The following is a 55,479-nucleotide window of genomic DNA, read 5'->3' as shown; positions in this document are numbered from 1 at the left end:
TTGGCGAGTCGGGGAAGGCGCGTTGCCGTCCACCCGATCCCGAAAGAACGGCGTTTGGCGCACGCGTGCAACGGTGTCCCGCGCCGGCCCGGTTGTGCAGCAGCCTTCGCGTTTTGCCCGCGCGCAGTCGCGCAGCGGGCTCTACCCAGCTGCGCGGCAAGGCCGCAGTCGGAAAGTAGGCGTAAGATAGCCGGCCCGCGCGACCCGGTGCCAGCGCCTCCCGGCACGGCCGTAGTCCGCGCAGCGATCGGTTGTCATGTCTGTTTCTTCTGCACCCCCGTCCGCGACGCCAGGCTTCGCCTCGGAAGTGCGCACCACCGGCCTGCTTGCGTTGCCGCTGGTGCTCGGCCACGTTTCCACCGGCCTGATCGGTTTTGTCGACAACGTCATCGCCGGCCACCACGGCACCGCCACGCTGGCTGCGGTCACCATCGGCACCTCGCTGCTGTGGCTGCCGATGCTGGTGCCGATCGGCACCTTGATCTCGTTGACTGCCTCGGTCTCGCAATTGCTCGGCGCCGGCCGCGAGCGCGAGATCGGGCCGCTGTTCCGGCAGGCGCTGTGGCTGTCGCTGGGGTTGAGTGCGCTGATGTTCGTGTTCTTGAGCGTGGTGCCGCCGTTGCTGCCCACCTTCGGGATCGCAGCGGACATCGTGCCCGGCGCCACCGCGTTCCTGCATGCGGTGCGCTGGGGCGTGCCGGCGCTGACCTTCTACTTCTGCATGCGCTACCTCAGCGAGGGCATGCACTGGACGCTGCCCACCATGCTGCTGGGCTTTGGCGGTCTGCTGGTGCTGGCACCGGTGGGCTATGCGCTGACCTATGGCAAGTTCGGCTTCGCCGAGCACGGTGCCGAAGGGCTGGGCATGGCCTCGGCCATCACCATGTGGGTGCAGGCGAGCGTATTTGCGCTGTATCTGTGGCGCGCGCGGCGGTTTGCGCATCTGCAATTGTTCGCCCACCTGGAAGGACCGCGCTGGCGCGCCATCGGCGAGTTGCTACGCACCGGCTTGCCGATCGGCATCACCGTGCTGATGGAAGGCGGGTTGTTCATCGTCACGGCGTTGTTGATCGGCCGGCTGGGCTCCACCGAAGCGGCGGCGCACCAGATTGCGATCAACGTCGCGCAACTGTGTTTCATGATCCCGATGGGCGTGGCCGAGGCCACCACCGTGCGCGTGGGCCACGCAGTGGGCCGCGGCGACCCGCTGGCGATGCGGCGCGCGGCCTGGGCCGGCTATGCCATCGTGCTGGGCACGCAGGCGTTCTCGGCCAGCGCGCTGCTGCTGGGCCACGACGCCATCGTCGGCGTCTATACCGACGATGTGGCGGTGGCCGCGCTGGCGTCGGTGTTGCTGTTGTTTGCTGCCACGTTCCAGTTCCCCGACGGCATCCAGGTGCTCTCGGCCGGCGCGCTGCGCGGGCTCAAGGACACCCGCGTGCCGATGTTCTTGGCGATGTTTTCCTATTGGGGCGTGGGCATGCCGATCGGCGCCGGGCTCGGCCTGGGGCTGGGCTGGGGACCGAAGGGCATGTGGGTGGGCCTGATCCTGGGCCTGACGGTGGCGTCGATCCTGATGGGGCTGCGCTTCCGCCAGACTAGCCGGCGGCTGACCACTACCGTGACACCCTGACTTCCAGCGCATGCCGCGCGCGCTGCGCAGCCGGTATGCTGGGCACCATCGATCTGTATGCAGCGTCTTTCGACGGAGCTTTCCATGAATCACCCCGTGCGTCGCAATCCCATCGCCAGCTTCTTCGTCGGCCTGTGGGATGTGATGAATTTCACCCGGCGCCTGATTTTCAACCTGGTGTTCTTCGGTTTCCTGTTCTTGCTGCTGCTGGTGTTCGTGGTGGCGCTGGCGCGCGGCGATGGCACCAAGCCGCTGGCCGAGCGCACCACCCTGGTGATCAACCCGGAAGGCACGCTGGTCGAACAATTCAGCGCCGACCCGGTCAGCCGGTCGCTGGCCAAGGCGGTCGGCGACAAGAGCGCCGAAGAAGTGCAGCTGCGCGACCTGGTGCGCGTGATCGAGGCGGCCGGCAAGGACCGCAAGATCGAGCGCGTGCTGTTGAACCTGGACAAGCTGCAGCCGTCCGGCTTCGCGTCCCAGCGCGAAGTGGCCGCCGCCCTGCAGAAGTTGCGCGCCTCCGGCAAGCAGATCGTGGCCTTCAGCGAGAGCATGAGCCAGGGCCAGTACCTGCTCGCCGCACAGGCCAACGAGGTGTATCTGGACCCGATGGGCAGCGTGCTGCTGGAAGGCCTTGGCCGCTATCGCCAGTACTTCCGCGAAGGCCTGCAGGACAAGCTCGGCGTGGACGTGCATCTGTTCCGCGTCGGCGAGTACAAGTCTGCCGCCGAGCCGTACATCCTCGACGCGGCCTCGGCCGATGCCAAGGAAGCGGATCTGTTCTGGATGAACGACGTGTGGCGGCGCTATCTGTCCGACGTGGGCACTGCGCGCAAGCTGAGCCCGGCGCAGCTGGCTGCCGGTATCGATACGCTGCCCGAAGGCGTGGCCGCCGCCGGTGGCGACTTGGCCAAGTTCGCGCTGCAACAGAAGCTGGTGGACGGGCTCAAGACGCGCGAAGAAGTCGATGCACTGCTGGTCAAGCGCGGCGTCGCCGACAGCGATGCCGACAGCGGTTTCCGCAATATCGGCTTCAACGATTATCTGAGCCAGCTGCAGGCGCAGCGTTCGCCGATGGACAGCCGCCCGCAGGTGGCGGTGGTCGTGGCCGCGGGCGAGATCAGCGGTGGCGAACAGCCGGCCGGACGCATCGGTGGCGAGTCCACGGCGGCACTGCTGCGCCAGGCGCGCGACGACGATGAAGTGAAGGCGGTGGTGCTGCGCGTGGATTCGCCCGGTGGCGAAGTCTTCGCCTCCGAGCAGATCCGCCGCGAAGTGGTTGCGCTCAAGCAGGCCGGCAAGCCGGTGGTGGTGTCGATGGGCGACCTGGCCGCGTCCGGCGGTTACTGGATCAGCATGAACGCCGATCGCATCTACGCCGACCCGTCGACCATCAGCGGCTCCATCGGCATCTTCGGCATGGTGCCGAACCTGACCCGCGCGCTGGACAAGATCGGCGTGCACACCGACGGCGTGGCCACCACGCGGTTCGCCGGTGCGTTCGACATCACCCGTCCGCTGGATCCGGCCGCCGGCCAGGTCATCCAGGCAGTGATCAACAAGGGCTATGCCGATTTCACCGGCAAGGTGGCGCAGGCGCGTCACCAGTCGGTGGAGGCGATCGACAAGGTGGCGCGTGGCCGTGTGTGGAGTGGCGCGCAGGCCAAGGAGCGCGGGTTGGTGGATGCGTTCGGCGGCATGTCCGAAGCGGTGGCCGATGCGGCCGACCGCGCCAAGCTGAGCCGCGGCAAGTTCCGCGTGCGCTACGTGGAAAAGCCGGCCACGCCGTTCTCGCAGTTCATGAGCGGATTTGCCGGCAGCCGCATGGGTGCCTGGATGCTGGGCGACTCGGGCATGGCGCGCGCGCTGTTGGCCCGCTCCTTGCCGGAAGTGGATACGCAGCTGCGCTTCGTCGAAAGCGCCGTGCACGACAGCAAGGCAGGCGGCACGCCGGTCAAGTCGCTGGCCTACTGCTTCTGCGGGTTCTGAGACGTCGCGCTCAGTGCGCAATCGATGCATCGACAACGCCGGCCATGTGCCGGCGTTGTCGTATGTGCCGATGATGCGGTGGTTTGAGCGGCCGAACGAACGAGCGGACGGCAAGACTCATGGGGGGCGTCGAGCGCGCAACGATCAGTTGTTAAATGTTAGACGTTAGCCATTCGCCATCGCGCATGTGGTCGTGAACGCAGTGGCAGTCTTGGCAGACATTCACCGGTGGATGTTGGCGCACCCGTGTGCTGGTTGGCGACAAATGCACGCGCTCCAGGACGCCAGTTCACCCGGTTGCCGAGGTTTCGCTACTGCGTGGCTGCATCGATCGCCTTGCGCTGATCGTCGGCCGCCTGGTCGGTTGCGGCCTGCACCGCGTGCGCCTTGTCCAACGGTTGCTGGATGTGGTCGCGCAAAGCCGTGGCCTGCGGGTCGGGCTTCTGATCGGTGGGGGCGGGCTGCGGCCGCTGACAGGCGCCAAGCGACAACGCCAGACCAACTGCAAGCATGCAATGCATCTTCATCGTCGTGACCTCGCTTGGGGTGGCGTTATCCTAGAGCGTGTTATGTACGTTGAGGTGAGTGCGAAGCGTCCTGTGGCGCGTCGAGACAAGGCGTGCGCTGCAGCCCAGGCTGTCGCCTGGGCAAGGCGCGCAACGCGGTATCGGCGCGCCACAGGACGCTTCCCGGCGGGTTGGCCGCCAGCGGCACGGAGCGGGCGCCGCGCGGCTTGCCTTGGCGCCAGCCAAGCCGGCGCCACGCAACACCCGCTCCGCACCGCTGACGGCCAGCGCATCTCATCTCAACGTGCATAACACGCTCTAACGCCCGGGCCACGCATACGCGTCAACTGCGTTGCAGTGGCCGTTTCCTGTGCTTTGAAGAGGATCACCCACGTGACAACGCACCGTTGGCGGCTGGATGGACAGACTGCCCTCATCACTGGCGCCAGCGCCGGGATTGGTCTTGCCATCGCGCGCGAACTGCTTGGCTTCGGCGCCGACCTGCTGATGGTGGCGCGCGATGCCGATGCCCTGGCGCAGGCGCGCGATGAGCTTGCCGACGAGTTTCCCGAGCGCGAACTGCACGGGCTGGCCGCCGATGTGTCCGACGATGAAGAGCGCCGCGCCATTCTGGACTGGGTGGAAGACCATGCCGATGGCCTGCATCTGTTGATCAACAACGCCGGCGGCAACATCACCCGCGCCGCGATCGACTACACCGAGGACGAATGGCGCGGCATTTTCGAAACCAACGTGTTTTCTGCGTTCGAACTGTCGCGTTATGCGCATCCATTGCTGACGCAACATGCTGCTTCGGCAATCGTCAACGTCGGCAGCGTCTCGGGTATCACCCATTTGCGCAGCGGCGCGCCGTACGGCATGACCAAGGCGGCGCTGCATCAGATGACGCGTAATCTAGCCGCCGAATGGGCCGAGGATGGCATCCGCGTCAATGCGGTGGCGCCGTGGTACATCCGCACCCGCCGCACCTCCGGTCCGTTGTCCGATCCGGATTACTACGAGCAGGTCATCGAACGCACGCCGATGCGCCGCATTGGCGAACCGGAAGAAGTTGCCGCGGCGGTGGGTTTCTTGTGTCTGCCCGCTGCCAGTTACATCACCGGCGAATGCATCGCGGTAGACGGCGGCTTCTTGCGCTATGGGTTCTAGCGCAGGCAACCACTACCCGCCTGACTCCGATCGGATGCGCTTGGACGCAGAGCCGGCATGGTCATGCACCATGTTCATGCACCCGCCGGTGCTGCGGGTCTTCTTTCAGCTAAGTTGCGGTTGCCCGCCAACCGTACAGACCCATCGGCTCAATGACGCGACAGGCGTGCTCAGGGCGTGGCGGCCGGATTGCCGCAACGGCTCTCGTCCAGAACCCGGCGCATCTGTTCATAGCGTTGTTTGCGTTCGGCCGACTGCGCTTCATCGGAAAAGCGCCAGGTGGATTCGGCCTGCTCGGCGCGTTTGCGCCAGGCCTCGCACAGGCTCTGGTCCGGCACCGGCGCGCAGCGGTCGGTGACCACCTCGCAGGCGCTGCCGCCCCCGGTGGCCGGCCCGCCGGCCAGGTTGGTGGTCTGCATCGGCAGGCAGCGCGTGGCCGGTTCGCGGTCTTCGGTGAAGTAACGCCCGTTGTCGTGTGCGGTGCACTCGAACAGCGGTGGCGGTGGCAGGGTCGACGTCGAGGCGACCGTCGGTGCTGGCGGTGCGGCGGGCGTGGCTGGTGCAGCGGGCGCCGATGTGGCCGCCTGCGCAGCAGCCCGCGGTTGCGCCGCTGGCATCGCAGGTGCAGGCGACGGGTTGCTAGCGCCGCCTGGCGCGAATGGCACCGCCGCCGGTGCGGTCATCAGCTTCTTCTGTTGTTGCATGCCCTTCGGGCACGGCATGTTCTGCACCGTCAGTGCGCCGGCCGGATCGGTACAGCGGTAGATAGCCACTTCCTGCGCGCCGGCCAGCGAGCCGAGCGCCATCATGCTGAGCGCCATTGCGCCGGACAGCGTGCGGCGCCTCATGGGCCGCCGCAGTCGCGTTGCTGGCGCGCCTCGATGCCGCGCTGTTCGCGGCTAAGATCCTCGCGCTCGCTTTGCAGCGCGCTGTTGTAGCGGCGGATCAGCTCCCAACGGCGGTCGGCCAGCCGCGCGCAGACTTCCTGCGCGGGCAGGGCGTGGCATTCGTCGCGGATCTGCACGTTGCCGTACGGCACGATCACCGTGCCGCCATATCCGCCGCCGGTGTAACCGCCCTGATAACCGCCTTGGTAGGGATCTGCACCGAAGCTTGCGCTGCCGCGGATGCTGCCTCGTCCGGCGCCGCCCTGCACCGAGATCGCCGGACGCGGGCTTACCGAGATAGGGGGACGCTGGATGCCGCCACCGCCGCGAACCGGGGGAGCAACGGTGTTGCCCACATAGGCGGGCCCCCAGGTCGGCACCCAGCGCGGATTGCCTTCCGGGCTGTCGCTCGTGTAGCGGTTGCCGTCTTCGGTGGTGCACTCGTACATCGGCTGTGGCGGCTGCACGGTGACGATACGGACCTCATGCGTGGGCGCTGCGGCGACCGGTGCCGGCGGCTCCACGCGGGGCGGACGCGGCGGCGGGTCTTGCGGGCGTTGCAGATCCAGCACCTGCTGGCGACCGCTGCTGCAGGGGGCATCCTGCAGGGCGACGGTGCCGGTGCTGCTCACGCAGCGATAGACCCGTACATTCGGGTCGGGTTTGCTCGCGGGGGTGGCGGCCGACGCAGGCAGCGCCGCGGCCAGCAGCAGAAGAGTCAGGACGGTACGCATGGCCGCATTGTGCGCGTCTGCGCGGCCGCCGCAAAGGGGGCGGCTGAACGGTGTGCAGGCTCGAGACGACAACGCGCCGGATGGCTGCGGCCTGCTTCCGGAATGCCAGGTAGTGGCCAGGTATGCCGCCAAGGGCGACGGCCCGGAACATTCGGCGTTGGGATAGACGACCGATGGACCCGCCGCGCGCGCCTCATGGCTGCGCGGCCGTTTCTCGGCCTTACTCAGTCGCGCAGGATCTGCCCGCTGCGTGCGTCGCGGATCTGGGTCGGCTGCGCCAGGGCGCCAGTCTCGCCATCCACCACGCCATCGATCGTCGCCAGCAATGCCGGATCCAGGGCGGCGCGGCTGCGCGCTGGCGGCTCGCCGGCCAGGTTGGCGCTGGTCGACACCAGCGGCGCCGCCCAGGCCGCGCACAGCGCCGCCACCACGGGATGCGCGCTGATGCGTACCGCCAGCCCGTCATGCTCGCCGGTGACCCAGCGCGGCGCCCGATCGGTGATCGGCAGGATCCAGGTGTGCGGGCCGGGCCAGCTGGCCAGCACGTCCTGCCGGCGTGCCGGCTCCAATGCGTCGATGTCGACCCAGTCGCGCAGTAGGTCCACGCTCGAGGCCACCACGATCACGCCCTTCTCCACCGGGCGCCGCTTGATCTCCAGCAGCCGCAGTACGGCCGCTTCCTGGCGCGGGTCGCATCCCAGTCCCCACACCGCTTCGGTCGGGTAGGCGATCACGCCGCCCCGCGTCAGGGCGCTGACGGCGCGATCCAGGTCGAGTGTGTCGGTCATGCTGCGCCTCTCAGCCTGCGGCCTTGCTCACGGTTTTCTTGACCACGCGCTTGGCCGCCTTCTTGGCGGCGGTCTTGCTGGCTGCGGACGTGGTCGCGGTCTTCTTGACGGCAGGCTTCTTCGGCGCCGAATCCTTGACCGTCGTCTTCTTCAGGGTGGCCTTCTTGGCGCCGAAGCCCTTGCGCACCGGCTTGCCGGTGTCGGCCAGCAGCTGCTGCACTTCTTCGAACGTCAACGACGCCGGCTCACGATCCTTGGGGATCTTGCCATTGAGCTTGCCGTCGCTGATGTACGGGCCGAAGCGTCCGTTGAGCACCTGGATGTCGCTGCCGTCGAATTCCTTGATCACCCGGTTGCGTGCGATCTCTTCCTTCTCTTCGATCAGGAACACCGCGCGCGCCAGGTCGATGGTGTAGGGGTCGTCTTCCTTCTTCAGCGAGGCATAGGTGCTGCCACGGCGCGCGAACGGACCGAAACGGCCGATGCCCACGCTGACGTCCTGGTCCTTGTCCTGACCCAGCGCCCTCGGCATCTTGAACAGTTCCAGCGCATCTTCGATGGAGATCGAGTAGATGCTCTGGCCCGGACGCAGCGACGCGAAGGTGGGCTTGTCCTCGTCTTCGACCGTGCCGATCTGCACCATCGGGCCGAAGCGGCCGATGCGCGCGCTGACTTCCTTGCCGCTTTTCGGGTCGGTGCCGAGCACGCGCACGCTGCCGGCATCGGTCTTGTCCAGCGAGTCTTTCTTGTCTTCGACCAGTTCCTTGAACGGGCCCCAGAACTTCTCCATCAACGGGATCCACTCGGCTTCGCCGCGCGACACCGCATCCAGGTCGTCTTCCAGATTGGCGGTGAAGTCGTAATCGACATAGCGGGTGAAATGCCCGGACAGGAACTTGGACACCGCCCGGCCGACGTCGGTGGGGCGGAAGCTGCGGCCTTCCATCTCGACGTATTTGCGGAACTGCAGGGTCTGGATGATCGAGGCATAGGTGGAGGGACGGCCGATGCCGTATTCCTCCAGCGCCTTGACCAGCGCCGCTTCGGTGAAGCGCGGCGGCGGCTGGGTGAAGTGCTGGTCGGTGACGATGCGGTCCAGCGGGACGTTGTCGCCCGCCTTCATCAGCGGCAGCTTGCGGCCTTCGTCTTCGTCCTCGCTGCTCTTGGTGTCCTTGCCTTCCTCGTAGACGGCCAGGAAACCCGGGACCACCACGGTGGTGCCGCTGGCGCGGAACACGTGCTCGCTGCCGGCCGACAGATCCACGCTGACGGTATTGAGCGTGGCCGGAATCATCTGGCAGGCCACCGCGCGGCGCCAGATCAACTCGTACAGGCGACGCTCGTCCTCGGACAGGAAACGCGCCACCTGCGCCGGGGTACGCAGCGCGGAGGTCGGGCGTACCGCTTCGTGGGCTTCCTGCGCGTTCTTGGACTTGGTGGTGTAGGCGTTGGGCTGGTCGGGGAGTGAGGCGGTGCCGAAGTCGCGCGCGATCACGTCGCGGATTTCCGCCAGCGCGTCCTGCGACAGATTGACCGAGTCGGTACGCATGTAGCTGATCAGACCGACCGAGCCTTCATCGCCCAGTGCCACGCCTTCGTACAACTTCTGCGCCACCTGCATGGTCTTGCGGGTGGTGAAGCCGAGCTTGCGCGAAGCCTCCTGCTGCAGCGTGGAGGTGGTGAACGGCGGGGCGGGGCGGCGCTTGCGCTCCTTGCTGGCCACGTCGGTGACATGCAGCACGCCTTGCGCGGCCTGCTGGATGCGCAGGCGCGCCGCCTCGGCGGTGTCGCCGTCGGTCACGGTGAACTGCTCGAACTTCTGGCCGTCCAGCTTGATCAGCCGCGCATTGAACGCCTGCGAGGGATGCCGGCAGTGCGCATCGATGGACCAGTATTCGCGCGGGATGAAGGCTTCGATCTCTTCTTCGCGCTCGACGATCATGCGCAGCGCCGGCGATTGCACGCGGCCAGCGGACAGGCCGCGCTGCACCTTGCGCCACAGCACCGGCGAGAGGTTGAAGCCGACCAGGTAATCGAGCGCGCGGCGCGCCTGCTGCGCGTCCACCAGGTCGCCTGCGATCATGCGTGGCTTGGCCATCGCCTCCTTGATCGCGCGCGGGGTGATCTCGGTGAACACCACCCGCTGCATCGGCTTGTCCTTGAGCAGGCCGCGCTCTTTCAGGATCTCGGCGATGTGCCAGCTGATCGCCTCGCCCTCGCGGTCCGGGTCGGTCGCCAGAAAGATGTCGTCGGCACCCTTGGCGGCACGCGCAATGGCTTCGACGTGCTTCTCGTTCTTCTCGATCAGGTCGTAGCGCATCGCAAAGCCGTTGTCCGGATCGACCGCCCCCTCCTTGGGGACCAGGTCACGCACGTGCCCATACGAGGCCAGGACGGTGAAGTCCTTGCCGAGGTATTTATTGATCGTCTTGGCCTTGGCGGGCGATTCGACGATGAGCAGGTGCTTGGGCATGGTGGCAACTTCTTGGGGCGGAGCCCGGGGGGCGGGTAGCGTGGCCTAATTGGCCGGTCGAGGGAAGCAGATCGACCGTTTCCCACGCGTTAACGCCCGGGAAGGACTCCCGGGCGTTCAGTTCTCTTATTAGAAAGATCACGGCGGACGCCGCCGTGTCAAGCGGCCAGCGCCGCGAACTGCTAGCGCTGGCTCATTCCGATCGCCGCCAGCATGAAGGCGACGGCCACCACCGACAGCACCAGGATCACCGCGTAAATCGCCAGGACCACGATGGACACGGTATCCAGACCCCTGGACTGCCGCTCCGGATGCGCGGTAAACGCCCAACGGTCCACGACCAGGGTGTCGCAGACCTTGTCGTGCGGGGCCTGCTTGCGCTCGGTCATGCCGGCCATGAAGGCCGCCACGATCACGCCGATGCCCAGGGTCAGCACGCTGATCAGCATATAGGCCAGATAGCGCAGCACATTGCGCCAGAACCCGACCCGGCCGCCGTTGCTGTCGGCCCGCACCAGCTTGATGCCGCAGGCGAGCTTGCCCAGGCTGGCCTGATGCCGGCTGGACTGCATCCAGGCGAAATACAGCGTCGGGATGGCCAGGCCGATTCCGTAGGACATCACCACGATGGCGATGCCGAGCGCACTGCCATCGTCCAGCGCCGAACCCGAATCGCCGCGCGTGGTGACCAGCGCCACCACGAACACCAGCGGAATCACGATCAGGTACACCGCGAAGGTGGTGATCAGGCTATCGAGAATGCTGGCGGCCACGCGCCGCCACAGGCCGGCGTACACCACCGGCGCGTCGTGCAGCGCGACGCTTGCCGCAGGCGCGGCGAGGGCCGGAGCATCCCAGGCGCTTGCAGCTGGCGCAGTCGCCGCTGCCGGGGTGGAATGCGGCGGCGACGTCGTGGTCGTGGTCGTGGTCGGGCTTGGATCTGCCGCCAGCGGCGTGGTGGACCATGCCGACGTGTCTGAGGAAGGGGATGGATCCTGTGGCCGGTGTAGTGGGGCGGCGATTGCCGGGTGGTGATCGGCACCGTCGGCCGCGCCCGCATCGCGGGTGCTGGTGCTGGCGCTCGTACCGGCAATGCCGCCGTCGGCAGCTGACGGCTGCCAGCGCGATGTCGCAGCGGCGTGGTCGTCGGTCGGCAGGGGCGCGGTAGGCGACGCTGTAGCCGGCACGTTGGCGCCGGGAGACGCAGCCGACAATGGCGCATGGCTTGCCGCATCCGCCGACATCGGCCCGCTGGCTTCCGGGGCCGCGGAAGCCGTCGCGCTGTCGAAGCCCAGCTCGCCCTCGACCTCGTGCAGTGCCACCCACTGTGCCAGACCTTCGCGCCAGACCAGGCTGGAACGGTCGATGATGCCCTGCGACAGGCGCGCGCGAAGCGTGTCCGTGTCCACCGGCCCCTGGCGCTGCCGCTGTGCGTCGGCGTAGTACCACTGCGTCATGTTGTCCCCTTAACGTATAGCGATCGGCATGCAGCCGGCGGTCAGCCGCGGCAATCCGGTGGAAGTTGGGTGTCGTCGATTTCGGAACTGCAGTGCCAGCTGCCGGCATCCGCATCCAGCTCCAGCCACACGGCCTTGCCGTCGATTCTGGCCGACTTGGGCGCATGGAGCACGGCTTCGATGCCGCATTCGCTGCCTTCGAAACGTCCGATGCGCACGCTGCTCAGCCGCTCGCTTGCGTACTGCTCGGGTGGCTTGAAACCCGCGTCGTCATTGACCGGGCAGCGGCCCTCGCTGGCCAGGAATTCGGTGATCTGCGGCTTCAATGCTGCCAGCTCGCCGACCGCCTCGGCGACCTTGGCGCGGCCCAGGTAATCGTTGTAGGCCGGGAACGCGATCGCGGCGAGGATGCCGATGAGGCCCACCACCACGAAGAGCCCGGCCACCGCACCGAGCACTGCAACCAGCGGCCAGCCGGGGCCATTGCTGCGCGGTTGCGCTGGCGGCGCGACAGACGAATGGGCCGGCGGAACGTACGCCGCGGCAGGCGGCAACGGCGGCGGAACCGCGCCCGCCCGCACATCAGTGGAAACTGGCGGGCCCAGGGTGTCGGCGCAGGCGGACAACGACAGCCAGCTGTCCATGCCTTCGCACCAGACCAACGTATCCAGGGCGATCACGCGATCGCGATACAGGTCCAGCAAGGCATCGTCGGCCACCGGGCCATGCCGATGGCGGTGGCCATCGGCGTAATACCAACTGCGGCGCATCCCCGTTCCCCTGCACGCACATCCGTGGCGGCTTCAGCGCTCAGTGTACGGGTTCAGGCTCGTCCAGGAACATCTGGGTTTCCATCCAGGCATAGGCCGCTTCCGCCCCGGGCTGGTTGAACAACACCATCAGCACCACCCACTTGAGGTCGTCCAGATCCAGTTCGTCCTGATCCAGCGCCATGGCGCGGTCCAGTACCAACTCGCGCTGGTCGGCGTCGAGAATGCGGTGTTGCTCGAGGAACAGCAAAAACCCCCGGCAATCGACATCGAGCTTGTCCAGCTCCGGCCCGTGATAGATCCGCACCGGTCCATCGACATGCGGGCGCGCGACGCTGGGCCGCTGCTCGGAAAGCGCGTCCAGCCAATCGAAGGCCTTGCTGATTTCTGCGGGACTGAAACCGGCCTGGATCAGGCCATTTTGAAGCGAGTCACGGTCACGGACCAGGTCCGCATCTTCGCTGAAGTAATGTTCAAACAGGTACAGCAGTACATCGAGAATGCTCTCTTTCATTGCCCTCGGCCTGCGTCGCGCGACGCTGTGGAGGTGAAGAAACTAAGGATTGCGGGTATAGCGACCGTGCTCGGTGACCACGTCTCCCTCCAGTTCCATGATGAGCAGCATGGATGACAGCGCGGCGGCCGTCAATCCGGTGCGCTGCACCAATGAATCCATAGGGGTTGGGTCGTGGCCCAGTGCTTGCCACAAGCGCTGGTAGTCGGGATCGGAGCGGGCAGGACCGGTGCCAGCGCTGGTCGTTGCCTTGCTGGACAACTCAGTGGGGGCGGCCAGCCGCTCGCGCAAGGCGCTGGCCAATTCGCCAGACAGCTGGCCCAGTCCCTCGATGACCTGTGCGGGCTCCTGCACCAGCGTGGCACCCTGCCGGATCAGGTGATGGCAGCCGCGCGCGAGCGGATTGTGCAGCGAGCCGGGGAGGGCGAACACTTCGCGCCCTGCTTCGGCCGCCAGCCGGGCGGTAATCAACGCGCCCGAGCGCATCGCCGCTTCGACCACCAACGTCCCCAGGGCCAGCCCGGCAATGATCCGGTTGCGGGCCGGGAAGTGCGCCGCGACCGGCGCAGTGCCCGGCAGATATTCGCTGACCACTGCGCCGCGTTCGGTGATGCGATCGCGCAAGCCTAGGTGCCGCTCGGGATAGGCGACATCGACGCCAGTGCCGACGACGGCCACGGTGATGCCGTCGTGCTGGGCCAGTGCGGCCTCGTGTGCGATCGCATCCACGCCGGCGGCCATGCCGCTGACGATGCTCAACCCGGCGCAGGCCAGGCTGGAGGCGAATGCGCGGGTATGATCGCGGCCGCCGGCAGTGGCCGAGCGGCTGCCGACCACCGCCACGCCCGGGTGCCAGAGGATGTTGGGGTCGCCGTCCACGAACAAGGCCAGCGGCGGATTGGCGATATGCCGCAGCAGGGCCGGGTAATCCGGATCGCGCCAGCCGATCAGGTGGTGGCCGGGCTGTTCGCACCAGCGCAGCGCGGCCTCCAGCGCATGTAGATCGGGGTTCTGCAGCAGCGCAGCTTGCACCTCGTCGCACCCAGCTGCGCGCCACGCCCCCGGCCCGGCTGCCAGCATTTCGGACGCTGATCCGTACGAGGTCAGCAATTTTCGGCGCGGCGGGCTGCGGCCGCCTGCCAGCAGCAGGATCAGGAGTGCGCGCAGGTCGGGAGCGGTTTGGGCCATACATCCAGGCTAGGCCGCAAACGACGACGGCGCCCTCGGGCGCCGTCGCGTTGGTGCATCGGATCTTTCGCTTATTGCGCGTCAGGATGCTTGACGAAATAGCCCAGGCCGGTCGGCTTGACGCTTTCCATCACCAGCGCATAGCTGACCTTGTCGAAGGTGCGGAACACCATGGCATGCGAGGCGTACTCGTCGGGCAGGCCGACGGTGGAGCCGGACGGGCCGCTGAAATCGTCGTCGGTCCGCGAGAAGCGCGAGTGCTTGACGCGGTCGCTGACCGTGCGGCCCTTGCGCCAAATCGAGAACACCGTGCCGTTGTTGATGCCTTCGCGGGCGCCGCCGGAGATGGCGATCACATCGCGCGTGCCGCCAACGATGAAGGCGTCGGAGATGGCCAGCACGCGCAGTTCGGTTTGCAGCGCCTGTTCCGAGGGCGGATGCGGGATGAACTGCAGATCGTACGGCTGCGCTTCGACCGCCACGATGCGATCGCCGGCGCGCACTTCGCGGCCGCTGTCCTGCAGCAGCAGGGTCGCCGCCTTGGAGTTGCCGCCCGCCGCGCTGCGGGTGATGGTGCCGACGTTGACCTGCGCCATCTCGTAGCCGAGGAACTCGCGGCGCGTGCTCGGCGCGATGAAGTTCTTCCAGATGTTGCCCGAGCCGGCGGTGATGTTACCGGCCATGTCCAGGTCTTCGTTGTGCTTGGGCAGACTGAACTTCACGGTCGGGCGGACCACAGCAAAGCGCTGGCCCGGCTGGGCATTTTCCAGACCGACCACGTAGGCGACCTGGCCGGTGGTGGCACGCGTGCGACCGCCTTCCAGACCCACGACATACGGCAACTGGTCGAAGTCGTCGACCACGCGCAGGTTCTTCAGGAACGGCTCGACGTCGGCCAGCGGAATGGCGTTGATCGGCGCTTCCTGGCGCGGGCCGGGCTGGATCGTGCCTTTGCCGACCCGGTCCAGATAGGCCAGGCTGATCACGTCACCCGGATAGATCAGGTGCGGATTCTGAATCTGCGGATTGGCTTGCCAGATTTCCGGCCACAGCCACGGTTTTTGCAGGAAACGCCCAGCGATGTCCCACAAGGTATCGCCCTTGCGGACCACATAGGTGTCTGGATGCTCGCCCACCGCTTGCGCGGCAGCGTAGGTCGCGACGGTCAGCATCGCCGCAGCGACGACCGTACGAAGTCGGTTCAACATAGGTGCCTTCTTGCCTGATTCCCCAACAGGTCTGCGCACTATAGTCTAGAAACCGGGGCGCCACGCAAGCATTGCGCTAGAATGACAGCGTCTTGCCGGCGCCGCGCCGGTGTTTCCAGACGGGTAACCCCATGGCTTTGCTCCCAATTCTTGAGTTTCCGGACCCGCGGCTGCGCACCAAGGCCGTGCCGGTCGATGCTGCCGAGGTCACCAGCCAGGCGTTCCAGACGCTGCTGGACGACATGTTCCAGACCATGTACGAGGCGCCCGGCATTGGCCTGGCTGCCAGTCAGGTGGACGTGCACAAGCGATTCATGGTGATCGACATCAGCGAGGAGAAAAACCTGCCGCAGGTGTTCGTCAACCCCGAGATCGTGAGCAAGCAGGGCGAGCAGTTGTATCAGGAAGGCTGCCTGTCGGTGCCCGGCATCTATGCCGATGTCAGCCGCGCAGATGCGATCACCGTGCGCTATCTGGACCGTCAGGGCCAGGCGCAGGAACTGCAGGCCGACGGCCTGCTGGCCGTGTGCATCCAGCACGAGATGGACCATCTGGACGGCAAGCTGTTCGTGGATTATCTCTCGCCGCTCAAGCGCGAAATGGTGCGCAAGAAGCTGGCCAAACAGCGCAAGCATGTGGCTTGAGGGCTGGGATTTGGGATTGGGGATTCGGGATTGGCAAAAGCAGATTTTTGTTGCTCTTTGAGTCTGCTGGTTTCACATCGTTGAGCGCTCACTTCAGTGCGACCGCATGGCGATGCATTGCGATCGCGCCAAGTCTGCGGGCGAAAGGCCGTGAAACTTTGGATCCGCGAGTCGTGATCGATAAGCCGCTGCCTGTAGCTGGCATTCGATTCTCGGTTGCCACTCCTGCTTCTCGATGCGCTCGATTCGGGATGATCCACGCAGGCCCTGGCGCCGGTTAGCCGAATCTTCCATTGCAGGTCTCGCTTCCACCTCTTGGCTTCACGCTACTCCCGCCCCGGCCAGCACCTTCGCCGTTGCCCATCCCGAATCCCAAATCCCGAATCCCCGCCCTATGAGAATCATCTTCGCCGGTACGCCGGATTTTGCCGTTCCGTCGCTACGCGCCGCCGCGCAGCGCCATGAGGTGGTGGCGGTGTACACGCAGCCGGATCGCCCGGCCGGGCGTGGCCGCGGGTTGACGCCCTCGCCGGTCAAGATCGAGGCGATTGCGCGCGGCATTCCGGTGTTCCAGCCGCAGACGCTGCGTTCGCCCGAAGCATTGGCGACGTTGCGTGCGCTGGATGCGGACCTGATGGTGGTGGTGGCTTACGGGTTGATCCTGCCGAAGGCCGTGCTGGCCGCGCCGACGCACGGCTGCTGGAACGTGCATGCCTCGTTGCTGCCGCGCTGGCGTGGCGCCGCGCCGATCCAGCGTGCGATCGAGGCTGGCGACACCGAGACCGGGGTGTGCCTGATGCAGATGGAAGCCGGGTTGGACACCGGCCCGGTGCTGCTGTCGCAGCGCATCGAAATTGGCGAGCAGGACACCGGCGGGCAGCTGCACGACCGGCTGGCCGCGCTGGGCGCGCAGGTGCTGTCCGATGGCCTGGGTCTGTTGCGCGCCGGCATCCGTCCGGTGGCGCAACCGCAGCCGGCCGACGGGGTCACCTATGCGCACAAGCTGGACAAGGCGCAGGCGCGACTGGATTGGGCGCAGCCGGCGCAGGAACTGGCGCGGCGTGTGCGCGCGTTCAACCCGTGGCCGGTCGCCGAGGCGATCCTGGCTGGCGAGCGCGTGCGCCTGCATGGGGCGGTGGCGCTTGAACTGGCCCATCAACAGCCTCCGGGCACCCTGCTGGCGGCCAGCAAGCAGGGCATCGATATCGCCTGCGGCGAGGGTGCGCTGCGCGTGCGCGTGCTCCAGCGCGAGGGCGGCAAGGCGATTACCGCCGCCGATTACCTCAATGCGCGGCGCGACTTGCCGGCGCTGCGCTGATGTCGGCCGATACCGCAACCGCCGGCGTTGGCTCGCGCCTGGCCGCCGCACGTGTGCTGACGGCGGTGTTCGATCAGGGCCGGTCGTTGAAGGCCGAACTCGCCGCGACCTTGCCCGGCATCGGCGATCCGCGCGATCGCGCGCTGGTGGAGGCGATCTGCTTTGCGGTCATTCGCCGGCGCCCGGCCTATGACGTGGCGTTGCGGCAATGGCTGGAACGTGCATTGCCGCCCCGCGATGCCGAACTCAAGGCGCTGCTGATGGTCGGTTTCGCCCAACTGGACGTGCTGCAGCTGCCCGCGCACGCCGCCTTATCGGCCACCGTGGATGCGTGCCGCGCACTGGGCCGGCCCCGTCAGGCCGGCATGGTCAACGCGATCCTGCGGCGCGCCCAGCGCGAAGGATTTCCGGCGGTGGCCGACGATGCCGGTTGGCCGTCGTGGCTGCGCAAGCAGTTGCGCGCGGACTGGGGCGATCGTGCCGAAGCCATTTTTACCGCCAGCGCGCAGATGGCGCCGATGTGGCTGCGCGTGCGGCGTTCGCGCATCGACCCGGCGGGCTACGTCGCACGGCTGGCCGAACTGGGCATTGCCGCGCAGACCGATGCAGTGCTGCCGGATGCGGTGCGCCTGCACAATGCCGTGCCGGTGAGCCAGTTGCCGGGCTTCTCCGAAGGCGATGTTTCGGTGCAAGACGGCTCTGCCCAGCAGGTGGCCGATGCGTTGAGCCTGGCGCCGTCGGCACGCGTGCTCGATGCCTGCGCGGCGCCGGGGGGCAAGGCGGCGCATCTGCTGGAGCGCCATCCCGGCTTGCAGCTCACCGCGCTGGATGTGGATGCGCGCCGCCTGGAGCGCGTGCAGCAGACCTTGCAGCGCACGGTCCCCGATGCGCAGGTGGCAATGCAGGCGGCCGACGCCGCCGAGACGGACGCGTGGTGGGACGGCCAGCAGTTCGATGCAGTGCTGCTGGACGCGCCCTGTTCGGCCACCGGCGTGGTGCGTCGTCAACCGGATGTGCTGCTGCACCGCCGCGCCGACGATATCGATGCGCTATGTGCGCTGCAGGCGCGGCTACTGGATGCGACCTGGCGCACGCTGCGCCCGGGCGGACACTTGCTGTACACCACCTGCTCGCTGTTGGCGCGCGAGAACCAGGCCCAGGTCGAGGCATTCCTGCAGCGCACTCCCGACGCACAGGCGCAGCCGTTGGGTGCGCAGTTCGGGCATGCCGCCGGCGCCGGACGTCAGCGGTTTCCAGGCGAGCAGCACTGCGACGGATTTTTCTACGCGCTTTTGCTAAAAGCCTCCTGATCGCGCGCGAAGTCCAGCGCTCCACCTTTTGCGACCGACTGCCGCCCGACATGTTCAAGAATCGCGCTTCCACCGATGTCTGGTTGCTGGCCATGACCGCCGTGCTGGTGATTGGTGCCGGCCTGGGTTTGCGTGACCCGTGGCCGGCGGACGAGCCGCGCTTTGCGCTGGTGGCCAAGCAGATGGTGTTGAGCGGCGACTGGTTGTTCCCGCATCGCGGCAACGAGCTGTATTCGGACAAGCCACCGATGCTGATGTGGCTGCAGGCGGTGTTCTACACGCTGCTGGGCAATTGGCGGGTGGCGTTCCTGCTGCCGTCGTTGCTGGCCGCGCTGGGCACATTGGCCTGCGTCTACGATCTGGGTCGGCGGCTGTGGACCCGCCGCGTCGGCGTGTATGCAGCCTGGATGCTGCTGTTTACGCTGCACTTCACCTTTCAGGCCAAGAAGGCGCAGATCGACCCGCTGGTGGTGTTCTGGATCACCCTGGCCAATTACGGCCTGCTGCGGCATCTGCTGATGGGCCCGGCCTGGCGCTGGTGGACGCTGGGCTGGTTCGCCGCCGGGTTGGGCGTGATCACCAAGGGCGTTGGCATCATCGCGCTGCTGATGCTGATCCCGGCCGGAATTGCAGCGGCGCGTGGCTGGCCGGGCGTACGCGCGCATGTGCGCGACCGGCGCTTCTGGCTGGGGCCGCTGTTCTTCTTCGTGGCGATCGCGCTGTGGTTCGTTCCGATGATGGTGACCGCACTGACCGCTGGCCAGTCCGAATACCGCGTGTATCTCAACGACATCCTGCTGCGCCAGACCGCCAAGCGCTACGCCAGCTCCTGGGATCATGCGCAGCCGGTCTGGTACCATCTGCAAAGCATGGCCACGATGTGGCTGCCGACCATCCTGCTGCTGCCGTGGGCGATTCCGGCGTGGCGGCGTCGGCTGAAACGGCGCGATCCGCGCTATCTGCTGCCGTTGGCCTGGTGGCTGCTGGTGCTGGTGTTCTTCACCATTCCCAGCGGCAAGCGCGATGTGTACATCCTGCCGGCGCTGCCGATGTTCTGCCTGGCGCTGGCGCCGCTGGCGCCCGGCCTGCTGCGCCGGGCTGGCGTGCAGCGGCTGCTGTTCGGGTTCGGGCTGCTGCTGGCAGTGGTGTTTTGTGCAGGCGGCGCGGCAATGCTGATTGGCCACCCGGGCTTCGAGCAGAAGATCATGGACAGCCGCGGGGTCGGCAGCGAAGCCACCGACCCGCTGGGCTGGCTGTTGCTGGCGGTGGGTACCTGGGGCATCGCCAGCCTGCTGCTGATGCGCGTGCGCCGCTCCGCGTTGGCGGTGGTCTCGCTGCTTGGCGCGTGGTGGGTGGCGTTCGGGCTGGTGTGCTACCCGATCTTCAACGATTCCAGTTCGGCCGGTGCGGTGATGCGCGAGGCCGGGCGCCGCATTGGCCCGGATGCGCAACTCGGGCTGGTGGCGTGGAAGGAGCAGAACCTGCTGATGGCCGACCGGCCTGCGCAGACCTTCGGCTTCAAGGTGCCGTGGGAGACCCAGTTGCAGCGCGGCGTGGCCTGGCAGGCAGAACAACCCGACCAGCGCTGGCTGATGGCTCAGGAGACCGCATTGCTGGCCTGCGTGGATCGCAGCCGCAGCCAGTTGGTGGGCGTGGCCAACCGCCGGCGCTGGTGGTTGGTGCCGGCCGATGCGGTGCGCGGCCCCTGCGTGGCCAGCTCCAGCGAGCGTGCGGTGGAAGCAAAGGAGCAGGGCAACCTGGATACCGAATGAGCCAGCCGACCCCACCGGCACGCGCACGTGCCAGGTGCCATTGGCGTGGCGTCAATGCAGCGGCCGGTAGCTGTCTAGCAGGGATTCATGCGTCGCATCGTTAGCTTGGCCGGCGCTGCCCAAGCCCGGCCACTGCGTCGCCTTCCCTTTCCCACCGATTTTTAGATGAATTCCTTGCGTCCCCAACCCGCGTCGCTGTCGCCCTCTGTCCCGACCACCTCGCGGGCAGGCGTGCGCATTGCCGAGCTGGGCGCGTTCGCATTGACTGCGCTGGTGGTGAGCATGCCGAGCGGGTTGCTGCCGTTCGGCCTGTGCCTGCTGCTGGGTTCGCTGATGGGCTGGCGCAGCCTGCGTGACGGCATTGCCGCGCGCGAATGGTCGTTGCGCGTGGTGGGATGGCTGACGGTGGCGGTGATCGCGATGTCGCTGCTGTCGATCGCGTTGTTCGAGCACGGGCTACGCGATGTGGGCAATCGCTCGCGCTTCCTGGTGCTGCCTTGGGCAGCACTGTGGGCCTATGCGTTGCAGCCGCGCCAACTGTGGTTGTGGCGCGGTGCCTTGGTCGGCGTATTTGCGGCCATGCTGATCGCGCTGCTGCAGGTGATGAACGGCGCCGACCGCGCCGAAGGCTTCACCAACGCCATTGTGTTTGCCGACATAGTGCTGATGTTGCTGGTGGTGGCGGTGTTCTGCCGCCCGCCCGGCAGCGTGCGCTGGCTGGTGGGCGCGGCGATCGCCACCGTGGTGGTGATCGTGCTCAGCGGCAGCCGCGGGGTGTGGCTGGCGATGCTGGCCACGGTGGGCGTGCTGATCTGGGGTGCGCCCTGGCACAGCACGCGCGTGCGCTTGCTGACCTTCGTCGGCGGCGCGGTGCTGGCGGTGGGTGTCGCGCTCAGCGTGCCGGCGCTGACCGATCAGATGCGCCTGGGCGAATTGCAGCGCGACCTGCAGCGTTACGAAGTGGGCGACACCGATTCGTCGGCCGGTGCCCGTATCGAACGCCTGCATGTGGCTTGGGACACGGTAACGGCGCACCCGCTGACCGGTGTGGGCGTTGGTCGTTTCGACGATGCGATGCACGACCTGCCGGCCTGTGCCGCCGATCCGGCGTTGTTCCGTTGCCAGCTGGGGCATGCGCACAACGATCTGGCCGAGTGGAGTGCCACCCAGGGCGTGCCCGGCCTGTTGCTGCTGCTTGCCGTCTACGGCGTGCCGCTGTGGATGTTCGTGCGATTGCATCGGCGCAGCGGGCAGCAGCAGTTCCGCGGCCCGGCGGCGGCCGGGGTGATGCTCGTGATCAGTTATGCCTTGTGCGGCCTGACCCAATCGATGTTTGCGCACCAGGTGGCGGCGAGCTTCTATACAGCCATGGTCGGCGTGTTGGTGGGTCTTTCCGCGCGGCAGGCGCAACAGGCGCAGTCGGACGTGGCGAGCACTCGATAGCGGCGGATGACCCACCGGCTGCAGGTGGCGTATGCACCAGCAGCGCGCCTGCAGTGCCTGAGCTCACGCGTGTGCAGAAACAGACGGGGGCGTTGTTGGAGTCGGGGTGCGTTGGCTTGCACATGCCGCTTGTGCGCACCGTCGGCGGCTTTCACAGCCGCTTGCCTGCAGCTCTCGAGGTCTTTACCTGTTCTGACTCGCTACGCCGGTCCGGCGTCCGCGGCGGGTCCTGCACCGGCTGATTGTTTTGCAGCAGCCACAACATGATGGTCTTCTGGCGGACGTAGTTGGCGCGCACATAGGCGTAGATCAGCCCATGCCAGCCATCGCGAAAGCCGCCGCGCAACAGGTAGCCGCGCCAGAAGCGCCAGGCCGGCGCCAGCACCAGCTTGCTCCAGGTGGCGCGTTTGCCGCGCGCATGTTCGTGCTCGGCCATCATCTGCGCGTAGCGCTGGGTCTTGCTCAGTTGCTGCATCAGCGAGCGGTACGGGTAATGGATCAGATCGCCCGCCAAGGTCTCCACGGGGCCATCCACGCTGGCCGCCTCGTGGATCTCGCGCTTGCCGCGCCAGCCGCCGCGGCGGCGATCGAACAAGCGCAGCACCCGGTCCGGATATGCATTGCCGTGGCGCAGGAAGCGACCGAAGTAGTCGGACAGGCGTGCGAAGCGGTAGCCGGCCGCCGTGGCGAAACCGGTATCGCGCGCCGCGATGATCGAGGCGCGCAGGGCATCGCTGACGCGTTCGTCGGCGTCCAGGCACAACACCCAGTCGTGGCTGGCCTGCGCAACGCAGAATGCCTTCTGGCTGCGGTAGCCATCGAAGGCGCGGTGCAGTACGCGTGCGCCGTACGCGCTGGCGATGGCGGCGGTGGCATCGGTGGAGCCGCAGTCCACCACCACGATCTCGTCGCAGAACGCCAGCGAGGCTAGACAGTCGCGTAGGCGATCGGCCTCGTTGAACGCGATAATGCAGGCGCTGATGCGCGGCCGTTCGTCGGGTGCGGTCGAAGAGGACATGTGATGGCCGATTACCTGCTGTTCGCAACGGAGCGTTACGCGTTGCCTATTCTGGCGCCATTGGCGCAGGCGTTACAGGCCTGCGGGCACGCGGTGTCGGCCTGGTTCGAAGGTGGCGCGCGCGGGTTGGCGCTGCCGGGCGTGCGCGAGGTCGGCCTGCGCGAGGCGCTGGCGCTGCGCCCGCGTGCGGTGTTCAGTGCCGCCAACTGGGTGCCACCGTTTGTTTCCGGTGCGAAAGTGCAGCTGTTTCACGGTTTCAACGTGCAAAAGCGCGAGGACAATCGCGGCCATTTCAGGGTGCGTGGGCTGTTCGATCTGTACTGCACGCAAGGCCCGGCCACCACCGCGCCGTTCCGCGCGCTGGCGCAGCGTGAGGGCCATTTTGCCGTGGTGGAAACCGGCTGGCCCAAGCTCGATCCGGTCTTTCGCGACGATGGCGGCCGTAGCGCGGCCTTGCGTGCGCCGGCCGCCGGCCGCCCGGTGATCCTGTTCGGTTCCACCTTTACCGAGCGGTTGAGCGCAGCGCCCGCACTCTACGACGAGATCGCCGCCGACATCGCGCGCGGCGCGCATTACTGGCTGCTGACCTTGCACCCGAAGTGCGCTCCGGAACTGTTCGATCGCTATCGCGCACTGGCAGGCGCCAACGCACGCTTCATCGAGCCAGAAGAGGTCATGGCCGCGCAACGTGCGGCCGATGTGCTGGTTTCCGATACCTCATCGATCGTGTCCGAGTTCGTGGTGCAGCACAAACCGGTGGTGACCTTTCGCAACCGCGTGCCGCAGCCGCACATGCTCGACTTCCGTCAGGCAGAGCAGTTGCCGCAGCAGCTGGCGCGCGCGCTGGCGCCGGATGCGGCACTGCGTCGCGCGCTCGCCAGTTACGCCGATGCGATTCACCCGTATCGCGACGGGCAGTCTTCCGAACGGGTGATTGCCGCCACCGAAGACTTCATTGCCGGCAAGCTCGGCAGGTTGCGCCGCAAGCCGCTGGGTGCGGCGTGGCGCGGGTTGCAGATCCGTCGCGAGCTCGGATATTGGGGGCCGTCGCAGCGTTGATCGCTGCTGGTGGATCGTTGACGAGATGCTTCCGGTGCGCGGTTGATCCAATCCCGATTCCCGATTGCCCAATCACCAGCGTAGCTTGCGCCGCGCCAGCGCGGCACCGAGTTGCGCCTGCAGCGCCTGCGCCTGGGCGAACGGCACAAAGCGCAGCCGCAATGCCGGGCCGGTGGCACTGGCGCCGGCCGTATCCAGCCAAAGCGTGGCGGTGCCGGATAGCCGATCCAACGGCGAGCGCTGCAGCTGCAGCGCCTGCAGCTTGTCCAGCTCGGCCAGCCGCCACCAGCGCTTCCACCAGCCGCCGCGCACCGCGACGTAACGCGCATCCACCGCATAGGCCATGCGCTGCACCTGGCGCTGCGCCTTGAACGCGCTCCACGGCAGCCACACCAGCAACCACAAGGCCTGGCTGCCGAACTGCCACGCCAGGCCCGCCGTCAGCGGCAGCAGCATCAGCGCGGCGGGCAGACTCAAGCGCCACCAGCAATGCGTGGCGATCGTTTGCCACTGCGTCGGCGGCCAGGCGATGCCGGGCAGTAGGCGTTGCAGCAAGGCATCGCAGTGCTGCGGCTCGGCAATGGGCGCGAGCTCCTTCAGTGCGCTGCCTTCGTTATCGCCTCTGCCGGCCACTGCGGTGTCCATCCGCAATTGGCGACGACCGAACAGGCGATGCAGCAGGCCTTCGTACAACGTCCACGACTGGATCCGCCGCAACGCCACGCTGCTGCGGATCCGCGTCAGCAGCCCGCGCTCCACGGTGAGGCGGCGCTCGGATTCGCTCAGATGGAAGCCGTGGTACTGGGTCACCGCCAGGGCGACCGACAGCGCGCGCATCGCCAACAACAGGGCAAGCGTGGCGAGGATCGCCAGCGTTGCGGTGACCGCGACGCCGGGATGGATCTGGCTGACGTAGCGATAGGCCAGCTCGCCGTTATGCTCGACGAAGTCGGATACCGTGCGGCGCGGAATCATCTGGTAGATCACGCCAAAGCCGGCCGCCACCACCACCATGCCGCGATTGGAGATCAGGCCCAGCCGGATGACCTCGGCCATCGGCAGGCGCAGCAAGCTGCCGCTGTCTTCTTCGATCTGCGGCGCCGGCACGCCTGCGTCGATTGCACGGCGCCGTATCAGGTCTTCCAGCGCAAGCGCCTGATCCAGCCGCAGCACGCGCATCTCCGCTTCCGGCTTGTGTCCGCCGGCCGACTCCAGCCGCACCTCGGCCACGCCGGCCAGACGGTGCAGCAGCGATTGATGCACCACCACGTTATGGATGCGCGCAAACGGAATATCGCGCCGGCTGCGTTCCAACAAGCCGCTGCGAATGGCCACGCTATCGCTGCCGATCCGGTAGCGGTAGGTGAAGTAGCGCAGCACCGAAATCGCCACCAGCACCGCAATCACCACCGCGGTGGCGATCTGGTCGGCAACATCGCGATTGCCGTCGCGGCTGCCGAACAGGATCAGTGCCGCCAGCGGAATCAGGAACTGACGGAACTGCTGCAGCAACACGAACACCCACGACAACGGATGCAGGCGCTGCTCGTCGTTGCCGCGATGTGCAACGGCATTCATAGCGCGTCGTCGTCGTGATCGAGCTGCCGGGCCAGGCGGTCGCGCAGGCGCTCGGCATCGTCCTGATCCAGCCCCGACAGCGCCACCGCATTGAGCCGGCTGCCGGCGGTGTGCACCACCAGCGTGGTCAGGCCGGTCGCGCGTTCGATCGGCCCGCGACGCAGGTCCACATGCTGCACGCGCGAAATCGGGACACGCGTATCGCTTTGCCACAGATGACCGCGCTGCAGCGCCAGGCCATGCTGATCGAGTTTCCAGTGCGTCAGCCGGTGCCGCTTGACCGCCAACCAGGCGCCCAGCAGGGCGATGACCGCGGTCACGCCCAGCACCGCCGGCCAGTAACGCCAGGCGTGCAGCCAGACAATCGTGACGCCGGCTGCGATCAGGCCCGCACATCCTCCGCCGAGCGCGCCATTGATCGCCGCCACATACGCACCGCGACGCGGCAGCGACTGCCACTGGCTGTGCGTCACGGCTGGGGCTTCTGCCGGGGCGGGCCGGACCATGACGTCGGGGTGCGGCGGTGGAGCGTCGTGCACGTGGCTGGCCTGCAGAAGCGGTGCGCAAGCATAGCCGGCTGCCCAGTGCCGGCGCACCCGGCGCCGGGCGCGTTATTGCGCGGCCAGGATCAACGCATCCACATCCAGCGCGTGGCCGGCGCGCGCGGCCTTGGTGCGCAGGTATTGCTCGTTTTCGGCGGTGATGTCGCCGGTGATCGCGATGCGGTCTTCGACCACGATGCCGGCCGCACGCAGGCGTTCGGCCTTGGCCGGGTTATTGGTCAACAGCCGGATCCGGCTGATGCCCAGCCCGCGCAGCATCGCCACCGCACTGCCGTAGCGGCGCTCGTCCGGACCAAAGCCCAGCTGTGCGTCGGCATCGATGGTGTCCAGGCCCGCATGCTGATAGCCGTAGGCGCGCATCTTGGCGGCGATGCCGGTGCCACGCCCTTCCTGGTCCAAATACAGCAGGACGCCGCCACCGAGCTCCTTCAACTTGGCCAGGCCGTGCCGCAGCTGGTCGCCGCAATCGCATTTGAGCGAGCCGAACAGGTCGCCGGTGAGGCACGACGAGTGCACGCGCACCGGCACCGCAGTGCTCAGGTCCGGCTGGCCGACCACGATCGCCACCTGGTCGCGCTGCGCCACGCCGCCGCGAAACACCACGAACTCGCTCATGCCCAGGCCGCGCAGCGGTACCGGGGTGCGGGTCACCAGCTCGTAGCCGGCTGCCGCGGAGGTGGCACAGCCGCGGCTCAAATCGTCCAGCGCCAGCGACTGGCAGCCGGCGAACGCGGCATGGTCGTGCACATCGCGCAACTCCACCGCCAGCAGCGCCGGCAGCAGCAGGCCAAGCCGCGCGATCTCCACGCCGCCGGCATCCAGCGCATCGCCGGCCGTCCACTGCGCGGGCACCGGGGTGTCGCGCAGGTAGGCCAGCGCGGCGAGCTGGTCGTAGCTGTGATCGATCAGGCCTACGCGCGCACCCTGCGGCGCGCTCAGGCCCAGCACCTGGGCGCGGGTGGGCGTCACGAAGAGATAGTGACGCCCCCCCGCGGCGCGGGCGAACGCCGCATACGACTGCGCCGTGCTGCTATCCAGCGCCAGCACCGCACGCGCCTGCCCATCGGCCGCCGTCAGCAAGACCGGGCGCCCGGCGCGCAGTTCGGACGCGGCGCGCTCACAGCGAATCGCCGCCGGATCGCCGAAGGCCTGTGCGCTGGGGGAGGGGAGGGGGCTGCTCATGCACGACTCCAAATGGGGATTGCCACGGCCGCTTCAAGGCGGGCGCCGCCGCGGTCACTGCGTGATCGCATCTACCCATTGTCGCGCGCCTGGCAACAGGCGGTCGCCACGACCGGGTAGAACGCTGCATCCAGCCGCTGCCGATTGAGTGGGCAGGCCCGCGCCGCTTGGTTGCCCTGCGGTCCGCGTTGTTCAGGGTGCGGCAATGCTTTCTAATCGGGCGACCTCCATGTTCGCCGGGCCCCATGCACATTGTCGATTGCAGCCAAGCGCGCCATGCCGGCGCCATCCTGGACATCTTCAACGAAGCCATCGCCAATTCCACTGCGCTGTACGACTACCGTCCCAGGCCACCGGAGAGCATGGTCGGCTGGTTCGCCACCAAGCAGGCGGGCGGCTTTCCGGTGATCGGCGTGGAGCACGACGACGGCACCCTGATGGGCTTTGCCAGCTACGGTACCTTTCGCGCCTGGCCCGCCTTCAAGTACAGCGTCGAGCATTCGATCTACGTGCACCGCGACCATCGCGGCAAGGGCCTGGGGCGTCTCCTGCTGCAGGCCCTGATCGCAGCGGCGCAAGCGCGCGGCGTGCACGTGCTGGTAGGTGGCATCGATGCCAGCAACCAGGCCAGCATCGCGTTGCACGAACAGTTCGGTTTCACCCACGCCGGCACCGTGCGCGAGGCCGGTTTCAAGTTCGGGCGCTGGCTGGACCTGGCGTTCTATCAACGCATCCTGGACACGCCTGCCGATCCGCACGACGACTGAGCGCCGGGGCTAGTGCGGATGCCGCTCGGTCGCATACGGGTTGGCCTCACCGCTGCCCGGCGGACGCAGTGTGTAGCGCTTGTAGGTCCACTGATATTGCGCCGGGTCGCGCCGGGCGATCTGTTCGATGCCGGCGTTGAGCGCACTGGCTGCACGCACCGGGTCCGCATCGGCCACCGCGGGGTCGGCCGGCTGCACGTGCAGCACGAACTGCAGATCGTCGCCGGCGCGTTCGCACCAACCGTAGAGCACGATCGCCCCGGTCCGCTCGGCCAGCCGGTTGACCAGGGTCATGGTCAAGGCCGGAATGCCGAAGAACGGTGCGAACACGCCATCGCCCATCTTCGGTTGCTGGTCCGGCAGGATGCCGACCGCGCCGCCATCCTTGAGCACCTTGAACAACTGCCGCACCGCCGGGCCTTCGGCGCGCACCTGGCGGACGTTGTCGCCACCACGTGCCAACTGCAGGAAGCCATCCACCGCCTCGGATTCCGGCGGCCGGTAGACGATCGCGATCGGCCCGCGTTCGGACAGCCACTGGTTGAGCAGTTCCCAGTTGCCGAAATGCGGCGCCGCCACGATGACCCCGCGCCCGGAGGCCAGCGCGGCGTCGTAGAGTTCCTGTCCGTTGCGCTGCAGGCGTGCCAGGTTCTCCGCCGGCGGGCGGGTCCAGGTGCGCAGCACCTCCAGCGTCTGCCGCGCGGTCGATTGCAGGATCTGCGCATGCAAGCGCGCGCGCTGCTCGGCGCTCAGTTCCGGGTACGCCAGCTCCAGATTGCGGCGCGCCACGCGTGATTCGCGTGCATTGAGCTTGCGCCAGCTCCAGGCCAGCGTGTCGGCCACGCGCTTGAGCAACGGCCACGGCAAGCGGCCCACGGTGGCGGCGGTGGCATACAACAGGCGAGCGCGAACATCAGGTGTCATCGGCGCAATTCTAAACAGCGCAGACCGCGAAGGCCCGCGCGTGACAGTGCCGGCAGCGCTGGGCATGCTGCGCGGCACAGTTTGCCGCCCGAGAATGCCCATGCTTGCACTGATCCAGCGCGTCACCCGCGCCAGCGTCACGGTCGATGACCAAATCGTCGGGCAGATCGGTCCCGGACTGCTGGCCCTGATCGGCGTGGAGCCCGGCGACAGTGATGCGCAGATCCGGCGCCTGGCGGAGCGGTTGCTGAGCTATCGGGTGTTCGGCGACGCCGCCGGCAAGATGAACCGCTCACTCACCGATACGGGCGGCGGCCTGCTGCTGGTCAGCCAGTTCACCCTGGCTGCGGACACCAGTTCCGGCAACCGCCCGGGCTTCAGCACCGCCGCGCCGCCATTGGAGGCTGAACCGGCGTTCAATCGATTGGTGGCGATCTGCCGCGAAAAACACTGCGGTGGGGTGGAAACCGGGCGTTTCGGTGCCCATATGGTTGTCGACCTGGTCAACGATGGCCCGGTGACCTTCCTTCTCAGACCCTAGATACAACACGTCCACCAGCGGTCCCGTCTTGAATCCGGCAGACCGGGCTTCACGCTGGTATAATGCTAGGTTCTCTTTCCAATCTCAAAGCCGGTGGCGCGAGCACTCATGGCCAACGAACGTCCTGCCCAGCAATCCGACATCAAGCTACTGATCAGCAAGGGCCTGGAACAGGGCTATCTGACCTACGCCGAAGTCAATGACCATCTGCCCGACGACCTGGTCGACCCGGAGCAGATCGAAGACATCATCAGCATGATCAACGGCATGGGCATCGATGTCCATGAAGTTGCACCCGATGCCGAAACCCTGTTGCTCAACGATGGCAATACCGGCAACCGCGAGGTCGACGACACCGCCGCCGAAGAAGCTGCCGCCGCGCTGACCGCGCTCGACACCGAAGGTGGCCGCACCACCGACCCGGTGCGCATGTACATGCGCGAAATGGGCACGGTCGAGCTGCTGACCCGCGAAGGCGAAATCGCCATCGCCAAGCGTATCGAAGAAGGCCTCAGCCAGGTCCAGGCAGCACTGGGCGTGTTCCCGCTGTCGACCGAAATGCTGCTGGCCGATTACGAAGCGCACAAGGAAGGCAAGAAGCGTCTGGCCGAGATCGTGGTCGGCTTCAACGACCTGATCGAAGAGGCCGATGCCGCCGCTGCTGCATTGGCTGCGGCCGGCCCGGTCGCCGTGTCCGACGATGAAGCGGTGGACGAAGACGACGACGAAGACGGCGATGACGACGCTGCCGAAGAAGAAGCCGGCCCGACCGGTCCGGACCCGGTGGAAGTGGCCACGCGCATGGAGAACCTGGCCAACGAATACGCCAAGTTCAAGAAGGCCTATGCCAAGAACGGTGCCGAACACAAGCTGGTGGTCAAGGCACGCGAAGACGTGGCGGCGATTTTCACCACCTTCAAGCTGCCGCTGCCGCTGACCGATGCGCTGGTCACCCAGCTGCGTGGCGTGGTCAACGGCATCAAGGACCACGAGCGCAAGGTGCTGCACCTGGCCACCACCGTGGCGCGCATGCCGCGTAAGGACTTCATCCGCTCCTGGGAAGGCAACCAGACCAACCTGGAATGGGTGGAAGACGCACTCAAGCGCAAGCAGAAGTGGTCCTCGGCGCTGCGCGACGTCAAGGACCAGATCATCTCCGAGCAGCAGGGCTCGATCGAGATGGAAAAGGCCAATTACCTGACCCTGGGCGAGATCAAGGAAATCAGCCGTGCGATGGCCTATGGCGAAGCCAAGGCACGCAAGGCCAAGAAGGAAATGGTCGAGGCCAACCTGCGTCTGGTCATCTCCATCGCCAAGAAGTACACCAACCGCGGCCTGCAGTTCCTGGACCTGATCCAGGAAGGCAACATCGGCCTGATGAAGGCCGTGGACAAGTTCGAATACCGTCGCGGCTACAAGTTCTCGACGTATGCAACGTGGTGGATCCGCCAGGCCATCACCCGTTCGATCGCCGATCAGGCGCGCACCATCCGTATCCCGGTGCACATGATCGAAACGATCAACAAGTTGAACCGCATTTCCCGCCAGATGCTCCAGCAGTTCGGCCGCGAGGCCACGCCGGAGGAACTGGCCAAGGAAATGGACATGCCCGAGGACAAGATCCGCAAGGTGATGAAAATCGCCAAGGAGCCGATCTCGATGGAAACTCCGATCGGCGACGACGAGGATTCGCATCTGGGCGACTTCATCGAGGACACCAATGTGGAGTCCCCGATCGACAACACCACCAACATCAATCTCTCCGAGACGGTGCGTGACGTGTTGGCTGGCCTCACCCCGCGCGAGGCGAAGGTGCTGCGCATGCGCTTCGGTATCGACATGAACACCGATCACACGCTGGAAGAGGTCGGTAAGCAGTTTGACGTCACCCGCGAGCGGATTCGTCAGATAGAGGCCAAGGCGTTGCGCAAGCTGCGTCACCCGAGCCGTTCGGAACAGCTGCGCTCGTTCTTGGATATCGACTGACGCCGCGGTCGTAACCGTGCAGTGATCACGCAACAGCCCCGCTTATGCGGGGGTGTTGCGTGATGGCGTAGGCAATTGGCTATGCTGGGGACTCGGGCAGCTGTCGATCGCATGCAAGGCGCGTGTTGGTGGCGAAGTGCCCGGACGTTTCACGCACCGCCGACGAAGCTACACGGCCACGCAACATTAAGCCGATGTTTCCGCAAACCTCACGTGGCGTTCTGACCGCGACTTCTAAGTTGGCCGACGAATGGAGACGAGATCGCTTTATGAGTAGGCAAAGCCGCTTTGAAACCACCACGTACCGCGAACACGAGATCCGCGTGCGCGCCGAGCAGGCTTCCCCTAATGCCAAGTGGACGCTGTGGGTGGACGTGTATGCGCTCGGCGGCAAGCGCCAGCCGCGCATCGCCTGCAACGGGCTGGCCTATGCGACCTACCAAGAGGCCATCGCGCACGGTTTTCGTGCAGGTCGGCAGTTGATCGATGGGCAGTTTGAGACGGCTGATGCCTGAGGACAGGATTGGGATTTGTGATTCGAGATTGATAGGTTTGCTGGTTGCGTCTAGATCGCGCGATTGCGTGCGCGGCGCCAGCAAATTCGATGCCCAAAGCCCAGCCGCCGCTGGGCTTTTTCGTTGTGACGCCCAGGCATGATCTTTCGGCTGTGCGTGCCGGGGTCGTTGCAGGTACAAGCCGGCTAGCAGACAGGGCGACGCCCAGACAGGTAAACTTTCGCGTCCGCTGCACGGCCCGACATGCTCGCCATCTCGCCGCCAGACACTCGGGCCTATAGCTCAATGGTTAGAGCAGAGGACTCATAATCCTTTGGTTCCAGGTTCGAATCCTGGTGGGCCCACCATCAGCCTCCATGAGGCAATCGGATGTTGCGCGCATCCTGATGATGAGCAGTTGCTGGAAGTCGATCTGACCCTTCGGTGGTCATCCAATGGCGATCTGGCTCAATCTCAGACTTCAGACAGTCATGGCTCCGCAGTTCGCGACGCAGCAGCCACCGCAAAGCTGTCTTCAAGCATCAGAAACTGCGAGATATCGTTCCCCGTGATGGTGAGCACGATCGTAAACGGCGTTTCGATGAGCTTTCCGGTGGCGGTGATGCGGCTGGCGAGCTCACCCACGATGACAGCGCGGTCGTTGCTGGCCAGCAGATCATGCACCTCGAACCGGAGGCGCTCCATCATCGTGCTGGAATCGCGGACGAACGCTTCTACCGCGCCGCGCCCGCTGCGTCGCCCAACCCATGGCAGTGCGGATGGGTCGCCCGGGATATGCCATTGCAGATCCGCACTGAACATTGCCGCGATGGTCTCAGGCGATGCACCGGAGCCGATCTTTTCAAGGAAGTTTTGCGCAATCGCCAAATTGTTTTGCATGCTCATCTTGTTTGTCTCCAGTGGATTGGACGTGCACTCAAGATAGCGCGCCGCCCGTGTGGGTCAGATCTGGGTCAGGCCGCCGTCCACTGTCAGCTCGATGCCGGTGATGTAGGAGGCGTCGTCCGATGCCAGGAAGGACATCGCCTTGGCCATTTCATCCGGGCTTGCCGAGCGGCCCAGTGGTGCCTTCTGCTTGATCTGGTCGAGGTAGGCGTCGATGTCTTCCGCGCTCATGCCCAATTCGGATCGATAGGCGGGTGTGACCACGACGCCGGGCGCGATCAGGTTGACGCGGATGTCGCGAGCTCTCAGCTCGGATGCCCATGTCCTGACGAACGAGCGCAGCGCCGCCTTGGTTGCGGCATACACGCCGAAATTGGAAACCTCCTGGTTTGCCGCGATGGAGCCCGTCACCACGATGGCGCTGCCGGCGCCCATCAGTGGCAGCGCCTTCTGCACGGTCAGCAGGGTGCCCTTGACGTTGATGTTGAAGTACTTGTCGAAGCCTGCTTCGGTGATGGAGTCGATTGGCGCAAATTCGCCGCCGCCTGCGTTGGCAAGCAGCAGGTCCAGTCGTCCATGCGCGGTGGCGATGCCGTCCATGACGGCGTCAAGCTCTGCACCAACGGAAATGTCGGCGCGTACCGCCGTGGCGCCGTGGCCGATCTCGGTGACCGCCCGGTCCAGTTCCTGCTGCCGGCGGCCGCTGATGACCACCGTTGCGCCCTCCAGCGCCAGCCGCTTGGCGGCGGCCAGGCCGATGCCCGAGCTGCCGCCGGTGACCTAGGCGATCTTCCCGGCGTGTTTGGTGGGGTGAATGTTGACCAGATCCTGGACGTGCATGGTGTTCGCCTCTTGAGCGGAGTTCCCGCGTTGCAGGCAGTCTATTGACCGTCGCTGTGGCAATAAACCGGCATATCATTGATTCTTTATTCCCCTGCAGAAATAATCAGACGCTCCAGACGGAGCGATCAATGGATCACCTGCAGGCAATCCGCGCCTTTGCGCGCGTGGTGGAAACCGGTGGCTTCAACCGTGCGGCAGAATCGCTACAGATGCCCAATGCCACGCTGAGCAAGTCGATCAGCGCGCTGGAAAAACATCTGGGAGTCAAATTGCTTGAACGCAGCACGCGCCGCGTGCGTGTCAGCAATGACGGCGCTGCGTATTACGAGCGCGTGCGGCATCTGCTCACGGAGCTGGACGACGTGGAAGCCTCGTTGGGACGTGCCCAAGGCAGCCCCAAGGGCCGGCTTCGTGTAGATACGGGCGGCTCGACGGCGTGCGGATTGTTGATACCCGCATTGCCGGAGTTCTGTGCACGCTATCCGGATATCCAGCTGCAGCTTGGCGTCACCGATCGCACGGTGGATGTCATCGGCGAAAATATCGACTGCGCCATCCGCAGCACGGCAGACGACGGCGCGCTGATATCGCGCAAGATCGGCAGCCTTGCGTGGACCACCTGCGCGAGTCCTGACTATCTCGCACGCTACGGTGTCCCGACCCACCCCGAGCAGCTGAAAAGCCCGGCGTTTCCAGTGGTGGGCTACTTCTCCGCGCATAGTGGCAAAGCGCCGCCGCTGCATTTCCTGGACGATGGAGCGCCGCTGGAGATCGTTCCCAACTGCAGCGTGATGGTCAACGAAAGCAACGCGCATCTGGCGACCGGATTGGCCGGGCTCGGGCTGATCCACACGCTCGATTTCATGGTGCGCCCGGCCATCGAACGCGGCGCGTTGGTGCCGGTTCTGCAAGACTGGCGTCCGGCGCCGTTGGATGTCTTCATCGCCTATGCGCCCAGCCGACAGTTGAGCACCAAGGTGCGTGTGTTTATCGAGTGGGTGAGCGAGATCTGCGCCCGCATCGGGCGGACGCCTTCGGCGGTCGAGCGCTGACGAACGCAACCCGCTGCCGTGCACGTGGTGTGCGGCGGTGCTTCCAGGCGTTGGGTCATCGCATCCGCCCGGGGCTCGCAGCACACGCCGGACAGGCATTGCCCTCGACGGCAGCCCTGCCCGAAGCGATTGCGTGCAAATATACGTTTCATATACGATTCGTATATCGACGCCGAACAGGAGCCATCATGGGCATCGTCAATATCGACGACGACCTGCACGACCAACTCCGCCGTGCGTGCACGGTGAGTAGCCGCTCGATCAATGCGCAGGCCAATTTCTGGATCAAGGTCGGCATGCTGTGCGAAATGCATCCGGACACGCCATTTCAGCAGATCGTGGCCGACCAATTGCGCGCGGCGGGCGTACGGCCGCAAGCCTTGAAACCGGGCCGGGCGTGATCAAGTCGCCCGACGAGATTGCGCTGATGGCGGTGTCTGGCCAGCTACTGGCGCAGGTATTCGATGCGCTGGATCGCTTGCCGCTGGAAGGTCGCAGCACGCTGGAACTCAATGCGTTTGTCGAGCGCATGATTGTCGATGAGCTCGACGCACGGCCTGCGAGCAAGGGGCAATACGGTTTCGAATTCGTACTCAATGCCTCCATCGACGATGTGGTCTGCCATGGCGTGCCATCGGCCGATGACGTGTTGCGCAGCGGGCAGATCGTCAACCTGGACATTACGCTGGAAAAGAACGGCTATATCGCTGACTCCAGTACCACGTATCTGGTGGGCGAGGTCGCCTATCCGGCGCGTCGGCTGGTACAGGCCACGTATCAGGCGATGTGGAAAGGGATTGCGGCGGTGCGCCCGGGCGCGCGCCTAGGCGATATCGGCCATGCCATTGCGCGGCACGCGCGTGCGCACGGCTACAGCGTGGTCAAGGAGTACTGCGGGCACGGCATCGGCCGTGAGATGCATGAAGATCCGCAGATTCTGCATTACGGCCACGCAGGCACCGGCTTGGAGCTGCAGGAAGGCATGGTGTTCACCATCGAGCCGATGATCAACCAGGGCCGTGCGGCGATCCGTTCGCAACCGGATCAGTGGCCGGTGCATACGCGCGATGGCAAGTTGTCGGCGCAGTTCGAACATACCGTGGCGGTGACGCGGACCGGCGTGCGCGTGCTGACCTTACGGCCCGGAGAAACACCGCTGTGCGTGGTGGATTGACGCCCAGCAACGCAGCGCTCGCAGCAACCGTCAGTCGGTAGATGCGCGCCTGGATGCATCAGGCCCGCGCGGGATCAACGCGGTGGTGTTGGTCTGCAGGAGCAAGTGCACCGCTGTTTCGACACCGATGAAACGGCTGCGTTGCAGCAGATAGGACAGCATGAGAAGCCCCGCGAACATCAGCGTGGCCCCTGGCCTGATGACGGCTGCCGGAACCAGAAAACCCACCACCATCATCAGCACGGTCCAGTTGCAGAACCCGGTCACGATGATCGCGCGTTGTCGACGGTCGACAACGATGCGCCCGCGCATGATCAACGGATAGACACCGCCGACGAACAGGAAGGTTTCGCGAAACGCATACACGTCTTCGGACAGGCGATGGAACCGCAAGTCCGGCCAGCGCGATGGCTCGACCGCATTTTCCACCAGCGCCAGCGAAAAGCAGGCCAACGCATCGCCGGTGACCGCACTACGCCGTGAAAATACCGGCAGACCCCAGTTGAAATAGTGGCGGTTCCAGGTGATCAGCAAGATGCCTTCGGTCGCGATCAAGCCCAGCAGCAGGTAGAGCATCGTGCATCCCTGTTCGAGTGGCCCAGCGATCGCACGCGCATGGTGTGCCGCGTGCCGGCCCTGATTCTGGCGCCTGAATGGGTGGCCCTGCAATCACGCCAGCGGCGCGGCGCTTGCTTCACCACCGTGCCAGATTGCCTCAGGTCAGCGGCACTCATGCACACTAGGCCCTACAGCGGATGCCGGCTCTGTCGGCGCGCCGATCCTGCAATCACTGGTCCCATGCAGCCACTTTCCCACACCTTGCCAGCAGTGCACGCCATGGCGGCGCAACTCCGCCGGCCACTGGACGGCTTGCGCAGGCAGCTGCGCGCCAACGATCTCTGGTTCATTGCCCTGGCTGCGCTGGTGGGGCTGATCGCCGCTGGTTTGATGGTGCTGCAGGCCGGCATTGCGCATCGCCTGCAGAGCTGGCTCTACGCGCTCGCGCCCGAGCAGCGGCTCAGCACGGCCACCTCGATGACAGCCACGCAGTTGCTGGTCTTGCCGCTTGGCGGCTTGCTGGTTGGCCTGGTGACGCTGATGGCGCGGCGGCGCAAACGGCCGCTCGTGGATGCGGTGGAAGCCAATGCCTTGCATGGCGGGCGCATGTCCATGCGCGACAACCTGATCGTTGCGGTGCAGACCTTGTTGTCCAACGGCTTCGGTGCGTCGGTGGGGCTGGAGGCGACGTATACGCAGATGGGGTCGGGCGCCGGCTCGCAGCTGGGACGCGTGTTGCGAGTGCGGCGTGCGGACATGCGCACGCTGGTGGGCGCCGGTGCGGCTGGTGCGATTGCCGGCGCCTTTGGTGCGCCGCTGGCCGGTGCGTTCTATGCGTTCGAGATCGTCATTGGTGCCTACACGCCATCGGCATTGGCACCGGTGGCCGCCGCCGCATTGGCTGGCGCGTTCATGGCCAATGCCCTGGGTGCGGCGCCGTATTCGTTGCCCGCTGCTGCGGCCTACCAATTGCAGCCGCGCGACTATGCGGTCTACATCGCACTGGGCCTGGCGTGCGCGCTGATCGGCATTGCGGTGATGCGCTTGGTTGCCGGAATCGAACGCGGCGTGGGCCGCATCAATCTGCCGGTGTGGGGGCGCCCGGTCATCGGTGGGTTGTTGCTGATTCCGCTGGCGATGTATTCGCCGCAGGTGTTGTCCTCGGGGCATGGCGCATTGCATCTGGACCTGACCAGCAGCAGCACCTTGCAGGTGCTCGCCATCCTGTTGGTGCTCAAGTGCGTTGCGTCGGGAATTTCGCTGGGTTTCGGTTTCCGCGGCGGTCTGTTCTTCGCCTCGTTGTTCATGGGCTCGCTGGTGGGCAGCCTGTTCGCGGTGAGCCTGAACGTGTTGCTGGGCGCTGCGGTGGTGGACACCACCAGTGCATCGCTGGTGGGCATGGCCGCACTGGCGGCGGCCATTGTCGGCGCGCCGATGACCATGGCCATGTTGATCCTGGAAGGCACGCACGATTTCGTACTGGCCAGTGCGGTGATGGTGGCGGTGCTGGTGGCCAATACCGTAGTGCGGCAGGTGTTCGGGTATTCGTTCTCCACCTGGCGGCTGCATCTGCGCGGCGAAAACATCCGCAGTGCGCGCGATGTGGGCTGGGTACGTAACCTGTCGGCCGGCAAGATGATGCGCAAGGACGCCAACCACACCGCGCACGACATCAGCGTGGCCGAATTCCGGCGGCGGTTCCCGTTGGGCTCCACGCAACGCGTGGTGCTGGAAGATGCAGACGGACACTACGCCGGCGTGGTGCCATTGGCCGTGCTGTACGCCGACAACGTGCAGCTGGACGCGCCGGTCGGCGACTATGCCAAGCACCGCGATGCGGCGCTGCTGGCCAACACCGACATCGTGGCGACCATGAAGGTCTTCGATACCACGCAGGCCGATGAGTTGGCCGTGATCGACAGCGATCGCAAGGTGCTGGGCGTGCTGTCGGAGGGATTCGTGCGCAAGCGTTACGCCGAAGAACTGGAAAAGCGCGAACGCGAACTGATGGGCGAGCGTGTGGTCAGCGACGACTGATTCGTTGGCTGCCAACAACGGCTGCGCTCACGCGTGCGCGTCGTTGACCTTCGTCTGATGTTCGATGCCGATGCACAAGCGCGCCCACGGGTTGTTTGCATCGGCGTGAGCGCGTTAGTATCGCCACTCGTCACCAACGATCTCCTTGGACACATGACACCACCCTGACCTAAGGCATCACGCGCTCGCAGTTGCTGCGAAGGTCCAGGTGTTTGACGTGCATGTAATGCGCCGTGTGGTTGCCGGCGTACGGAGTCGTTCAATGTCCAGAAATTTCCCGTTGCGCCAGCAATGGCTCGGCAACGTGCGTGGCGATGTGCTCGCCGGCATCGTGGTCGCGCTTGCGCTGATTCCCGAAGCCATCGCGTTTTCGATCATAGCCGGCGTCGATCCCAAGGTTGGGCTCTGCGCGGCATTCTGTCTTGCAGTGGTGACGTCGATCGCCGGTGGCCGGCCAGGCATGATTTCTGCCGCCACCGGTGCCATGGCGTTGTTGATGGTGGATCTGGTCAAGGACCATGGGCTGCAGTACCTGCTGGCGGCGACCGTGCTGGCGGGCGTGCTGCAGCTGATTGCAGCCGCATTGCGTCTGGGCGCGTTGATGCGTTTTGTCTCGCGCTCGGTGATCACCGGCTTCGTCAACGCATTGGCGATCCTGATCTTCCTGGCACAGCTGCCGGAGCTGGTCGGCATGCCATGGCCGGTGTACGGGGTGTGCGCAGCGGCATTGGCCATCATCTATCTGCTCCCGCGGATCACCACGGCCATTCCTTCGCCGCTGGTCGCGATTGTGGTGCTGACGGCGGCATGCGCGTATTGGCATCTCGATCTCCGACACGTGGGCGACATGGGCCACCTGCCCGACAGCCTGCCGGTGTTTTTGCTGCCGGATGTGCCACTGACGTGGGACAGCGCGCGCATCCTGCTGCCGGTATCGACGACGCTGGCGATGGTCGGCTTGCTGGAGTCGTTGATGACGGCGCAGATAGTCGAAGACCTGACCGATACCCCGTCGCAGCGCAACCGCGAATGCGCAGGTCAAGGCCTGGCGAACATGGTGGCAGGATGCTTCGGCGGCATGGCGGGCTGCGCGATGATCGGGCAGTCGGTCATCAATGTGCGCTCGGGCGGACGCGGGCGCTTGTCGTGCCTGGTGGCTGGCGTGGTCCTGCTGCTGATGGTGGTGTATGGCGCGGCCTGGGTGAGTCAGATTCCGATGGCGGCATTGGTGGCGGTGATGATCATGGTCAGCATCGGCACCTTCAACTGGGGGTCGCTACGCGATCTGCGCAGGCACCCGGCAAGTTCGTCGGTAGTGATGCTTGGCACCGTCGTGGTCACGGTCTGGACGCACGATCTGGCGCGCGGCGTGTTGGTCGGCGTCCTGCTGTCGGCACTGTTCTTCGCGCGCAAGGTCGGGCGCATGCTGCATGTGCAGGCCAGCGATGGTGACGATGGGGTGCGCGTGTATGCGGTGCGCGGCCAGGTGTTTTTCGCATCGGCCGGGCAATTCGTCGCCAGCTTCGATTTCCTCGGCACGCCGCCGAAGGTGCTGATCGATCTGAGCCATGCGCACTTCTGGGACATCAGTGCGGTGGCGGCGCTGGATCGGGTGGTGCTCAAACTGCGCGCACACGGCGCCGAGGTCGAGGTGGCTGGATTGAATCAGGCCAGCGACACGCTGATCGAGACCCTAGGAACCCATCGGCGCGATGGCGCGCGGCTGCAGCTCGGTCACTGAGCTGGGCTGCTCGCACCCGGCCAGCGCAGCCGTCGGCGAAGCCGACTGGCGTGCATGCGCGTCCAGCAAGGCGGACAGGCGACGATGGCAATCGCGGAAGGCCAGCGCGGAGGCCGGCATGTCGCAGGCGTCGAAGGTGCGTGCCTCGGCCTTCCAGCAGGCGAGCAGGTCTTCCAGATCGCAGATCAAGCTCGGCATGGTGTTTCCTCGGTAGGCGTCCTGCTGTCTACGGGGAGAGGCGATCGGCAGATGCAGGCCGGCGCGGCGTCATCCGGCCCCAAGCCCGAATGGTTCAGATACTGCGATGGCCGCCGCGTTTTTTGCATGCGGCACACGTGCGCATCACACAGCCGGGAGGAGGGTGGGCAGGCGGTCTTCTGCCGCGGGAGCTGACCATGAGCAACAACCAGAACGCCAACCGGGGTATCGACGACCCGACGCCACCCAACGGCGTCAAGGCACCGGGCAGGAACGAAGACCTGCTGCAGGACGGGCCTGCGCAGGACAGCGAAATCGACGACGACGACAGCATCGAGGACGAATTGGACGAGGACGCCTGAGCTTGGTTCTGCGGTAGGCACGCGATTGCGGCGAGCCCTGATGGCGCAGGACAGGCCTCCCACGCCGGCGACAGCACGAGGTGACATGGCGGCCGCTGGAGCGGCTGCCAGTCCGCCTCTTCAATGCAGGCGTACGGCCACAGCAGGCCGGCCGCCGACTCTGCAATGCGGGTGGGCACCGGTGATCGACCGCCGGCGCCCAGCGTCAACGCAAGGCTGCTCGCCACCCATTGCCCGCGGTCCTAAACTGCGGGGCCTTTCGATCGCGTCGATACCGCCATGGACACCCTGCCGCCGTTACCTTCCATTGCACTGGGCCAGTACCGCCACTTCAAGGGCGGCCGCTATGAAGTACTCGGTGTGGTGCGCAGCAGCGAAACCCTGGAGCCGCTGGTGCTGTATCGGCCACTGGAAAGCGATATCGGATTGTGGGTGCGCCCGTATGCGATGTTCGTCGAGCAGGTCGAAGTGGACGGTGTTGCCCGCGCTCGCTTCGAGCGCGTGGAGTGAGCGCCGCGCGTGCAGCCGGGATGCGGCAACCTTGCGCCTGGCCTTGAGCGTGCGATGACGGCCGCGACCACGCCCCTCACGACACCCGACGGCCGTTACCTCATCGTGCGAGAGCGCCTGTGGCGCACCAGCAACCCGCACCTGAGCGAACCGGTGCGCGCCGCGTTGGTGAGTGCACTCATGGATGCGCGACGCGCGGTCAAGGCCGCCAAGCGCGACGACGATGCACGGCGCCTGCTGGCCGCGCGCCGTGCGGTCGACGCAGCCAAGGTCGCCTTGGGTGAACGCGGCACGGTGTGGTGGACCGATGGTGCCAAGGATTTCAATCGGCACCTGGTCAAGAACACCCCGTACGCCGCGTGGTTTGCCGGCTTGCACGCGGCGCTGCCACGTACAGGCGTTGCATAAATGCAGGCCCGGAGAACGCGGGACCTGCGTGTACCTGTCTGGCGTATTGCGTTCGATCAGCCCAGATCGCAATTGCTCGGCTGCGGCCAGGTGGTGGACGGCAGCATGGCTTTGACAGCCGCCGGTGCGCTGATGCCGATGGTGCTGGCGCCGTAGAGATCTTCGAGTTCGTCGATGCTGACGATGTAGCTGTCCAGCGAACCCAGGTTGGCGCTATTGGGAATCAGCCAGCTGATCGCGCGCGAGCCGCCGCTCGGGTTGGCGGTGATGATGGTCTTCCAGAAGAAATCCGGTGTGCGGATGCCGTGGCTGCTGAGGAAGTAATCGTTGCTGGTGTCGCTGTAGATCACTCCGCCGTAAACCTGCACGCTGGCGATGTCGCGATAGCACTCGGCCACGTTTTCGGCCTGTACCCAGACGCCCTGATTGAAGCTGGCCACCTGCGGCACGATGTTGCTCATGAGGTTGGCACGGCGGATGTAGGTCGCGTTGTAGTCCATGTGGTTGGACGTCACCAGATGGCCGCGGTCATAGCCGGAACGCACGCTGGCGTACGAGGCCGTGGAGGTCTGGCCGGCACAGCCGCTGGGCAATTCGGTATCCAGGTTGAAGCTGGACGGGCGTGCAGCCGAGCCGGTGTCGGCCTGCAGCACGTATTCGTAACGCAGCGCGGTGCGGTTGGTGCAGTCGTACGTCAGCGTATAGCCGCCCTTGTTGAGGGTCACCACCTGCGCCTGTGCGGCGGCACTGAAGGTGGTGAGAAGCAGAACGACGAAGAAGGTCCTGAAACGCATGGAAGTCAATCTCCTTGAAATCATCGGACGCACGAAGCCGCCGCCGCGATGCATCAGCACATCGACGTTGGACAACGCGCCAGGGCAACAGAGGGCTCGCGGCATGGCGAGCGCTACAGCTATCGCATACAAATGTTGCTTCTTGGTGACTTGGACCCAAGGCGCGTGTGGTTGCCCAGATCTTGTTTCGGCATGCAGCAGGGCGCCCGGCATTCGGTCCGGAGGCGATGCCGTCGATGAGGCTGATGGCCTCGGCACTCTTCTTCGATGATGTTTAGAGCTGTGGCAAGGTGCGGTGGGCACCTTGCGCGGCGTGGACACGGGCAACGCCACGCGCTGGCAAGCCAGGCGTGGCCGATCGACTGCCAGGCGCGAGTCCGCGCGCGCCAGTTGCTTTGCTCAGGCGCAGATCTGCTGCAGGCCGCGATGGCGCGCAATGGCTGCCGCGCATGCAATGGGGGGTGTCATGCAGCCTTGGCCGGCAGCTTGACCACCACCTTGATCTCGAACTGGAAGCCGGCCAGCCAGGTCACGCCGACCGCGGTGACGGTGGGATAGGGGGCCGGGCCCCAGTAGCTGACCCACTTGTCCCACATTGCCTCGAACACCACCTCGGGGTTGACCATGAACAAGGTGACGTCGACGACATCCTGCGAGGTGCAGCCGGCCGCGGCAAGGACGGCATCCAGGTTGACGAAGGCGCGGGCAATTTCCGCGTCCAGCTCGGGCTCGGGCGAGCCGTCTTCGCGGCTGCCGACCTGGCCGGCGACGAACAGCAGGCCATCGGCGCGTACCGCTGGCGAGTAATGGTGGCGCTCGTTCAGGGCGTGGCGCCCCTGCGGGAAAACGACGTCGCGTGTGGCCATGGGATTCTCCAACGAAGTGCATCGAACGGAGGCCCACGTTAGGCGCGTGCGCGGCGGCGATAAATCGGCAGCATCGACCAACACTGTTTGTAGAATCCAAACAATCTTGGCCGCAGGAGCAGTGGTGGATCGATTCGATGCAATGCAGGCGTTTGCGCGGGTGGTCGAGACCGGCAGTTTCACCAAGGCGGCCGAACACCTGCACATGAGCCGCGCCAGCGTGACTCAGCTGGTGCAGCAACTTGAAGCGCGGTTGCGGGTGAAGCTGCTCAATCGCACCACGCGCCGGGTGCAGGTCACCGCCGATGGCGCGGCCTATTACGAGCGCGTGCTGCGCCTGCTGGCAGACATGGACGATGCCGAAACCAGCCTGTCCGTTGCAGCCACCTTGCCACGCGGGCGTCTGCGCGCGGACGTGCCCAGCCCGTTGGCGCGGCTGATCCTGATGCCGGCGCTGCCGGCATTCCATGCGCGTTATCCTCAGATCCAGCTGGACATGGGTGTGAGCGACCGCCGCGTGGATCTGATCGGCGAAAACGTCGATTGCGTGATACGCGGCGGCACCATCACCGACCAGTCGCTGATCGCGCGTCGCGTGGGCGATCTGCAGGCCGGCGTGTATGCAGCGCCCGATTACCTGCAGCGGCTGGGCGCCCCGACGCATCCGACCGAGCTGGAAAACACCCGGCATCGCTGCGTCGGCTTCATGCGCTGGGGCAGCAGCACCACCGTGCCGTATGTGATGCAGCGCGGCGACGAAGCGGTGCGCGTGCACGGCCGTCACGTGGTGGCCGCCGACGATGGCAATGCCTATCTGGCCGCCGGCCTGGCCGGCATGGGTGTGCTGTGGCTGCCGGTGTACATGGCCAATGCGCATGTCGCCAGCGGCGAGCTGGTGCCGATCTTCCAGGACTGGCAGCTGGAAGCGATGCCGCTGTCGATCGCGTTCCCACCCAACCGCCATGTCAGCGCCAAGCTGCGCGTGTTCATCGATTGGGTGATCGCGCTGATGGCCGAGCATGCGCCATTGATGGCGCCCGCACCGCGGTGAGCGCCACAGGGATGCGCAGCGCTATTGCCTCACTTCGCGCCGCACCGGATACCGCCAGCCGCTGATCGTTGCATAGGGCGAGCGTGCATAAATCCACTGCAGGCGCGCATCGCCATCGGCGCGGAATGCCGCATCGCTGGCCAGTTTTTGTTCGAACGCGCTGCGTAGCGCAGCATCGCTACGCAACACGCGTTCGCTGAATTCGACCAGCTCGGTGCCATACAGCCCGCTATCGGGGCTGCCGGCGGGAAAGGTTTCTTCCACGTCGTGGGTGTGCGGGACATGATCGCTGCCGGTCTTGGTGATGCGGATCTGCTGCACCGCGCGCCGGGCCGGCTGCTGCAGACGGTCGTAGCCGATGCCATGCGCATCGAGCAACGCGAGCACATCGTCGTTGCCGGGCGGAATCCACCAGGCCACCGGGTACTGCACGGCCTGCGTCTGCCGGTAGCCGATGACCGGCATGGTCCAGGTTTCGTCGCGGCCTTCCCAGCGCAATTCCGGCCGGCCGGACACCGGCGACAGGGCGCGGGTGTAAGTCACGCCCTTGAACGGAATATGGTCGATCGGCTGCGGCAGGCGTTCCCACGCCACCATCAATTCCTGCGGGCGGGCCGCGCGATCGGCACGCTTGGCCGCATCGATGGCGTGTGCATCGCGGCCGACCAGGCGCAGGGCTTCTTCCAGCAGCACGTAGTCGCCGAGCACCCGTTGCCGGTACGACTTCAAGCGGTGGTTTTCCACCAGCACGGTGGGGATGCCGGCGAAGTCGCCATAGCCGGTGGAATAGCGCGGGCCTTCGGGCGAATAGCGCAAGCCCGAGCGCGGCGCGTCTTCGTCGATCAGGCTGGGATAGATCGCAGGTTGATGACCCTGGCGGCGCAGCGCGGCGTCGACGGCTGGCGTGAAGCGCTGCTGCAGCCAGCTGGCCGTGGCGCGCGAGCGCGCGTAGGTGCCCCAGCCGGCGAAGGTGAAGGTGATGTCGTATTGATGATCGAGCCCGCCACTGACATGCAGGTCGATATACAACGCGGGGTCGAGCGTGTGCAGCAGCGTGACGATCGCGCGCGTCTCCGGCGCTTCCAGGTTGAGATAGTCGCGATTGAGGTTGATGCCGCGCGTGGTGGTATTCCAGCCCATCTGCTGCGGGCCGCGCAATGCGGCGCCGATGAGCGGGCCGCGTTGTTCGTGCCCATCGCTGTTGAGGATGGGCACGAACACGAAATCCACCTCGTCCAGCAGAGCGTCCTTGCCGCGTTGTGCAATGTCGCGCAGCAGCATCAGGCCGGCGTCCTTGCCATCGATCTCGCCGCCGTGGATGCCGGCCTGTGCCAGCACGACCGGTTTGCCGGGCTTGCCCTTGCGTGCGCGCACCAGCAGCAGCTCGCGCCCTTCGCCGGTCTTGCCGAATACCTCCAGCGACAGCAGCGGCGAGGCGGCAACCAGCCGTTGCAGCCACGCGCGCGTTTGCGCATAGCTGGGCGTGCTGACGAAGTCGCTGTGCTCGGTCGGCGTTATCCACGGATCGTCCGGTGCCGCGATCAATGCTTCGCTGGCACCGTGCCACGCGCGGACCGGCGGCAACGGGGCGCTGGTATCGATGGTCTGCGCGTTGAGTTGTGCGGCAGCGAACAATGCAATGGCCATCCCCTTGGCAAGGCGTCGGCTACTGCGCGCGCTGTTGCACGCCTTGGCGTCAGCGGGAGCGTGGCGGTCGGAGACATGGAATGCGTCGGGCGGAGGACAGCTGCGCGTTTCGAAAGTCATGTGGGTGTGAGGGTCTCGCGTGGTGGTGACGGTGTCTGCGTGTGCCGGTCGGCCGTGTCGGCGCGGGCACTAGATGTTCGCGCCGCAAGGCGCTGGCCGTAGGTGCAACGTGCGGCGCGGCGCCAAGGCGGTAATGCCTAAGCCTTGCGCGCGGCGGCGAGCGCACCGTGGCGGTTTAGGCAATGTGATAACGTATCATTTCCTGACGCGTCTGCGTTCACGCCCTTCACTTCTTCAATGACCCACGCGATTTCAATCTCCGACCTGCACGTGGCCTACCGTGGCCGCGCGGTGCTGCAGGGGCTGAATCTCGGCGTCGCGCCCGGCACCGTCTACGCCTTGCTCGGCGGCAACGGCGCCGGCAAGTCGTCCACGCTGTCCACGTTGCTGGGCTTCGTCAAACCCGTCTGCGGCAGCGTGCGGGTGGACGCCGTGGACCCGGTCGCCGACCCCGCCAAGGCACGTGCGCGCTTGGCCTATCTGCCGGAAAACGTGGCGCTCTACGAGCACCTGAGCGCGTTGGAAAATGCCGACTATCTGCTTGCCCTGGCCGGCCAGCGCCGCAGCCAGGCCGCCATTGGCGAGGCATTTGCGTCCGCCGGCCTGCAGCGCGATGCCTGGGCGCAACGGCTGGCAGGATTCTCCAAAGGCATGCGGCAGAAGGTGGCCATTGCCGTGGCCACGTTGCGCGAGGTGCCGGTGCTGCTGCTAGACGAGCCCACCTCCGGGTTGGATCCGCGCGCCATCGCCGACTTCAATCGCCTGGTCGGCAGCGTGCGCGAACGCGGCGCCGCGGTGCTGATGGTCACCCACGATCTGCTCGGTGCGGTGGAGGTGGCCGACCGCATCGGGTTTCTGGAAAACGGCCGGATTGCCGAAGAGATCGGCGCCGGCGACAGCGGCTTCGATGTGCGCACCCTGCATGCACGTTTCGTGCGCCCGCAGGATCGCGCCGCGTGAGGCTGCACGCATGAGCCCGGTGTTGCTGGTCGCGCGCGAAGAACTGCGCTATATGGCGCGCAACCGGTCCGCGGCCATCGGCGTGGTGTTGCTGATGTTGCTCACCCTGGTCGCGGCGTTGACCGCTGCGCACCACCAGCGCGAGGTGGCCGATTTCCGCGCGCGGCAGCAACAGGCGGCGCAGCAGGCGTTCGAAGCGCAGCCGGACCGGCATCCACACCGCGTGGTGCACTACGGCCATTTTATCTATCGCCCATTGCCGGCACTGGCTGCATTCGATTCCGGCGTGGATGCGTTCACCGGCAATAGCATGTTTCTGGAAGGGCACCGCCAGAACACCGCCAATTTCGGCGATGTGCGCCAGAGTTCGTTGCTGGTGCGTTTCGGTCAGCTCACGCCCGCCTTCGTGTTGCAGGTGCTGGCGCCGCTGATGTTGGTCTTTTTGGGCTACGGCGCAGTGGCGCGCGAGCAGGAAACCGGCACCTTGCGCGCGCTGTTGCTACAGGGCGCCACGCGCCGGCAGTTGCTCGGCGGAAAATATCTGGCGCTGGCGGCGGTGGCCGGCGCCTGTCTGCTGCCGGCGCTGATCGGCCTGGCACCGATTGCGTTGTTGCCAGGGCAAGCGCCGCTGGTTGCGCTGCTGGTGCTGGCCTATGGCGCGTATCTGCTGGTGTGGTGTGCGTTGGTGCTGGCGGTGTCGATGCTGTGCCGGCGCGGCCGCGACGCGCTGCTGGTGTCGTTGGCGGTGTGGGTGTGGCTGGCCTTGCTGGTGCCGCGCGTGGCGCCGGACGCGGCCAGTGCCGCGTACCGGCTGCCGACCCGATTGGAAACCGATGTGGCGATCCAGCGCGACCTGCGCGCGCTCGGCGACAGCCACAATCCGGACGACCCGCACTTTGCGCAATTCAAGCAGCAGACGCTGGCCCGTTACGGCGTGCAGCGCGTGGAAGACCTGCCGGTGAACTACAAGGGCTTGCTGGCACTGGAAGGCGAACGGCTGACCGCAAGCCTGTTCGAGCGCTATGCAGGCCGCGACGCATCCATCCAGCAGCAACAGAACCTGCTGGTGCGTGCATTCGCGTTGCTGAGCCCGACGGTGGCGCTGCGCGAAGTGTCGATGACGTTGGCAGAAACCGACCTGCGCGCGCATCTGCGGTTCCTGGCCCAGGCTGAGCACTACCGCTACACGCTGGTGCAGCAGCTCAACCAGCTGCAGGCCGACGCGGTCAGCATGGCCGACGACACCGCCCAGGACGCAGGCGCCGATCGCCGCAAGCGGATTTCGTCCGAGCACTGGCATGAGATTCCGGTGTTCGCGTTCCAGCCGGCATCGGCGACCGAGGTGATCGGCACGGCAGGTGCGGCGTTTGGCCTTATCGGAGCCTGGCTGCTCGCCGCGCTGTGCATGCTGGTGGCGGCCGGGCGAGGGGTGGTAGTGGCGCGCTGATGATGTTGTGGAAATACGAACTGCTGTTGTTGCTGCGTGCACGTGCGGCGCTCGCCGGGTTGCTGTTGCTTGCGGTGCTCACCGTGTGCAGCCTGCTGTCCGGGCAACACGTGATCGCGACGCAGCGCGACAACATCGCCAGGATTGCAGCGCTGCAGCGCGAAGACAGCGCGGCGGTAGAAGACTATGTGGCGCGTTCCAACGACGCCGGCAGCGCGGCCTATTACAGCTTCCACCCCACCTGGGACCCGCCATCGCCGCTGGCGTTTGCGGCGGTCGGCATGCGCGATGTCTCGCCGTATATCCTGCGCGTGCGCGCGCTGGGGCTGGAAGCGCAGATCCATGACGGCGACAGCTACAACCCCGAGCTCGCGCTGGCTGGCCGCTTCGACTACGCGTTCGTGCTGGTTTTCCTGCTGCCGCTGTTCGTGATCGCGCTGTTGTTCGATCTGCGTTCGGGCGAGCGCGAAGCCGGGCGTGCACGCATGCTTGCTGCACTGCCCGGTGCGGGCGCTGCGCTGCTGGTACGGCGCGTGGCGGTGCGCGCAGCGGCGGTGCTTGCGTGCCTGAGCGTGCCGTTCGTCATGTTCGCCACGTTCAATGCGGTGCCGTGGTTGCAGCAATTGGCGGTGCTGGCACTGGGCAGTGCGTACCTGTTGTTCTGGGTGCTGCTGTCGGTGCTGGTCGGGCGCATCCAGTGGCGGCCTGCCGCGCATGCCACGGCGTTGGCCACCTGCTGGGTCGTGCTGGCGTTGGTGGCGCCGGCGCTAGCCCACGTGGCAATCAATCAGGCGGTGCCGGTCGACCAGGGTACCGAGATTGCGCGGTTGCAGCGCGAGGCGGTCAACCATGCCTGGGACATTCCGCGCCAGGACACCATGCAGGCGTTCTACGCGCGCAATCGGCAATGGGCCGACTCGGCGCCGCTGACGACCGCGTTCCACTACAAGTGGCACTTCGCATTTCATGAAAATGGCGACCAGCAGGTGGCGCCGCAGGTGGCAGCGTATCGGCAGGGGCTGCAGCGGCGCGAGGCGTTGGCGCAACGCGTGGCCAGCGTGCTGCCACCGGTTGCGCTGCAGGCGGCGCTGACGCGCCTGGCCGGCACCGATCTGCGGGCACAGCTGGCGTATCAGGATCGCATTCGGGCCTATCACCGTGCGCTGCGCACGTTCTACTACGGCTATCTGTTCGGCGACCGCCCGTTCACGCGCGAGGATTTCGAGCGGGCGCCGCGTTTCGAAGCAACGGACGGCCCTGCTTCCTAGCGGTCTCGGCGTTTCATCTTTTGCCTGCGTCGTTTACTTGCGCCCCGGACGTGCTGTGCCGGGGCGCTTCTGGCGTTCTGCCCGTGTCCGCGCGCCGCCGCATGCTGCACGCGCTGTCCGTGCTCGGCCCGCTGGCCTGGGCCTGCGCGCAGGCTGCGCAGTCGCAGGCGCGCGACCTGGATGCGGTGCAGGTGCGCAGCCGATACACGCGGTACCGCGCTCTGGGCATTACCGGTGCCACCGGGACCGATGCGCCGCTGCGTGATCTGCCGATCAGTGCGCGGGTGCCCGACCGGACCTCGCTCGAAGATGCAGGCCTGCGTCAGGTTGCCCGGCATGCATCGGGAACCGATCGCGGCCCTAACTGCCTCGCTTCGACGGACGCTTGCTGCGTTTCTTGCCTGGCGCCAGCGGTGCAGTTTCTTCGTTGGCCAATGCGCCGCCGGTGTGCAGCTGCTCCAGCCATGACAACGCATCCACATAACCGAGGAAGTGCTGCAGATAGCCCGGCGAGCGCTCGCGCATCAGCGTGATGCAGCGATGCACCAGTACGCTGGAATTGAGCGGGCCGGCATCCTTGGGCGCATCCTGCAGCGACTGCCGTACCTGGCTGGCGGTGCGCACGGTAGTCCAGGTGCGACGAAAGTCGTCCAGCGCCGGTAGCTCCGGAAACCGCATGGCATCTGCGCCGGCAGTCTTGCGGCTGTCCACTTCCATCAGCGCCGCATGCCCGGCCATCTGCGCGGTGAGCGCACCCAAGGCGCTGGGCTGCGGCGAGCCCGACGTCGGGGCAGGCGCTGTACGGTTCCGGGCATGGCGACGCGTTGTCTGCTGCAGCGCTGCCGCATACCCATCGACCATCGCGCCAAGCTTGTGTTCCAGCACCTCACGCACCGCATCGGCCTGCGCATCGGCGCGCACTGCCAATGCTTCCATCAGATGGAAGCGCACCGGATCCAGCCGATCGGCGCCCTCGCTGCGCCAGCGCTGCAGTTGCGCGCGTGCGGGCAGTGCCGGCTTGCTCATCGCGGTGCGGTGGTCGCTGCGGGCTGCGCCGATGCGCCTGCACGCGAGGACGGGCGCGCGATCGGCGCGATCTCCACGCGGCGGTTCTTCGCGCGGCGGGCTTCATCGGCGTTGGAATCCACCGGTTGCTGGGAGCCGAATGCGGCTGCGAACACCGAGGATGCCGGCACGCCTTCGGCGATCAAGGCACGGGTCACCGTGAGTGCGCGTTGCGCGGAAAGTTCCCAGTTGTCGGCGTAGCGGCGATTGCCGCCCAGCACCGGGCGATCGTCGGTAAATCCGCTGACCATCAGGATCTCGTCGCGCGCGCGCAGGTATTGCGTCAATGGCGTGGCCAGCGACTTCAAGACCTCGCGTCCTTCTGGCTGCAGTTCGTCGGAATTGAACGCAAACAGCACATTGCCGCGAATGCCGATGCGGCCATCGACCAGGGTCACGCGGCCGGCAGCCAACGGTGCGGCCAGTGCCTGTTCCAGCGTCTGCCGACGTCGCGCTTCGGCCTGACGTTGTTTGACTTCCGCGTCCAGGCGGCTGGACAGTTGCAACTGCACGCCGATCACGCCGACCAGGATCAGCACGAACGCGCCCAGCAACACCGACATCAGATCGCCGAATGCCGCCCAGATGGGCGTGCCCAGCTCGCCGTCGCTTTCGATCTCGTCGCTCATGCCGTCTCTGCTTGGCCGGGTTCGCTGCGCCCGCGATCGAGCTGGCGCAGTTCTTCGATGATCTGCTTCTGCGAGAGCATGCTGAGGTCGACCACTTCGCGCGCCTGTGCGACGTAGTAGGCAAGTTGGTCGTCGCTGCGTACCAGCGATGCATCGAGTGCCGTGGCAACGTGCTGCAGGCGCTCGTTGAGCTCGCCGGTGGCACCGCTGAACAACTGCACCGCCATGCCGAACGCTTCGCCCAGGCTGGCCACCTCCACCGCGCTGCCGCTGACATGGGCGGCCACTGCGCCGAGCTTGCCGGTTTCGCTGCCGATCTGTTCGGTGAGCTGGTTGCCCACGCGCTGCAGCAGGTCGGCCGAGGTGGTCACCAGGGCATCCACCGCTTCGCGTTGTTCGGTGGAGGCGTGGTTGACTGCGTTGAGCAAGGTATCCAGGGTCGCGAGCAGCTTGCTGCGTTCTTCCAGCATGGCGGTGTCGCGCACCATGCTCTCGGACAGCGATTGGCGCAGCTCGGCCACGACATCGGCCGCGGCCTTGGGCGCTTCGGAGGCGATCTGCATCAAGCGCGACACTTCGCTGATCGTCGCGCTGGCCTGTGCCTGCGCCTGCGTGGACAGCGCGCTGGCGGTGCTGGCCAGGGTGTCGCAGATGGCCTGCTGCTGCTGGGCGACGCGTTCGCCGGTCTGTTCCCATTGCACGGCCAGGGCCGTGCTCATCGCGCCGAAGTGCTCGCTCCACAGCGCCAGGCGCTGGGTGTCGCGCGCTTCCAGTGCCGCCTGCAGATCGGTGTGCGATTGCTGCAATGTCCCGACCAGGGCCGCCGCATGCGCGTCGAAACTGGCGGTGGCCGCGGCCAGTGCGCTGTGGTGCTGGCTGGACAACGTGGCGCTGGCGTGGTGCTGCTGGGCCAGTGCATCGCTCCACGCATTGGCCGCGTCGGCGCTGGATTGCTGCATGCGTTGCGAGATCGCATCCACCAACGCGGCAGAGCGTGTCTCGAAGGTGCTGGCAAAGTGCGCGAGCGTGCCTTGCAGTTCCTGGGTGAGCGCAGCATTAGCACGTTGTTGCTCGGCTACCGCGGCAGTCCATGTCGCTGCGGCAGTGGCGGTGCTGTCGACAAATCCGTTGCTGAGCCCGTCGAGTTGCTGCTGCACGGCCTGCTGCACGCCTTCGTGCAGGGCGCTGGTCTGCTGCGCCAGTTGCTCGAGGGTGGCGTGCAACTGTGCACTGTGCGTTTCGGTGGCACGTTGCTGTTCGGCAAGCACGGCGGCCCAGGTGGCGGCGGTGGCCGCGGTGCTGCTGGCAAAGCCCTCGTCGAGTGCGCTCAACTGCTGCTGCACGGCCTGGGTGACGCTGTCCTGCACGGCAGCGCTGCGCTGGTCGATCTGTTCCAGCGTGCCCTGCAGCTGCTCGGTCAACGTGGCCTGCGTGCGTTCCTGCGCGGCCAACGCCACCTGCCAGTGCTCGGTCGCCGTGCGCGCATTCTGCTCGATGGCTGCAGTGACGCCTTGCAACTGCTGCTGCACGGCGCTGCTCACGCTGTCCTGCACGGCCACGCCATGCGCGGCAATCTGTTCCAGTGTGGCCTGCAACTGCGCGGTATGGGTCTGCTGCGCGCGTTCTTGCGCCGCCAATGCCGTGCTCCAGTGCTGCGCCGTGGTGCTGGCACTGGTCTGGAAGCCGTGGGTAATGCCGTCCAGCTGTTGCTGCACGGCTTGCGTGACGTGTGCCTGCAATGCGGCCGTATCGCGCGCGATGCTGGCCATGGTGGCTTCCATCGCCGGCTGCAATGCCGCACCGACCGCCCGTGCGCTTTCGGCGACACCGGCTTGCAGCGCGTGTTCCATTGCCGTGGCCAGCCGCGCATACGCCGCTTCGCTTTTGGCGTGGAAATCGGCTTGCTGGGCGGTCAGGCGCTGCTCGGCAGCCAGGCTGTGCTGTTCGATGCTGTGCATCAGCGTCTGCAACCGGTCGATCAAGGCCGGCATCAAGGCGCTTTGCTGCTGCTGCAGCTTGAATGCTTCGCCGCGTTGGTGCGCATCCGAATGCGTGTGCAGTTCGGCAGCGATCTTCAGGTCCAGCCGTTGCACCGTCTGCAGGCGCTCGCGCCGGCACAGCGCCGACAACAACCCCAGCATGGCCGATGTCGCCACACCGGCGATGGAGGTGCCGAACGCGAACGCCAGGCCTTCCACCGGTGCGGCGAGCGAGCCGCGAATGGCCTGCAAATCGGTGGCGCTCTGCAACGCAAAACCGGTGCCCTTGAGCGTGGCCATCATGCCCAGCAGGGTGCCGAGCATGCCGAGCAACACCAGCAAGCCGACCAGATACGGCGTCAGCACCGGTGCCGGCAACGCCACGCGCTCGCCCTTGATGCGCAGGCGCACCGCATTGCGCAGGCCAGGGTGAACTGTTTGTAGCCAATCGCTCAGGGCAGAAGGCGCCGTGGCCAGCCCATCGACGGCCGCTACCAGCGTCGCCGTGGCCTGGCGGTAGCGATACAGCTCCAGCGCGCCGGCCACGTAACAGGCGCCGATCACCGCTGCGACACAGGCGCCGAGCGGGTTGGAGCCGAGATAACCGATGCCGATCCAGCAAACCGCCAGCAGGCCGACGAGAAACACACACACGTGTACGAGAGTTCTGAACATGACGTCCCAGTTAGCGGGTACGAAGTGCTGCAAGCAGGCCTTCGATCGGGTGAAAACGAACATCCAGTTCGGCGAGCAACACGCTCTGCATGTCTTTGCGGAAGACATCCAGCCAGCCATCGGGCACCGCGCGTGGCGCGGCATCGTCATCGCTCGGCCGGTGCTGCGCCTGTGCGGCATCGCGCAGGCGTTCGAAATGTGCGCCGAGCAGGCTCGGCACGGTGTTCAACAGGCTCTGCTCGCGCGGGCTCAGGGTAAGTTCCATCACCGCATCCACTTCGGCCAACCGCGCCATGTCGGTGGAGACCAATGCGAGCAGGTCGCGCAGGCGCCCGCGCAGATCGCCGGTGGCAGTGCGCATGGCGCGTTGCATGGCCAGATAGTGCTGCCGAAATGGTGCGAAATCCGGCGCGGCGGCGGGTGCGTCTGCGAGCGCGGCGTTGCGCGTCTCGGCACGCACGCGCACAACCAGCGCGTCCAACTCGGTCACGCTGCTGGCGGCAAGACCGGTACGCACGCGTGCGCAAGCCTCCGCATCGAGCGGGCGCGGTTCGGGCAGGTCGTCGGTGTCGGGCAGCTTGCCGTCCAGCGCTTTGGACACGGCAACCGCGCGCGTCCAATCGATCCACTGGCTCAGCCGGTCGGCCAGCGCGTGGTTGGACTGGGCGATGTGCGCGTCACTGAGGCGAGCAAGCAGGCGAATGAACGCCGGGCCCGACAAGGGCGCCCGTGGAGAAACTTTCGCCATTCTTCCGGTCAAAAACCGGGCATTTTACACGGGAACGTACCCAGGTCGGCGGGCAACGCGCGCGCTGCGAGCCGGCCGCCTGGGCCATGCGTGCTGGCATTCAGCCGGCCTGAGATGGGCGGCAGGCCCGCGCACAGCAGACGGCCTGACATGCGGCGTTGCGCGCCACCGGTACATTAGTAGGTGGCAAGCAGCCCCAACCATAAGCCTCGCACGCGGGCTCCGGTCAGGCTTTGTAACCAGTTCAGGTCCAGGGTTCCAGTCGTCCGGCTGACTCGGTTTTGTAAGGTGAATAGGTATAAGCTGCGGGCCGGGGAATCCCCCATCGAGGTAACACAATGGACCGCTCCGACATGCAAGTGTCCGATCTGCTGGTCTTGGAGCTGCAAGGGTTCCACGATGCCTATGGCAATGGACCCGACTTCTGGGACGCCTACCAGCGCATCATGGGCATCGCAGCGCAGGCCGGCGGCAACATGGTCGCTTTGGCCAACGAAATGGCCTCACTGGCACAAGGGCTTGGCGCGA

53 protein-coding genes, 1 tRNA gene and 1 pseudogene (2 of these 55 running past the window's edge) are annotated in these 55,479 nt (G+C 66.2%); 28 read left to right on the top strand and 27 right to left on the bottom strand.

Translation table 11 applies throughout. The features are described 5' to 3' along the window. A protein-coding gene (locus ACCQ00_RS18525; protein WP_039568700.1) for a DUF3667 domain-containing protein crosses the window boundary here: on the bottom strand, positions 1-71 show its 5' portion. Its footprint begins 1,180 nt before the window's first position; 71 of the gene's 1,251 nt are visible here — the first part of the coding sequence; it begins with the start codon at positions 69-71; the stop codon falls past the left edge of the window. A gap of 185 nt (positions 72-256) precedes the next feature. On the opposite strand from ACCQ00_RS18525, the gene ACCQ00_RS18520 reads away from it, so the two are divergent. Next, positions 257-1,633 (top strand): MATE family efflux transporter, encoded by a 1,377-nt coding sequence (locus ACCQ00_RS18520; protein ID WP_039568696.1) that lies wholly within the window; start codon positions 257-259, stop codon positions 1,631-1,633. Between the two features lie 84 nt (positions 1,634-1,717). After that, a complete protein-coding gene (sppA, locus tag ACCQ00_RS18515) occupies positions 1,718-3,619 on the top strand; it encodes a signal peptide peptidase SppA (protein WP_039568693.1) in 1,902 nt (633 codons plus the stop codon). Positions 3,620-3,930: 311 nt separating this feature from the next. Here the strand turns inward: sppA and ACCQ00_RS18510 are convergent, their stop codons facing one another. Next, positions 3,931-4,146 carry a hypothetical protein gene (locus ACCQ00_RS18510; RefSeq protein WP_039568690.1) on the bottom strand — a complete coding sequence of 72 codons (216 nt, stop codon included), beginning with the start codon at positions 4,144-4,146 and terminating at the stop codon, positions 3,931-3,933. 372 nt (positions 4,147-4,518) lie between these two features. Here ACCQ00_RS18510 and ACCQ00_RS18505 point away from each other — a divergent pair, with 372 nt between their 5' ends. Next, positions 4,519-5,295: an SDR family oxidoreductase gene (locus ACCQ00_RS18505; RefSeq protein ID WP_039568687.1), complete on the top strand. Its 777-nt coding sequence runs from the start codon at positions 4,519-4,521 to the stop codon at positions 5,293-5,295. 170 nt (positions 5,296-5,465) lie between these two features. On the opposite strand, the gene ACCQ00_RS18500 is transcribed toward ACCQ00_RS18505, so the two are convergent. The 9 genes from ACCQ00_RS18500 to ACCQ00_RS18460 all read right to left on the bottom strand — a co-directional run bounded on the left by ACCQ00_RS18500 (position 5,466) and on the right by ACCQ00_RS18460 (position 15,314). Beyond that, positions 5,466-6,116 (bottom strand): DUF4124 domain-containing protein, encoded by a 651-nt coding sequence (locus ACCQ00_RS18500; protein ID WP_099770646.1) that lies wholly within the window; start codon positions 6,114-6,116, stop codon positions 5,466-5,468. A gap of 23 nt (positions 6,117-6,139) precedes the next feature. Continuing rightward, positions 6,140-6,916, bottom strand: a complete 777-nt coding sequence (locus tag ACCQ00_RS18495) for a hypothetical protein (RefSeq protein WP_039568681.1) — start codon at positions 6,914-6,916, stop codon at positions 6,140-6,142. Positions 6,917-7,140: 224 nt separating this feature from the next. After that, complete coding sequence (gene tsaC, locus ACCQ00_RS18490) at positions 7,141-7,704, bottom strand: L-threonylcarbamoyladenylate synthase type 1 TsaC (RefSeq protein WP_039568679.1); 564 nt, start codon at positions 7,702-7,704, stop codon at positions 7,141-7,143. A 10-nt stretch (positions 7,705-7,714) separates the two neighbouring features. After that, positions 7,715-10,177 carry a DNA topoisomerase I gene (locus ACCQ00_RS18485; RefSeq protein ID WP_039568675.1) on the bottom strand — a complete coding sequence of 821 codons (2,463 nt, stop codon included), beginning with the start codon at positions 10,175-10,177 and terminating at the stop codon, positions 7,715-7,717. A 182-nt stretch (positions 10,178-10,359) separates the two neighbouring features. Then, complete coding sequence (locus ACCQ00_RS18480) at positions 10,360-11,634, bottom strand: RDD family protein (RefSeq protein ID WP_039568672.1); 1,275 nt, start codon at positions 11,632-11,634, stop codon at positions 10,360-10,362. A gap of 41 nt (positions 11,635-11,675) precedes the next feature. Then, a complete protein-coding gene (locus ACCQ00_RS18475; protein WP_039568669.1) occupies positions 11,676-12,404 on the bottom strand; it encodes a pilin in 729 nt (242 codons plus the stop codon). Positions 12,405-12,444: 40 nt separating this feature from the next. Next, entirely contained in the window at positions 12,445-12,918 is a 474-nt protein-coding gene (locus ACCQ00_RS18470) for a DUF494 family protein (protein WP_003484452.1), read from the bottom strand. Between the two features lie 42 nt (positions 12,919-12,960). Beyond that, a complete protein-coding gene (dprA, locus tag ACCQ00_RS18465; protein ID WP_039568667.1) occupies positions 12,961-14,106 on the bottom strand; it encodes a DNA-processing protein DprA in 1,146 nt (381 codons plus the stop codon). 71 nt (positions 14,107-14,177) lie between these two features. After that, positions 14,178-15,314 (bottom strand): LysM peptidoglycan-binding domain-containing protein, encoded by a 1,137-nt coding sequence (locus tag ACCQ00_RS18460; RefSeq protein WP_029820474.1) that lies wholly within the window; start codon positions 15,312-15,314, stop codon positions 14,178-14,180. A gap of 131 nt (positions 15,315-15,445) precedes the next feature. On the opposite strand from ACCQ00_RS18460, the gene def reads away from it, so the two are divergent. The 5 genes from def (at position 15,446) to ACCQ00_RS18435 (ending at position 21,801) form a co-directional block, all read left to right on the top strand. Beyond that, positions 15,446-15,958, top strand: coding sequence for a peptide deformylase (def, locus tag ACCQ00_RS18455; RefSeq protein WP_039568662.1), 513 nt, complete (start codon positions 15,446-15,448; stop codon positions 15,956-15,958). Between the two features lie 394 nt (positions 15,959-16,352). After that, on the top strand, positions 16,353-17,276 hold the full coding sequence (gene fmt, locus ACCQ00_RS18450; RefSeq protein WP_039568660.1) for a methionyl-tRNA formyltransferase: 924 nt from the start codon (positions 16,353-16,355) through the stop codon (positions 17,274-17,276). After that, positions 17,276-18,586 (top strand): 16S rRNA (cytosine(967)-C(5))-methyltransferase RsmB, encoded by a 1,311-nt coding sequence (rsmB, locus tag ACCQ00_RS18445; protein WP_039568657.1) that lies wholly within the window; start codon positions 17,276-17,278, stop codon positions 18,584-18,586. The genes fmt and rsmB overlap by 1 nt, the downstream gene beginning before the upstream one ends. Before the next feature lie 50 nt (positions 18,587-18,636). Further along, on the top strand, positions 18,637-20,358 hold the full coding sequence (locus ACCQ00_RS18440; protein ID WP_022560121.1) for an ArnT family glycosyltransferase: 1,722 nt from the start codon (positions 18,637-18,639) through the stop codon (positions 20,356-20,358). Between the two features lie 165 nt (positions 20,359-20,523). Next, on the top strand, positions 20,524-21,801 hold the full coding sequence (locus ACCQ00_RS18435) for an O-antigen ligase family protein (RefSeq protein WP_007964235.1): 1,278 nt from the start codon (positions 20,524-20,526) through the stop codon (positions 21,799-21,801). Between the two features lie 151 nt (positions 21,802-21,952). Here the strand turns inward: ACCQ00_RS18435 and ACCQ00_RS18430 are convergent, their stop codons facing one another. Beyond that, positions 21,953-22,819 carry a glycosyltransferase family 2 protein gene (locus tag ACCQ00_RS18430; protein ID WP_039568650.1) on the bottom strand — a complete coding sequence of 289 codons (867 nt, stop codon included), beginning with the start codon at positions 22,817-22,819 and terminating at the stop codon, positions 21,953-21,955. Between ACCQ00_RS18430 and ACCQ00_RS18425 the strand changes: the two genes are divergently transcribed. Next, a complete protein-coding gene (locus ACCQ00_RS18425) occupies positions 22,820-23,878 on the top strand; it encodes a CDP-glycerol glycerophosphotransferase family protein (protein ID WP_080948949.1) in 1,059 nt (352 codons plus the stop codon). A gap of 72 nt (positions 23,879-23,950) precedes the next feature. Here ACCQ00_RS18425 and ACCQ00_RS18420 read toward each other — a convergent pair whose 3' ends face one another. From ACCQ00_RS18420 to ribA, 3 genes are all read right to left on the bottom strand, one after another. Beyond that, positions 23,951-25,456 (bottom strand): PH domain-containing protein, encoded by a 1,506-nt coding sequence (locus ACCQ00_RS18420; protein WP_372354003.1) that lies wholly within the window; start codon positions 25,454-25,456, stop codon positions 23,951-23,953. After that, positions 25,453-25,929, bottom strand: coding sequence for a PH domain-containing protein (locus tag ACCQ00_RS18415; protein WP_017157063.1), 477 nt, complete (start codon positions 25,927-25,929; stop codon positions 25,453-25,455). The genes ACCQ00_RS18420 and ACCQ00_RS18415 overlap by 4 nt, the downstream gene beginning before the upstream one ends. Positions 25,930-26,067: 138 nt before the next feature. Next, positions 26,068-27,201: a GTP cyclohydrolase II RibA gene (ribA, locus tag ACCQ00_RS18410; protein ID WP_039568645.1), complete on the bottom strand. Its 1,134-nt coding sequence runs from the start codon at positions 27,199-27,201 to the stop codon at positions 26,068-26,070. Between the two features lie 245 nt (positions 27,202-27,446). Here ribA and ACCQ00_RS18405 point away from each other — a divergent pair, with 245 nt between their 5' ends. Next, positions 27,447-27,968, top strand: coding sequence for a GNAT family N-acetyltransferase (locus ACCQ00_RS18405; RefSeq protein ID WP_039568638.1), 522 nt, complete (start codon positions 27,447-27,449; stop codon positions 27,966-27,968). Positions 27,969-27,977: 9 nt separating this feature from the next. On the opposite strand, the gene ACCQ00_RS18400 is transcribed toward ACCQ00_RS18405, so the two are convergent. Next, positions 27,978-28,994: a lauroyl acyltransferase gene (locus ACCQ00_RS18400; protein ID WP_180301641.1), complete on the bottom strand. Its 1,017-nt coding sequence runs from the start codon at positions 28,992-28,994 to the stop codon at positions 27,978-27,980. Here ACCQ00_RS18400 and dtd point away from each other — a divergent pair. From dtd to ACCQ00_RS18380, 4 genes are all read left to right on the top strand, one after another. Next, complete coding sequence (dtd, locus tag ACCQ00_RS18395; RefSeq protein ID WP_039568632.1) at positions 28,993-29,433, top strand: D-aminoacyl-tRNA deacylase; 441 nt, start codon at positions 28,993-28,995, stop codon at positions 29,431-29,433. The two genes, ACCQ00_RS18400 and dtd, sit on opposite strands and share 2 nt — an antisense overlap. Positions 29,434-29,541: 108 nt before the next feature. Beyond that, the gene (gene rpoD, locus ACCQ00_RS18390) at positions 29,542-31,419 is read left to right on the top strand and encodes an RNA polymerase sigma factor RpoD (RefSeq protein WP_039568630.1); all 1,878 of its coding nucleotides are present in this window, start codon (positions 29,542-29,544) and stop codon (positions 31,417-31,419) included. Between the two features lie 194 nt (positions 31,420-31,613). After that, positions 31,614-31,934, top strand: a complete 321-nt coding sequence (locus ACCQ00_RS18385) for a hypothetical protein (protein ID WP_017157070.1) — start codon at positions 31,614-31,616, stop codon at positions 31,932-31,934. A gap of 271 nt (positions 31,935-32,205) precedes the next feature. After that, positions 32,206-32,281: transfer RNA gene (locus ACCQ00_RS18380), tRNA-Ile, on the top strand. A 121-nt stretch (positions 32,282-32,402) separates the two neighbouring features. Here ACCQ00_RS18380 and ACCQ00_RS18375 read toward each other — a convergent pair. Both ACCQ00_RS18375 and ACCQ00_RS18370 read right to left on the bottom strand, forming a co-directional pair. Further along, positions 32,403-32,819, bottom strand: coding sequence for a nuclear transport factor 2 family protein (locus ACCQ00_RS18375; RefSeq protein WP_039568627.1), 417 nt, complete (start codon positions 32,817-32,819; stop codon positions 32,403-32,405). 57 nt (positions 32,820-32,876) lie between these two features. Continuing rightward, the gene (locus ACCQ00_RS18370) at positions 32,877-33,578 is read right to left on the bottom strand and encodes an SDR family oxidoreductase (RefSeq protein WP_236493378.1); all 702 of its coding nucleotides are present in this window, start codon (positions 33,576-33,578) and stop codon (positions 32,877-32,879) included. A 212-nt stretch (positions 33,579-33,790) separates the two neighbouring features. Here ACCQ00_RS18370 and ACCQ00_RS18365 point away from each other — a divergent pair, with 212 nt between their 5' ends. From ACCQ00_RS18365 to map, 3 genes are all read left to right on the top strand, one after another. Beyond that, a complete protein-coding gene (locus ACCQ00_RS18365; RefSeq protein ID WP_039568625.1) occupies positions 33,791-34,714 on the top strand; it encodes a LysR family transcriptional regulator in 924 nt (307 codons plus the stop codon). Between the two features lie 188 nt (positions 34,715-34,902). Then, positions 34,903-35,115 (top strand): ParD-like family protein, encoded by a 213-nt coding sequence (locus tag ACCQ00_RS18360; RefSeq protein WP_039568623.1) that lies wholly within the window; start codon positions 34,903-34,905, stop codon positions 35,113-35,115. Then, positions 35,112-35,888, top strand: coding sequence for a type I methionyl aminopeptidase (map, locus tag ACCQ00_RS18355; RefSeq protein WP_017157376.1), 777 nt, complete (start codon positions 35,112-35,114; stop codon positions 35,886-35,888). The genes ACCQ00_RS18360 and map overlap by 4 nt, the downstream gene beginning before the upstream one ends. 30 nt (positions 35,889-35,918) lie before the next feature. On the opposite strand, the gene ACCQ00_RS18350 is transcribed toward map, so the two are convergent. Next, positions 35,919-36,464: a hypothetical protein gene (locus tag ACCQ00_RS18350; protein ID WP_039568619.1), complete on the bottom strand. Its 546-nt coding sequence runs from the start codon at positions 36,462-36,464 to the stop codon at positions 35,919-35,921. A 261-nt stretch (positions 36,465-36,725) separates the two neighbouring features. Between ACCQ00_RS18350 and ACCQ00_RS18345 the strand changes: the two genes are divergently transcribed. Together ACCQ00_RS18345 and ACCQ00_RS18340 are read left to right on the top strand one after the other, a co-directional pair. Beyond that, positions 36,726-38,483, top strand: a complete 1,758-nt coding sequence (locus ACCQ00_RS18345; RefSeq protein ID WP_039568617.1) for a chloride channel protein — start codon at positions 36,726-36,728, stop codon at positions 38,481-38,483. A gap of 262 nt (positions 38,484-38,745) precedes the next feature. Further along, on the top strand, positions 38,746-40,224 hold the full coding sequence (locus tag ACCQ00_RS18340; protein ID WP_039568614.1) for a SulP family inorganic anion transporter: 1,479 nt from the start codon (positions 38,746-38,748) through the stop codon (positions 40,222-40,224). Here the strand turns inward: ACCQ00_RS18340 and ACCQ00_RS18335 are convergent. Beyond that, positions 40,177-40,422, bottom strand: a complete 246-nt coding sequence (locus tag ACCQ00_RS18335; protein WP_039568611.1) for a hypothetical protein — start codon at positions 40,420-40,422, stop codon at positions 40,177-40,179. The genes ACCQ00_RS18340 and ACCQ00_RS18335 overlap by 48 nt on opposite strands. Positions 40,423-40,619: 197 nt before the next feature. Between ACCQ00_RS18335 and ACCQ00_RS18330 the strand changes: the two genes are divergently transcribed. The 3 genes from ACCQ00_RS18330 to ACCQ00_RS18320 all read left to right on the top strand — a co-directional run bounded on the left by ACCQ00_RS18330 (position 40,620) and on the right by ACCQ00_RS18320 (position 41,702). Then, positions 40,620-40,784, top strand: coding sequence for a hypothetical protein (locus ACCQ00_RS18330; RefSeq protein WP_039568608.1), 165 nt, complete (start codon positions 40,620-40,622; stop codon positions 40,782-40,784). A gap of 279 nt (positions 40,785-41,063) precedes the next feature. Next, on the top strand, positions 41,064-41,294 hold the full coding sequence (locus tag ACCQ00_RS18325; RefSeq protein WP_017157382.1) for a DUF1653 domain-containing protein: 231 nt from the start codon (positions 41,064-41,066) through the stop codon (positions 41,292-41,294). A gap of 54 nt (positions 41,295-41,348) precedes the next feature. Beyond that, positions 41,349-41,702 (top strand): hypothetical protein, encoded by a 354-nt coding sequence (locus ACCQ00_RS18320; protein WP_039568602.1) that lies wholly within the window; start codon positions 41,349-41,351, stop codon positions 41,700-41,702. Between the two features lie 56 nt (positions 41,703-41,758). On the opposite strand, the gene ACCQ00_RS18315 is transcribed toward ACCQ00_RS18320, so the two are convergent. Further along, on the bottom strand, positions 41,759-42,496 hold the full coding sequence (locus ACCQ00_RS18315; RefSeq protein WP_039568598.1) for a DNA/RNA non-specific endonuclease: 738 nt from the start codon (positions 42,494-42,496) through the stop codon (positions 41,759-41,761). A gap of 464 nt (positions 42,497-42,960) precedes the next feature. After that, complete coding sequence (locus ACCQ00_RS18310) at positions 42,961-43,362, bottom strand: Rid family hydrolase (protein WP_039568595.1); 402 nt, start codon at positions 43,360-43,362, stop codon at positions 42,961-42,963. A 106-nt stretch (positions 43,363-43,468) separates the two neighbouring features. Here ACCQ00_RS18310 and ACCQ00_RS18305 point away from each other — a divergent pair, with 106 nt between their 5' ends. Next, positions 43,469-44,413, top strand: a complete 945-nt coding sequence (locus ACCQ00_RS18305) for a LysR family transcriptional regulator (protein WP_039583713.1) — start codon at positions 43,469-43,471, stop codon at positions 44,411-44,413. Positions 44,414-44,434: 21 nt separating this feature from the next. Here ACCQ00_RS18305 and ACCQ00_RS18300 read toward each other — a convergent pair whose 3' ends face one another. Continuing rightward, positions 44,435-46,180, bottom strand: a complete 1,746-nt coding sequence (locus ACCQ00_RS18300; protein ID WP_039568590.1) for a M14 family metallopeptidase — start codon at positions 46,178-46,180, stop codon at positions 44,435-44,437. 237 nt (positions 46,181-46,417) lie between these two features. Between ACCQ00_RS18300 and ACCQ00_RS18295 the strand changes: the two genes are divergently transcribed. The 4 genes and pseudogenes from ACCQ00_RS18295 to ACCQ00_RS18280 form a co-directional block, all read left to right on the top strand. Beyond that, positions 46,418-47,140 (top strand): ABC transporter ATP-binding protein, encoded by a 723-nt coding sequence (locus ACCQ00_RS18295; protein WP_039568588.1) that lies wholly within the window; start codon positions 46,418-46,420, stop codon positions 47,138-47,140. A 10-nt stretch (positions 47,141-47,150) separates the two neighbouring features. Then, positions 47,151-48,587, top strand: a complete 1,437-nt coding sequence (locus ACCQ00_RS18290; protein WP_039568585.1) for an ABC transporter permease — start codon at positions 47,151-47,153, stop codon at positions 48,585-48,587. After that, the gene (locus ACCQ00_RS18285) at positions 48,587-49,855 is read left to right on the top strand and encodes a DUF3526 domain-containing protein (RefSeq protein ID WP_372354002.1); all 1,269 of its coding nucleotides are present in this window, start codon (positions 48,587-48,589) and stop codon (positions 49,853-49,855) included. The genes ACCQ00_RS18290 and ACCQ00_RS18285 overlap by 1 nt, the downstream gene beginning before the upstream one ends. Before the next feature lie 77 nt (positions 49,856-49,932). Beyond that, positions 49,933-50,220, top strand: a pseudogene (locus tag ACCQ00_RS18280) (TonB-dependent siderophore receptor); the annotation flags it as partial. Here the strand turns inward: ACCQ00_RS18280 and ACCQ00_RS18275 are convergent. From ACCQ00_RS18275 to ACCQ00_RS18260, 4 genes are read right to left on the bottom strand one after another with little or no spacing between them, the layout of a single operon-like run. Continuing rightward, positions 50,216-50,881: a DUF2894 domain-containing protein gene (locus ACCQ00_RS18275; RefSeq protein WP_039568578.1), complete on the bottom strand. Its 666-nt coding sequence runs from the start codon at positions 50,879-50,881 to the stop codon at positions 50,216-50,218. The pseudogene ACCQ00_RS18280 and the gene ACCQ00_RS18275 sit on opposite strands and share 5 nt — an antisense overlap. Beyond that, positions 50,878-51,549, bottom strand: coding sequence for an OmpA family protein (locus tag ACCQ00_RS18270; protein ID WP_017157396.1), 672 nt, complete (start codon positions 51,547-51,549; stop codon positions 50,878-50,880). Before ACCQ00_RS18270 ends, ACCQ00_RS18275 begins: the two co-directional genes overlap by 4 nt. After that, positions 51,546-54,203, bottom strand: a complete 2,658-nt coding sequence (locus ACCQ00_RS18265) for a DUF802 domain-containing protein (protein ID WP_039568572.1) — start codon at positions 54,201-54,203, stop codon at positions 51,546-51,548. The genes ACCQ00_RS18270 and ACCQ00_RS18265 overlap by 4 nt, the downstream gene beginning before the upstream one ends. A gap of 10 nt (positions 54,204-54,213) precedes the next feature. Next, positions 54,214-54,963: a DUF3348 domain-containing protein gene (locus ACCQ00_RS18260; RefSeq protein WP_017157398.1), complete on the bottom strand. Its 750-nt coding sequence runs from the start codon at positions 54,961-54,963 to the stop codon at positions 54,214-54,216. Between the two features lie 326 nt (positions 54,964-55,289). Here ACCQ00_RS18260 and ACCQ00_RS18255 point away from each other — a divergent pair, with 326 nt between their 5' ends. Further along, positions 55,290-55,479: the 5' portion of a hypothetical protein gene (locus ACCQ00_RS18255; RefSeq protein ID WP_008577678.1), read on the top strand. Its footprint extends 23 nt past the window's final position; 190 of the gene's 213 nt are visible here — the first part of the coding sequence; it begins with the start codon at positions 55,290-55,292; the stop codon falls past the right edge of the window.

This window comes from Xanthomonas sp. NCPPB 3761, from assembly GCF_041475705.2.
GTDB lineage: Bacteria > Pseudomonadota > Gammaproteobacteria > Xanthomonadales > Xanthomonadaceae > Xanthomonas > Xanthomonas phaseoli.
This window is presented reverse-complemented; position numbering and strand designations above follow the sequence as displayed.

What these genes read in the sequence shown, in the direction of transcription:
- ACCQ00_RS18430 (WP_039568650.1), bottom strand. Translation starts at nt 22,819, where the DNA reads ATGTCCTCTTCGACCGCACCCGACGAACGGCCGCGCATCAGCGCCTGC.
- ACCQ00_RS18480 (WP_039568672.1), bottom strand. Translation starts at nt 11,634, where the DNA reads ATGACGCAGTGGTACTACGCCGACGCACAGCGGCAGCGCCAGGGGCCG.
- ACCQ00_RS18325 (WP_017157382.1), top strand. Translation starts at nt 41,064, where the DNA reads ATGGACACCCTGCCGCCGTTACCTTCCATTGCACTGGGCCAGTACCGC.
- ACCQ00_RS18340 (WP_039568614.1), top strand. Translation starts at nt 38,746, where the DNA reads ATGTCCAGAAATTTCCCGTTGCGCCAGCAATGGCTCGGCAACGTGCGT.
- ACCQ00_RS18435 (WP_007964235.1), top strand. Translation starts at nt 20,524, where the DNA reads ATGAATTCCTTGCGTCCCCAACCCGCGTCGCTGTCGCCCTCTGTCCCG.
- ACCQ00_RS18365 (WP_039568625.1), top strand. Translation starts at nt 33,791, where the DNA reads ATGGATCACCTGCAGGCAATCCGCGCCTTTGCGCGCGTGGTGGAAACC.
- ACCQ00_RS18265 (WP_039568572.1), bottom strand. Translation starts at nt 54,203, where the DNA reads ATGTTCAGAACTCTCGTACACGTGTGTGTGTTTCTCGTCGGCCTGCTG.
- fmt (WP_039568660.1), top strand. Translation starts at nt 16,353, where the DNA reads ATGAGAATCATCTTCGCCGGTACGCCGGATTTTGCCGTTCCGTCGCTA.
- ACCQ00_RS18350 (WP_039568619.1), bottom strand. Translation starts at nt 36,464, where the DNA reads ATGCTCTACCTGCTGCTGGGCTTGATCGCGACCGAAGGCATCTTGCTG.
- ribA (WP_039568645.1), bottom strand. Translation starts at nt 27,201, where the DNA reads ATGAGCAGCCCCCTCCCCTCCCCCAGCGCACAGGCCTTCGGCGATCCG.
- ACCQ00_RS18330 (WP_039568608.1), top strand. Translation starts at nt 40,620, where the DNA reads ATGAGCAACAACCAGAACGCCAACCGGGGTATCGACGACCCGACGCCA.
- ACCQ00_RS18270 (WP_017157396.1), bottom strand. Translation starts at nt 51,549, where the DNA reads ATGAGCGACGAGATCGAAAGCGACGGCGAGCTGGGCACGCCCATCTGG.
- ACCQ00_RS18360 (WP_039568623.1), top strand. Translation starts at nt 34,903, where the DNA reads ATGGGCATCGTCAATATCGACGACGACCTGCACGACCAACTCCGCCGT.
- ACCQ00_RS18285 (WP_372354002.1), top strand. Translation starts at nt 48,587, where the DNA reads ATGATGTTGTGGAAATACGAACTGCTGTTGTTGCTGCGTGCACGTGCG.
- ACCQ00_RS18385 (WP_017157070.1), top strand. Translation starts at nt 31,614, where the DNA reads ATGTTTCCGCAAACCTCACGTGGCGTTCTGACCGCGACTTCTAAGTTG.
- ACCQ00_RS18320 (WP_039568602.1), top strand. Translation starts at nt 41,349, where the DNA reads ATGACGGCCGCGACCACGCCCCTCACGACACCCGACGGCCGTTACCTC.
- ACCQ00_RS18295 (WP_039568588.1), top strand. Translation starts at nt 46,418, where the DNA reads ATGACCCACGCGATTTCAATCTCCGACCTGCACGTGGCCTACCGTGGC.
- ACCQ00_RS18335 (WP_039568611.1), bottom strand. Translation starts at nt 40,422, where the DNA reads ATGCCGAGCTTGATCTGCGATCTGGAAGACCTGCTCGCCTGCTGGAAG.
- dtd (WP_039568632.1), top strand. Translation starts at nt 28,993, where the DNA reads ATGCTTGCACTGATCCAGCGCGTCACCCGCGCCAGCGTCACGGTCGAT.
- ACCQ00_RS18460 (WP_029820474.1), bottom strand. Translation starts at nt 15,314, where the DNA reads ATGTTGAACCGACTTCGTACGGTCGTCGCTGCGGCGATGCTGACCGTC.
- ACCQ00_RS18470 (WP_003484452.1), bottom strand. Translation starts at nt 12,918, where the DNA reads ATGAAAGAGAGCATTCTCGATGTACTGCTGTACCTGTTTGAACATTAC.
- ACCQ00_RS18290 (WP_039568585.1), top strand. Translation starts at nt 47,151, where the DNA reads ATGAGCCCGGTGTTGCTGGTCGCGCGCGAAGAACTGCGCTATATGGCG.
- tsaC (WP_039568679.1), bottom strand. Translation starts at nt 7,704, where the DNA reads ATGACCGACACACTCGACCTGGATCGCGCCGTCAGCGCCCTGACGCGG.
- sppA (WP_039568693.1), top strand. Translation starts at nt 1,718, where the DNA reads ATGAATCACCCCGTGCGTCGCAATCCCATCGCCAGCTTCTTCGTCGGC.
- ACCQ00_RS18495 (WP_039568681.1), bottom strand. Translation starts at nt 6,916, where the DNA reads ATGCGTACCGTCCTGACTCTTCTGCTGCTGGCCGCGGCGCTGCCTGCG.
- ACCQ00_RS18420 (WP_372354003.1), bottom strand. Translation starts at nt 25,456, where the DNA reads ATGAATGCCGTTGCACATCGCGGCAACGACGAGCAGCGCCTGCATCCG.
- rpoD (WP_039568630.1), top strand. Translation starts at nt 29,542, where the DNA reads ATGGCCAACGAACGTCCTGCCCAGCAATCCGACATCAAGCTACTGATC.
- ACCQ00_RS18400 (WP_180301641.1), bottom strand. Translation starts at nt 28,994, where the DNA reads ATGGGCATTCTCGGGCGGCAAACTGTGCCGCGCAGCATGCCCAGCGCT.
- rsmB (WP_039568657.1), top strand. Translation starts at nt 17,276, where the DNA reads ATGTCGGCCGATACCGCAACCGCCGGCGTTGGCTCGCGCCTGGCCGCC.
- ACCQ00_RS18520 (WP_039568696.1), top strand. Translation starts at nt 257, where the DNA reads ATGTCTGTTTCTTCTGCACCCCCGTCCGCGACGCCAGGCTTCGCCTCG.
- ACCQ00_RS18345 (WP_039568617.1), top strand. Translation starts at nt 36,726, where the DNA reads ATGGCGGCGCAACTCCGCCGGCCACTGGACGGCTTGCGCAGGCAGCTG.
- dprA (WP_039568667.1), bottom strand. Translation starts at nt 14,106, where the DNA reads ATGGCCCAAACCGCTCCCGACCTGCGCGCACTCCTGATCCTGCTGCTG.
- ACCQ00_RS18510 (WP_039568690.1), bottom strand. Translation starts at nt 4,146, where the DNA reads ATGAAGATGCATTGCATGCTTGCAGTTGGTCTGGCGTTGTCGCTTGGC.
- ACCQ00_RS18315 (WP_039568598.1), bottom strand. Translation starts at nt 42,496, where the DNA reads ATGCGTTTCAGGACCTTCTTCGTCGTTCTGCTTCTCACCACCTTCAGT.
- ACCQ00_RS18300 (WP_039568590.1), bottom strand. Translation starts at nt 46,180, where the DNA reads ATGACTTTCGAAACGCGCAGCTGTCCTCCGCCCGACGCATTCCATGTC.
- ACCQ00_RS18275 (WP_039568578.1), bottom strand. Translation starts at nt 50,881, where the DNA reads ATGAGCAAGCCGGCACTGCCCGCACGCGCGCAACTGCAGCGCTGGCGC.
- ACCQ00_RS18485 (WP_039568675.1), bottom strand. Translation starts at nt 10,177, where the DNA reads ATGCCCAAGCACCTGCTCATCGTCGAATCGCCCGCCAAGGCCAAGACG.
- ACCQ00_RS18405 (WP_039568638.1), top strand. Translation starts at nt 27,447, where the DNA reads ATGCACATTGTCGATTGCAGCCAAGCGCGCCATGCCGGCGCCATCCTG.
- ACCQ00_RS18440 (WP_022560121.1), top strand. Translation starts at nt 18,637, where the DNA reads ATGTTCAAGAATCGCGCTTCCACCGATGTCTGGTTGCTGGCCATGACC.
- ACCQ00_RS18310 (WP_039568595.1), bottom strand. Translation starts at nt 43,362, where the DNA reads ATGGCCACACGCGACGTCGTTTTCCCGCAGGGGCGCCACGCCCTGAAC.
- def (WP_039568662.1), top strand. Translation starts at nt 15,446, where the DNA reads ATGGCTTTGCTCCCAATTCTTGAGTTTCCGGACCCGCGGCTGCGCACC.
- ACCQ00_RS18475 (WP_039568669.1), bottom strand. Translation starts at nt 12,404, where the DNA reads ATGCGCCGCAGTTGGTATTACGCCGATGGCCACCGCCATCGGCATGGC.
- ACCQ00_RS18500 (WP_099770646.1), bottom strand. Translation starts at nt 6,116, where the DNA reads ATGGCGCTCAGCATGATGGCGCTCGGCTCGCTGGCCGGCGCGCAGGAA.
- ACCQ00_RS18375 (WP_039568627.1), bottom strand. Translation starts at nt 32,819, where the DNA reads ATGAGCATGCAAAACAATTTGGCGATTGCGCAAAACTTCCTTGAAAAG.